General features: G+C 59.6%; 44 protein-coding genes (1 of these 44 cut by a window edge). 22 read left to right on the forward strand and 22 right to left on the reverse strand.

Translation table 11 applies throughout. The features are described 5' to 3' along the window. On the reverse strand, positions 1-1,289 hold the 5' portion of the coding sequence (locus KGB20_RS04010) for an NAD(P)/FAD-dependent oxidoreductase (protein ID WP_150812946.1). Its footprint begins 325 nt before the window's first position; only the first 1,289 of its 1,614 coding nucleotides appear in the window; its start codon is at positions 1,287-1,289; the stop codon falls past the left edge of the window. Positions 1,290-1,384: 95 nt separating this feature from the next. Continuing rightward, the gene (locus tag KGB20_RS04015) at positions 1,385-2,053 is read right to left on the reverse strand and encodes a COG3650 family protein (protein WP_102669884.1); all 669 of its coding nucleotides are present in this window, start codon (positions 2,051-2,053) and stop codon (positions 1,385-1,387) included. 172 nt (positions 2,054-2,225) lie between these two features. Here KGB20_RS04015 and KGB20_RS04020 point away from each other — a divergent pair, with 172 nt between their 5' ends. Then, positions 2,226-2,582: a hypothetical protein gene (locus KGB20_RS04020; RefSeq protein ID WP_150812947.1), complete on the forward strand. Its 357-nt coding sequence runs from the start codon at positions 2,226-2,228 to the stop codon at positions 2,580-2,582. Positions 2,583-2,594: 12 nt separating this feature from the next. Here the strand turns inward: KGB20_RS04020 and KGB20_RS04025 are convergent, their stop codons facing one another. After that, entirely contained in the window at positions 2,595-3,194 is a 600-nt protein-coding gene (locus tag KGB20_RS04025; RefSeq protein ID WP_150812948.1) for a short chain dehydrogenase, read from the reverse strand. A 106-nt stretch (positions 3,195-3,300) separates the two neighbouring features. Here KGB20_RS04025 and KGB20_RS04030 point away from each other — a divergent pair, with 106 nt between their 5' ends. After that, entirely contained in the window at positions 3,301-4,209 is a 909-nt protein-coding gene (locus KGB20_RS04030; RefSeq protein ID WP_046041267.1) for a LysR family transcriptional regulator, read from the forward strand. Positions 4,210-4,409: 200 nt separating this feature from the next. Here KGB20_RS04030 and KGB20_RS04035 read toward each other — a convergent pair whose 3' ends face one another. The 5 genes from KGB20_RS04035 to KGB20_RS04055 form a co-directional block, all read right to left on the reverse strand. Further along, positions 4,410-5,111, reverse strand: a complete 702-nt coding sequence (locus tag KGB20_RS04035) for an ABC transporter ATP-binding protein (RefSeq protein ID WP_020798122.1) — start codon at positions 5,109-5,111, stop codon at positions 4,410-4,412. Then, complete coding sequence (livG, locus tag KGB20_RS04040; protein ID WP_150812949.1) at positions 5,112-5,879, reverse strand: high-affinity branched-chain amino acid ABC transporter ATP-binding protein LivG; 768 nt, start codon at positions 5,877-5,879, stop codon at positions 5,112-5,114. It abuts the gene before it with no gap. Next, positions 5,876-7,132, reverse strand: coding sequence for a high-affinity branched-chain amino acid ABC transporter permease LivM (locus KGB20_RS04045; RefSeq protein ID WP_150727615.1), 1,257 nt, complete (start codon positions 7,130-7,132; stop codon positions 5,876-5,878). The genes livG and KGB20_RS04045 overlap by 4 nt, the downstream gene beginning before the upstream one ends. Beyond that, positions 7,129-8,052 (reverse strand): high-affinity branched-chain amino acid ABC transporter permease LivH, encoded by a 924-nt coding sequence (gene livH, locus KGB20_RS04050; protein WP_150812950.1) that lies wholly within the window; start codon positions 8,050-8,052, stop codon positions 7,129-7,131. The genes KGB20_RS04045 and livH overlap by 4 nt, the downstream gene beginning before the upstream one ends. A gap of 232 nt (positions 8,053-8,284) precedes the next feature. Further along, a complete protein-coding gene (locus KGB20_RS04055; RefSeq protein ID WP_150812951.1) occupies positions 8,285-9,412 on the reverse strand; it encodes a branched-chain amino acid ABC transporter substrate-binding protein in 1,128 nt (375 codons plus the stop codon). Positions 9,413-9,762: 350 nt separating this feature from the next. On the opposite strand from KGB20_RS04055, the gene KGB20_RS04060 reads away from it, so the two are divergent. Continuing rightward, positions 9,763-10,068: a DUF2288 domain-containing protein gene (locus tag KGB20_RS04060; protein ID WP_008052913.1), complete on the forward strand. Its 306-nt coding sequence runs from the start codon at positions 9,763-9,765 to the stop codon at positions 10,066-10,068. 284 nt (positions 10,069-10,352) lie between these two features. On the opposite strand, the gene KGB20_RS04065 is transcribed toward KGB20_RS04060, so the two are convergent. Beyond that, the gene (locus KGB20_RS04065) at positions 10,353-12,551 is read right to left on the reverse strand and encodes a hypothetical protein (RefSeq protein ID WP_154861793.1); all 2,199 of its coding nucleotides are present in this window, start codon (positions 12,549-12,551) and stop codon (positions 10,353-10,355) included. 196 nt (positions 12,552-12,747) lie between these two features. On the opposite strand from KGB20_RS04065, the gene KGB20_RS04070 reads away from it, so the two are divergent. After that, a complete protein-coding gene (locus KGB20_RS04070) occupies positions 12,748-13,644 on the forward strand; it encodes an NAD(P)-dependent oxidoreductase (protein ID WP_090453546.1) in 897 nt (298 codons plus the stop codon). Here KGB20_RS04070 and KGB20_RS04075 read toward each other — a convergent pair. Both KGB20_RS04075 and KGB20_RS04080 read right to left on the reverse strand, forming a co-directional pair. Then, a complete protein-coding gene (locus KGB20_RS04075) occupies positions 13,601-15,817 on the reverse strand; it encodes a putative bifunctional diguanylate cyclase/phosphodiesterase (protein WP_371319452.1) in 2,217 nt (738 codons plus the stop codon). The genes KGB20_RS04070 and KGB20_RS04075 overlap by 44 nt on opposite strands. Positions 15,818-15,964: 147 nt before the next feature. Further along, positions 15,965-16,330: a YkgJ family cysteine cluster protein gene (locus tag KGB20_RS04080; protein WP_046043993.1), complete on the reverse strand. Its 366-nt coding sequence runs from the start codon at positions 16,328-16,330 to the stop codon at positions 15,965-15,967. Between the two features lie 268 nt (positions 16,331-16,598). On the opposite strand from KGB20_RS04080, the gene KGB20_RS04085 reads away from it, so the two are divergent. After that, on the forward strand, positions 16,599-17,948 hold the full coding sequence (locus KGB20_RS04085) for a spinster family MFS transporter (RefSeq protein WP_057716097.1): 1,350 nt from the start codon (positions 16,599-16,601) through the stop codon (positions 17,946-17,948). Between the two features lie 170 nt (positions 17,949-18,118). On the opposite strand, the gene rapA is transcribed toward KGB20_RS04085, so the two are convergent. Then, the gene (rapA, locus tag KGB20_RS04090; RefSeq protein WP_057716096.1) at positions 18,119-20,965 is read right to left on the reverse strand and encodes an RNA polymerase-associated protein RapA; all 2,847 of its coding nucleotides are present in this window, start codon (positions 20,963-20,965) and stop codon (positions 18,119-18,121) included. Positions 20,966-21,182: 217 nt separating this feature from the next. Here rapA and KGB20_RS04095 point away from each other — a divergent pair, with 217 nt between their 5' ends. The 3 genes from KGB20_RS04095 to ccoM all read left to right on the forward strand — a co-directional run bounded on the left by KGB20_RS04095 (position 21,183) and on the right by ccoM (position 22,039). Then, positions 21,183-21,524 (forward strand): aspartate-semialdehyde dehydrogenase, encoded by a 342-nt coding sequence (locus tag KGB20_RS04095; protein ID WP_150812953.1) that lies wholly within the window; start codon positions 21,183-21,185, stop codon positions 21,522-21,524. Between the two features lie 99 nt (positions 21,525-21,623). Continuing rightward, positions 21,624-21,785 carry a hypothetical protein gene (locus tag KGB20_RS04100; RefSeq protein WP_008016476.1) on the forward strand — a complete coding sequence of 54 codons (162 nt, stop codon included), beginning with the start codon at positions 21,624-21,626 and terminating at the stop codon, positions 21,783-21,785. 143 nt (positions 21,786-21,928) lie between these two features. Next, the gene (ccoM, locus tag KGB20_RS29090) at positions 21,929-22,039 is read left to right on the forward strand and encodes a cytochrome c oxidase subunit CcoM (protein ID WP_007976669.1); all 111 of its coding nucleotides are present in this window, start codon (positions 21,929-21,931) and stop codon (positions 22,037-22,039) included. A 262-nt stretch (positions 22,040-22,301) separates the two neighbouring features. On the opposite strand, the gene KGB20_RS04105 is transcribed toward ccoM, so the two are convergent. Continuing rightward, entirely contained in the window at positions 22,302-23,777 is a 1,476-nt protein-coding gene (locus tag KGB20_RS04105) for an inorganic phosphate transporter (protein ID WP_057716094.1), read from the reverse strand. 376 nt (positions 23,778-24,153) lie between these two features. Next, on the reverse strand, positions 24,154-24,354 hold the full coding sequence (locus tag KGB20_RS04110; protein WP_007986337.1) for a hypothetical protein: 201 nt from the start codon (positions 24,352-24,354) through the stop codon (positions 24,154-24,156). Between the two features lie 690 nt (positions 24,355-25,044). Here KGB20_RS04110 and pcaR point away from each other — a divergent pair. The 11 genes from pcaR to pcaC all read left to right on the forward strand — a co-directional run bounded on the left by pcaR (position 25,045) and on the right by pcaC (position 35,893). Beyond that, the gene (pcaR, locus tag KGB20_RS04115; RefSeq protein WP_057716093.1) at positions 25,045-25,887 is read left to right on the forward strand and encodes a pca regulon transcriptional regulator PcaR; all 843 of its coding nucleotides are present in this window, start codon (positions 25,045-25,047) and stop codon (positions 25,885-25,887) included. Between the two features lie 123 nt (positions 25,888-26,010). Next, on the forward strand, positions 26,011-27,357 hold the full coding sequence (locus tag KGB20_RS04120) for an MFS transporter (RefSeq protein ID WP_057716092.1): 1,347 nt from the start codon (positions 26,011-26,013) through the stop codon (positions 27,355-27,357). 271 nt (positions 27,358-27,628) lie between these two features. After that, the gene (locus KGB20_RS04125) at positions 27,629-28,486 is read left to right on the forward strand and encodes a CoA transferase subunit A (RefSeq protein WP_008054173.1); all 858 of its coding nucleotides are present in this window, start codon (positions 27,629-27,631) and stop codon (positions 28,484-28,486) included. After that, positions 28,486-29,265: a CoA-transferase subunit beta gene (locus KGB20_RS04130; RefSeq protein ID WP_102672185.1), complete on the forward strand. Its 780-nt coding sequence runs from the start codon at positions 28,486-28,488 to the stop codon at positions 29,263-29,265. Before KGB20_RS04125 ends, KGB20_RS04130 begins: the two co-directional genes overlap by 1 nt. Continuing rightward, complete coding sequence (gene pcaF, locus KGB20_RS04135; RefSeq protein WP_191626086.1) at positions 29,262-30,467, forward strand: 3-oxoadipyl-CoA thiolase; 1,206 nt, start codon at positions 29,262-29,264, stop codon at positions 30,465-30,467. Before KGB20_RS04130 ends, pcaF begins: the two co-directional genes overlap by 4 nt. A 37-nt stretch (positions 30,468-30,504) precedes the next feature. Next, entirely contained in the window at positions 30,505-31,209 is a 705-nt protein-coding gene (gene pcaH / locus KGB20_RS04140) for a protocatechuate 3,4-dioxygenase subunit beta (protein WP_223532024.1), read from the forward strand. A 1-nt stretch (position 31,210) separates the two neighbouring features. Continuing rightward, entirely contained in the window at positions 31,211-31,777 is a 567-nt protein-coding gene (gene pcaG, locus KGB20_RS04145; RefSeq protein WP_102672182.1) for a protocatechuate 3,4-dioxygenase subunit alpha, read from the forward strand. Positions 31,778-31,973: 196 nt separating this feature from the next. Continuing rightward, positions 31,974-33,278: an MFS family transporter gene (locus KGB20_RS04150; RefSeq protein WP_090453557.1), complete on the forward strand. Its 1,305-nt coding sequence runs from the start codon at positions 31,974-31,976 to the stop codon at positions 33,276-33,278. Between the two features lie 43 nt (positions 33,279-33,321). Next, positions 33,322-34,686, forward strand: coding sequence for a 3-carboxy-cis,cis-muconate cycloisomerase (locus tag KGB20_RS04155; protein WP_150812955.1), 1,365 nt, complete (start codon positions 33,322-33,324; stop codon positions 34,684-34,686). Between the two features lie 12 nt (positions 34,687-34,698). Beyond that, entirely contained in the window at positions 34,699-35,490 is a 792-nt protein-coding gene (gene pcaD / locus KGB20_RS04160) for a 3-oxoadipate enol-lactonase (RefSeq protein WP_150812956.1), read from the forward strand. A gap of 10 nt (positions 35,491-35,500) precedes the next feature. After that, a complete protein-coding gene (gene pcaC, locus KGB20_RS04165) occupies positions 35,501-35,893 on the forward strand; it encodes a 4-carboxymuconolactone decarboxylase (protein ID WP_008016493.1) in 393 nt (130 codons plus the stop codon). A gap of 121 nt (positions 35,894-36,014) precedes the next feature. Here the strand turns inward: pcaC and KGB20_RS04170 are convergent, their stop codons facing one another. Beyond that, the gene (locus KGB20_RS04170; protein ID WP_150812957.1) at positions 36,015-37,274 is read right to left on the reverse strand and encodes an OprD family porin; all 1,260 of its coding nucleotides are present in this window, start codon (positions 37,272-37,274) and stop codon (positions 36,015-36,017) included. A 442-nt stretch (positions 37,275-37,716) separates the two neighbouring features. Between KGB20_RS04170 and KGB20_RS04175 the strand changes: the two genes are divergently transcribed. Next, positions 37,717-38,208: a hypothetical protein gene (locus KGB20_RS04175; RefSeq protein WP_150812958.1), complete on the forward strand. Its 492-nt coding sequence runs from the start codon at positions 37,717-37,719 to the stop codon at positions 38,206-38,208. 91 nt (positions 38,209-38,299) lie between these two features. On the opposite strand, the gene emhC is transcribed toward KGB20_RS04175, so the two are convergent. Genes emhC through emhA form a run of 3 tightly spaced genes read right to left on the reverse strand, consistent with a single transcriptional unit; the run spans position 38,300 to position 44,082 of the window. Beyond that, positions 38,300-39,760 (reverse strand): efflux RND transporter outer membrane subunit EmhC, encoded by a 1,461-nt coding sequence (gene emhC, locus KGB20_RS04180; RefSeq protein WP_057716083.1) that lies wholly within the window; start codon positions 39,758-39,760, stop codon positions 38,300-38,302. After that, entirely contained in the window at positions 39,760-42,921 is a 3,162-nt protein-coding gene (gene emhB / locus KGB20_RS04185) for an efflux RND transporter permease subunit EmhB (RefSeq protein ID WP_057716082.1), read from the reverse strand. The genes emhC and emhB overlap by 1 nt, the downstream gene beginning before the upstream one ends. Before the next feature lie 3 nt (positions 42,922-42,924). Continuing rightward, positions 42,925-44,082, reverse strand: coding sequence for an efflux RND transporter periplasmic adaptor subunit EmhA (gene emhA / locus KGB20_RS04190; RefSeq protein WP_057716081.1), 1,158 nt, complete (start codon positions 44,080-44,082; stop codon positions 42,925-42,927). 277 nt (positions 44,083-44,359) lie between these two features. Between emhA and emhR the strand changes: the two genes are divergently transcribed. Continuing rightward, positions 44,360-44,992, forward strand: coding sequence for an efflux system transcriptional repressor EmhR (gene emhR / locus KGB20_RS04195; RefSeq protein ID WP_057716080.1), 633 nt, complete (start codon positions 44,360-44,362; stop codon positions 44,990-44,992). Positions 44,993-45,299: 307 nt separating this feature from the next. Here the strand turns inward: emhR and KGB20_RS04200 are convergent, their stop codons facing one another. The 4 genes from KGB20_RS04200 to KGB20_RS04215 form a co-directional block, all read right to left on the reverse strand. Beyond that, entirely contained in the window at positions 45,300-45,833 is a 534-nt protein-coding gene (locus KGB20_RS04200) for a hypothetical protein (RefSeq protein WP_057716079.1), read from the reverse strand. A 261-nt stretch (positions 45,834-46,094) separates the two neighbouring features. After that, on the reverse strand, positions 46,095-47,144 hold the full coding sequence (locus KGB20_RS04205) for an alkene reductase (protein ID WP_102672173.1): 1,050 nt from the start codon (positions 47,142-47,144) through the stop codon (positions 46,095-46,097). A gap of 21 nt (positions 47,145-47,165) precedes the next feature. Continuing rightward, positions 47,166-48,335 carry an MFS transporter gene (locus KGB20_RS04210; protein ID WP_057716077.1) on the reverse strand — a complete coding sequence of 390 codons (1,170 nt, stop codon included), beginning with the start codon at positions 48,333-48,335 and terminating at the stop codon, positions 47,166-47,168. A gap of 34 nt (positions 48,336-48,369) precedes the next feature. After that, positions 48,370-48,672, reverse strand: a complete 303-nt coding sequence (locus tag KGB20_RS04215; protein WP_008019443.1) for an ArsR/SmtB family transcription factor — start codon at positions 48,670-48,672, stop codon at positions 48,370-48,372. A gap of 170 nt (positions 48,673-48,842) precedes the next feature. Between KGB20_RS04215 and KGB20_RS04220 the strand changes: the two genes are divergently transcribed. Next, positions 48,843-49,421 (forward strand): ACP phosphodiesterase, encoded by a 579-nt coding sequence (locus KGB20_RS04220; protein WP_090453573.1) that lies wholly within the window; start codon positions 48,843-48,845, stop codon positions 49,419-49,421. Positions 49,422-49,492: the final 71 nt, after the last annotated feature.

A 49,492-nucleotide genomic window follows, 5' to 3' on the forward strand; every position in this document is an offset into this window, starting at 1 on the left:
GGCTCGACGCTGCCCAGTTCGGTAGACGGTTTGCCCGCGATAAAATCGCCGACCAGTTGCGCCGGGGCTTCGTAGTTGCTGCCGCCCAGCACGAATGCGTGGGACTCCAGGCGTTCCTGCAGCTCGATACCGGCCAGCGGGCCGCCCGGATAATCGACTTCCGGCGTGATGCCGACGACGATGCCGGAGTTGGCATTGCGTTCGTTACGCGAGTACTGGCTCATGCCATTGGTGACCACGCGGTTTGGCTCGGAAGTCGCCGCCACCACGGTGCCGCCCGGGCACATGCAGAAGCTGTAGACCGAACGGCCGTTCTTGGCGTGGTGCACCAGCTTGTAGTCGGCGGCGCCCAGTTTCGGGTGGCCAGCGTATTTGCCCAGCCGCGCACGGTCGATCAGCGACTGCGGGTGCTCGATGCGGAAACCCACCGAGAACGGCTTGGCTTCCATGAACACGCCACGGCCGTGAAGCATGCGGAAGGTGTCGCGGGCGCTGTGGCCGAGGGCCAGGATCACGTGTTTGGAGTGGATCTGTTCGCCGCCATTGAGTTCGACGCCGACCAGTTGGTCGCCTTCGATCAACACGTCGGTGACGCGCTGCTGGAAGCGCACTTCACCGCCCAGGGCGCGAATCTGCTCACGCATGTTTTCCACCACGCCGGTCAGACGGAACGTACCGATGTGCGGTTTGCTGACGTAGAGGATTTCTTCCGGAGCACCGGCCTTGACGAATTCGTGCAGGACTTTACGGCCGAGGAATTTCGGGTCCTTGATCTGGCTGTAGAGCTTGCCATCGGAGAACGTCCCCGCGCCGCCTTCACCGAACTGCACGTTGGATTCCGGGTTGAGCACGCTTTTGCGCCACAGGCCCCAGGTGTCCTTGGTGCGCTGGCGTACTTCGGTGCCGCGCTCGAGGATGATCGGCTTGAAGCCCATTTGCGCCAGCAGCAGCCCGGCGAAAATCCCGCACGGGCCGAAGCCGACGACGATCGGCCGCACGCTCAGATCGGCTGGCGCCTGGCCGACTTCTTTGTAGCTGACATCCGGTGCCACGTTGACGTTACGGTCATCGGCAAACTTGTGCAGTACCGCCGCCTCATCGCGAACTTCAAGGTCGATGGTGTAGATGAAGCACAGTTCGGAGGACTTTTTGCGCGCATCGTAGCTGCGCTTGAACAAGGTGAAATCGAGCAGGTCATCGCTGGCAAGCCCTAAGCGCTGCACGATGGCAGGGCGCAGGTCTTCTTCGGGATGGTCGATCGGCAACTTGAGTTCGGTGATTCGTAACATGGCGGGATCCGGTTCGCGGGGCGCACAACTGCGCCAGGGCGTTTGAAACCCGCGATTATAAGCCTCAAAGGCGCAGGCCCGTGAGGCTTAAACGATCAGTCGTCGCGCGATCCGCCGAAATACCCGCAGCCGCGCTGTACCTGACCGTCGATGCGCAGCTCGGCACTCATGTGCTGGATGCTGCCGGTGCTGCTGTCGACGCAACGTTGCGGTGCAACCCACAGTTCGATGTGCTGGTTGTTGGCTTCGGTGCTGAGGTTGAAACGGCCATCGCCCAATTGCTCCTCGACGTAAGGCACGGCCAACGGCGGCTGGCCGGCCCGGTCGAGGACCATGCCTTTGCCGCTGACTTTCACGCTCCACTCCGGGGTGTGGCCGGCGGCGCGCAGGATCAGCAGCTTGAAATTCGGATCGTCGCACGCGGTGCCCGAGCGCTCGACGCGGTACAACTGCTCCAGATCGAGCTGGCCGTCACCACCGCTGCCGGCCACAACCCGCCCGCGCACGTCGGCAAACAGCTTGCCCTGCTTGTCCGCCAGGTTTGCGGCCTGCTGCAGGACGCTGGTACCGCCCGTGTCGTTGACCACGTAGCGGTTTGTCTGGTTGCACGGCTGGAACAGCAGTTTGCCGTCCGCCGCGGTCAACTGGCCTTGCATGCGTGTCTGGCCGACATGGGAGGCGTTCTGCCGCTCACCCTCGAACAACTGGCAAGCGGCGAACAGCGGAAGCAGGGCAACGAGGACTAAGGAACGGGCAACACGCATCTTGGGGTCTCCTGACAGGTGCCGCCACGTTACTCAGGCTGACCGTTCATCACAAGGCTGGAGTTGGTCACTGGCAAAGTAGAGGGTGATTTGCGGCAACATCCTGTGAATTATTCCGATGCCGAGTGTCACGATGCCGAAGGTAAGCTGCCGCGTTTTCGCAGGGGCGGATATGAAGAACGCAATGGGCTGGAAGATCTGGATGTTTTCAATTGTGATGACGGGGGCCACGGGCAGTCAGGCTGCCGAGATCAGTTTGTCTTCGGCAATCGACTTCACCCGAATGGAGTTGCTATTGAAGGACAACGACAGACTTCATTCGGTGTTTGAAATGAATGTCACGCTCAGTCCTGAAGCAACTGAGCGTATGCAGCGCATTACACGCGAGTCAATAGGCCAGAAATTGACGCTATCGATCAATGGTTGGAAGGTTTCTACGGCGACAGTGCAATCGGTCTTGGGCTCGCAGTTCAGGGTGTCCATCCCGAAAGCCATCGCCAAAGACCTCTTGCCCACGTTGGTTGATTGAGCTTGAGCCGGTTCAGCCTACGTGAAAGATCTGACCCGTTTGCAGGCCTTCCACACTCTTGGCGTAGGCCAAGGCCACATCCGCCGCAGGAACCGGCTTGAAACCACGGAAGTACGGCGCGTATTTGCCCATGGCTTCGACCAGGACATTCGGGCTGATCGAGTTCACCCGCAGGCCGCGCGGTAGCTCAATGGCGGCAGCGCGGACAAAGCTGTCCAGTGCACCGTTGACCAGCGCCGCCGAGGCGCCACTGCGAATCGGGTCGTGGCTGAGCACGCCGGTGGTGAAGGTGAACGAAGCGCCGTCATTGGCGAAGTCGCGGCCGATCAGCAGCAAATTGACCTGGCCCATGAGCTTGTCTTTCAGGCCCAGGGCAAAGCTCTCTTCGGTCATTTCGTTGAGCGGTGCGAAGGTCACGTTACCGGCCGCGCACACCAGTGCATCGAATTTGCCGGTCTGCTCGAACAGCTTGCGAATCGAGGTGCTGTCACTGATGTCCACCTGAAAGTCGCCGCTGGTGCGACCGATGCGGATGATTTCGTGGCGTTGCGACAGTTCCTTGTCGACTGCCGAACCGATGGTGCCGCCTGCGCCGATCAAAAGAATTTTCATGGGGGCTGATCCTCGTATGGGTTGAACGAGGTTTCAGTTTAGGGTGGTTTTTTCTCCGGATAAGCGCACTAATAGGCAACCTTTGGTTTTCAAATGGAAACAATCCATGAGCGAGATGGATGACCTGGCGGCGTTCGCGGTGTTGATCGAGGCGGGGAGTTTTACCCTGGCGGCGCAGCAGCTCGGTTGCAGCAAAGGCCAGCTGTCCAAGCGCATCAGCCAGCTGGAAGCGCAGTTTTCCGTGGTGTTGTTGCAACGTACCACCCGCCGCTTGAGCCTGACCGCCGCCGGTGCTGCGTTGTTGCCCCAGGCCCAGGCGCTGGTAGTGCAAGTCGAGCGGGCCCGCCAGGCCCTGGCGCGCCTGAAGGACGACATGGCCGGCCCGGTGCGGATGACGGTGCCGGTGTCGCTGGGGGAAACCTTCTTCGATGGCCTGTTGCTGGAGTTCTCGGCCAAGTATCCCCAGGTGCAGATCGAGCTGGAGCTCAACAACAGCTACCGCGAACTGTCTCGAGACGGCTTCGATCTGGCGATTCGTTCCGACGTTGCCATTGACCAGCGACTGGTGGCGCGTCCACTGCTGGCGTGGCAAGAGCTGACCTGTGCCAGCCCGGCTTATCTGGAGCAATACGGTGAACCGCAAACCCCCCAGGCGCTGGCCGAGCATCGCTGCCTGCTCAACAGCCATTACAGCGGCCGCGAAGAATGGCTGTATCACCAGCAACACGAGTTGTTGCGGGTGCGGGTGTCGGGGCCGTTCGCCAGCAACCACTACAACCTGTTGAAGAAAGCCGCACTGGTCGGCGCCGGTATTGCGCGCCTGCCATCCTACTGTTTGCCAACAGAGCTGGCGGACGGGCGCTTGCGATGGCTGCTGCGCGATTATCAGACCCGCAGCATGCCGATGTACCTGGTGCATCCATATCAGGGCGGTTTGCCCAAGCGCACGCAGGTACTGGCGGATTATTTGATCGGGTGGTTCAAGCGCAGTGGGGAGGTGCTGGATCGGTTGTAAGTCTTCACACGCATGTCCTGTAGGAGCGAGCCTGCTCGCGATGGACGTTAACGATGACGAGGGCTGTCTGAATGAACGCGGCGCCCTCCAGTTCTTCGCGAGCAAGCTCGCTCCTACAGAAGAGGGTTTGCGTAGTCAGGGAGGTTGGCAGACATAAAAAAACGGCCCGCAAAGGCCGTTTTTTTGTTTACCGCTAAGGCTTAGCCGCCCAAGTACGCATCACGCACTTTCGGGTCGGTCAGCAGCGCTTCACCGGTGCCTGTCATCACCACCCGGCCGTTCTCCAGAACGTAGGCTCGGTCAGCGATCTTCAGCGCCTGGTTGGCGTTCTGCTCGACCAGGAACACTGTCACACCGTCCTTGCGCAGCTGTTCGATGATGTCGAAGATCTGCTGGATGATGATCGGTGCCAGGCCCAGCGATGGCTCGTCGAGCAGCAACAGCTTGGGCTTGCTCATCAGCGCACGGCCGATGGCGAGCATTTGCTGTTCGCCGCCGGACATGGTGCCGCCGCGCTGGCTGAAGCGTTCTTTCAGGCGTGGGAAAAGTCCGAGAACCTTGTCCATCTGTTCCTGATAGTCGCCCTTGGCGGTGAAGAAGCCACCCATGGAGAGGTTTTCTTCCACGGTCAGGCGGGAAAACACCCGACGACCTTCCGGCACCACGGCGATGCTCTTGCGCATGATCTGCGAGGAGTCCTGGCCGACCAGTTCCTCACCCATGTAGCGGATGCTGCCGCTGTGGGCGCGCGGCGAACCGCAAAGCGTCATCAGCAGTGTTGACTTGCCGGCACCGTTGGCACCGATCAGGGTCACGATCTCGCCCTGGCGGACTTCGACGTTGACGCTGTGCAGGGCCTGGATCTTGCCGTAGAAGGTGGAAACGTTTTCGAACTGCAGCATTTACGCTTCCCCCAGGTAGGCTTTGATCACTTCAGGATTGTCGCGGATCTGTTCCGGAGTGCCGTTGGCCAGGGGGGTGCCCTGGTTGATCACGACGATATGGTCGGAAATGCTCATGACCAGTTTCATGTCGTGTTCGATCAGCAGCACGGTGACGTTGTGCTCTTCACGCAGCATGCTGATCAGCGCCTTGAGGTCCTCGGTTTCCTTCGGGTTCAGGCCGGCGGCCGGTTCGTCGAGCATGAGGATCCGCGGACGGGTCATCATGCAGCGGGCGATTTCCAGGCGGCGTTGCTGACCATAGGCCAGGGTGCCGGCCGGGCGGTTGGCGAACTCCTTGAGGTGAACCTTTTCCAGCCAGTACTCGGCGAATTCCATGGCCTCGCGTTCGCTTTTGCGGAACGCCGGGGTCTTGAACAGGCCGGCCAGGAAGTTGGTGTTCAGGTGACGGTGCTGAGCGATCAAAAGGTTCTCGACCGCCGTCATGTCCTTGAACAACCGCACGTTCTGGAAGGTACGCACCACGCCCTTGAGGGCGATCTTGTGGCCGGGCAGGCCCTCGATCGATTCGCCATCGAGCAGGATGCTGCCGCCGCTCGGCTTGTAGAAGCCGGTCAGGCAGTTGAACACGGTGGTCTTGCCGGCGCCGTTGGGGCCGATCAGTGCCACGACCTGTTTTTCCTTCACGCTCAAGGCCACGCCGTTGACCGCCAGCAAGCCGCCGAAGCGCATGCTCAAATTTTCTACTTTCAGGATCTCGCGGCTCATTTGCGCAGCTCCATGTGAGGGCGTTGCATGGGCAGCAGACCTTGAGGACGCCAGATCATCATCAGCACCATCAAGGCGCCGAACATCAACATGCGGTACTCACTGAACTCACGCATCATTTCCGGCAACAGGATCATCACCGTGGCTGCGAGCACCACGCCCAATTGCGAGCCCATGCCGCCCAACACGACGATGGCGAGAATGGTCGCCGACTCGATGAAGGTGAAGGACTCCGGTGTCACCAGACCCTGACGCGCGGCGAAGAAACTGCCGGCGAAACCGGCGAAGCAGGCGCCCAGGGTGAAGGCTGAAAGCTTGATGATCGTCGGGTTCAGACCCAACGCACGGCAGGCGATTTCATCTTCACGTAGCGCTTCCCAGGCACGACCCAGGGGCATGCGCAGCAAGCGATTGATGACGAACAGTGCGAACAGCGCCAGGAACAATGCGACCAGGTAAAGGAAAATCACCTTGTTGATCGAGTTGTATTCCAGACCGAAGTACTCGTGGAACGTCTGCAGGCCTTCAGCGGCTTTACGTTCGAAGGTCAGGCCGAAGAACGTCGGCTTCTCGATGTTGCTGATGCCGTTCGGGCCGCCGGTGATGTCGGTCAGGTTACGCAGGAACAGACGGATGATTTCGCCGAAGCCCAGGGTCACGATCGCCAGGTAGTCACCGCGCAGGCGCAGTACCGGGAAACCGAGCAGGAAGCCGAAAGTGGCCGCCATCATCCCGGCGATCGGCAGGCAGATCCAGAAGCTCAGGCCGTAGTAATGCGACAGCAGGGCATAACTGTAGGCGCCGACGGCATAGAAGCCGACGTAACCGAGGTCGAGCAGACCGGCCAGGCCGACCACGATGTTCAGGCCGAGGCCGAGCATCACGTAGATCAGCACCAGCGTGGCGATGTCCACCGCACCGCGAGAGCCGAAGAACGGCCAGACCAGGGCACCGGCGATCAGCGCGATGATGATCCAGCGCTGAGTGGTCGGCAGGGTCAGGAAGTTGCTGGCCTTGGCCGGGATCAGCGGCATGCTCGGCGAAGAACGCCAGGCCGAGCTGATCTGCTGGTCGAACAGCACACGCAGGAACATCAGCACCGAGCACACCGCGATGGTGATCAGGGTGGCGTCGCTGGTGCCATGAACTTCGAGGTTGATGCCGACGATGGTCAGCTTCAGACCGAGTACCGGGTAGGCCACGGCCCACACCAGCAAAGCGCTGAACAGCGCCTGTTTAAGATTCCTAGTCATACTTTCTCAACCTCCGGACGGCCCAGCAGGCCGGTTGGCCGGAACAACAGCACCAGAACCAGCAGACCGAACGCCACGACGTCCTTGTACTGGTCGCCGAAGATATCGGCACCAAAGGCTTCCGCCACACCCAGTACCAGCCCGCCGAGCATGGCGCCCGGAATACTGCCGATACCGCCCAGTACCGCGGCGGTGAAGGCCTTGAGGCCGACGAGGAAACCGGCGTTCGGGTTGATCACGCCGTACTGCATACTCAGCAGGACGGCGGCAATCGCTGCCAGCGCCGCACCGATGACGAAGGTCAGGGCGATGATGTTGTTGGTGTTGATACCCAGCAGGTTGGCCATCTTGATGTCTTCGGCACAGGCGCGGCAGGCGCGACCCAGGCGAGAACGGGAGATGAACAGCGTCAGGCCGAGCATGGCGACAAAGGTCACCACGAACACCACGATTTGCATGTAGGAAATCAGCACTTCATGTGCGCCACCTGGCCCAAAGGCAAAGTTGCCCGGAATCAGGTTGGAGATGGATTTGTCCTTGGAGTCTTGCGCCAGCAGAACGGTGTTCTGCAGGAAGATCGACATGCCGATGGCGGAAATCAGCGGGATCAGACGGTTGCTGCCGCGCAGGGGGCGGTAGGCGATCCGTTCGATGCTGTAGCCGTAGGCACTGGTTACAACGATGGTTGCGAGAAAAGCGGCGGTCATCAACAGCGGCACGCTGTCGAGTCCCAGCATGGCCAGCCCGGCGATGGCGATGAACGCCACGTAGGAGCCAATCATGTACACCTCGCCGTGGGCGAAGTTGATCATTCCAATGATGCCGTAGACCATCGTATAGCCGATGGCGATCAGGGCATACGTGCTGCCAATGGTCAGGCCATTAACCAGCTGTTGGAAGAAGTGATAGATGTCAGGCATTACAGCGCTCCTAAAAACCTGATACGCATTTCACTGGTGGAGTCATTTTCCCGCCCGAGCCCCGTGGATCTGCATCCACTTCGAATTCGGGGTTTGCCAGCGAACCGCTGATGACGGTTTTGAGATTTTCAGGTGGGGAGACTGGCGGATCACGCCAGCGCGGCCCAATACGTTCGTAAAACAAAGCCCACGGCACGCCGTGGGCTTTATTGGCAGTCAGTCTGGCAACGCCTTACTGAGGCTTGGCTTCAGTTTTAGGTTTGCCGAAGTGCCACTCGTAAACCACGAATTTGAAGTCTTTCAGGTCGCCTTTTTCGTCGAAGCTCAGGTCGCCGGTAGGCGTCTTGAAGGTGCCCGCGTGGATGGCTTCAGCCACTTTGGCGGAGTCTTCGGACTTGGCAGCCTTGATACCTTCGGCGATCACGGTCACAGCCGAGTAGGCCGGGAACACGAACGGACCGCTTGGATCTTCTTTCTTGGCTTTGAACGCATCAGCCAGGGCAACGTTGGCCGGATCCTGGTCGAAGGATTTCGGCAGGGTCACCAGCAGGCCTTCGGAAGCGTCCTTGGCGATCTGCGAAATGGAGTCGTTACCCACGCCTTCCGGACCCATGAACTTGGCTTTCAGACCTTTTTCCGCAGACTGACGCAGGATCAGGCCCAGCTCCGGGTGGTAGCCGCCGTAGTAGACGAAGTCGACGTTGGCTTGCTTGAGCTTGGCGATCATCGACGAGAAGTCTTTGTCGCCGGCGTTGATGCCTTCGAACACGGCAACTTTGACGCCTTTGCCTTCCAGGGTTTTCTTCACGGCAGAGGCGATGCCTTCACCGTATTGCTGTTTGTCGTGCAGAACAGCAACGATCTTCGGTTTTACGAAGTCGGCAATGTAGTTACCGGCGGCAGGGCCCTGGGCGCTGTCCAGACCGATGGTGCGGAACACCATTTTGTAACCACGGGCGGTGATGTCCGGGCTGGTGGCAGCCGGGGTGATCATAATCACGCCTTCGTCTTCGTAGATGTCCGAAGCCGGTTGAGTGGAGCTGGAGCACAGGTGACCGACTACGAACTTGACGCCGTCGTTGACGACCTTGTTCGCGACTGCCACAGCTTGTTTCGGATCACAGGCGTCATCGTATTCAACGGCTTCGAGTTTCTTGCCGTCCACGCCGCCCTTGGCGTTGATTTGCTCGATGGCCATTTTGGCGCCACTGAACTGCATGTCGCCGTATTGGGCTACAGGGCCGGTCTTAGGGCCGGCGATGCCGATCTTGATGGTGTCAGCTGCGAACGAATGGCTGGCAACCCCGGCCAGAACCATAGCGGCAAACAGTTTGGAAATCTGCTTAGTAGCCTTAGTCATAGTGCTCCACTCTTACTGTTGTAGTTTTTATAGTCCTGGCGCCGAAAGCAGCAGAACCGGGTCGGATATCTGCGACATTCCCCGGAAAAGTCCCTCGGCAACTGTACCGGTACAGTGTAGAGCGCCGATTGTCAGCCTGGGAAGGCAGCGCCGGGGGACAAAACCTGCAAGTGTCGCTTTATTGAAAGTAAAAGACAGAATTGCGGCGGGGTGTTGAGGGGCTTATAGCCGTATTCAGTGCATTCCCTGGCTTTCCTGCGCTTTTCATTTCGGTCACTCAATTGCATCCGGGTTTTTCTGCCCGTCCACCGACGTTATCATTCGCGTCGATTTCTTTTCCGGACAGTCCCATGAATCAAGAACCTAGCACCCTCTATGCCAAGCTGCTTGGTGAAACCGCATCTATTACCTGGAAAGAGCTGGAGCCGTTCTTCGCCAAGGGTGCCCTATTGTGGGTCGATCCTGGCCTGGATCTGATCGCCGCCGCCGAGGCCGTTGCCCAGGATGAAGGGGAGAAAGTGGCTGCCTGGCTGGCCGCCGACAAGCTCGGCAAGCTGTCTGAAACGCGGGCGCTGGATCTTTTTGAACGTGATCCACAGCTGTGGGCCGTGGTTGTTTCACCGTGGATTCTGATCCAGGAAAGGGCGCAGGCTTAAAAGGTCGCACCTTATTGGTGCGTTCATTTCTGAGGGAAAAGTGTGTAGCCGAGTAGCGTGATGGCATGTTGCCGTAGAGAAAGGCCACAGCCTCACGGTGACGTAAACGTAACGGGAACAGTTGGAAGGACAACTGAACGTCTGCTCAATTGTTTCTGGATGTTGATTTGCGTTGATTGTGGGGCCGCCTTCGCGAGCAAGCCCGCTCCCACATTTAACCGTGTTCTTCCAGAAGGAATGCAGTCGAATGTGGGAGCGGGCTTGCTCGCGAATGGGGACGACGCTTAGTGAGCGGTCTTACCCGTATGGTTATTCAACGAAATAACCTTGGTCTTGCCGATGCGGTGACGGTAGATCTCGCGCAGGTACTTGATCGATTTCTTCACGCAATCCCGGGACAGGCGGATGTCGTTGATCGAGACGAACTTGTCCTTGTCGTTGATCAGTTCACGGTACTTCTTCTCGTACATCGGCTTGATCGCGTACCAGTTGGTATCGAGGATCTTCGCCGGGTTCTCGAATTCGTTGAGTAGTTCGTCAATCCGGTCTTCATCGAACTGTTCGTTGATGATGAAGTCCAGGATCGAGTTGTCCAGGGTCTCGTCGAAGCGGTACGGGTTTTTCGCGAAGCAGCGCTTGATGAAGGCCACGATCAGCGTCAGGAAATCGTCCGACAGGCACGGGCTCTTGGCGATCAGGGTGGTCAGCGACAGGTTGGCCGAAGCACCGATCACCAGCGCGTAGCGCTTGAGCGTGGTGTTGGGAAACAGGCTGTTGAGATGAGTCTTCAACCGGTTCAAATCCATGTAGGACAGCTTGTAGTCCTTCGGCAACGAAACGATCGACACCACCGACGAGCAATTCTTGAAGAAGTGCAGGTCATGCAGGGCCGCCGCGTCGTAACCCGAGTTCTTGTACTGCTCCAGCGACGCGCGATAGCGCTTGGACTCGATCGGCAACAGGCTGATGCCCTCGATGGCCTGGGTGACCTTGTTGAAGTGCGGCAGGTCGATCGAGCGGAAGAACAGGTCGTCGATGTTCAGGCGTTGCGGCTCTTTCTCGAACACCTTGAATTTGTCGCTGCTCGGCGCCGGGGTTTCCGGCACAACGGACTCGGCGTAGGCAATCGCCACCGGACCGGCCAGGCTCATGAACAGGTCGTTGGCGTCCAGGCGAATGGTTTCGCCGATGTCGATGCCGGCGCGACGGAAATAGTTCTGGTCGTAGTCGGTGGTCACCGCCTGGGCCGTCAGAATGTTGAAGATCTGCTGCGAGATGTATTGGTTGGCATGCTTTTCCATGGCATTGACATCAATGTTCTGGATATTGCCGTCATCGTTCTCTTCGGCGTAACGCATGATGTCGTTGGAGATCAGCATCATCGCGTTCCATGGGCGGATGCGGCCCATGACGCTGGCTTCGCTGCTGTCTTCGTTGGCGAAGTTGTAGGAGAAGTCCCACTCTTCCGACAGGTATTTGCACAACAGGCGACCGGCGTTGATGTGCAGCGCCTCGGACATTTCACTGCGGTGATCTGAAATGTTCGGCAGTACACAGATGCCACTGGTGAAGATCGGTTCGAAGACGAAGGAGTGGCCGCTCTTGCTGTCGTGCTCGTCCATCGGCTTGGTGTCGAACGTCTTGTTCATGTACGAGTGCTGCTGGGCCAGGCCGAACTCCGAGGCCATGCCCGAGCCGGTACCGCCGCCGGCACTGAAGATCGAGAAATACAGGCGCGACTGGTTGGCCTTGATGCCGCAGCTGTCGATCAGGTACGAGTGAATCATTTTCCAGTCGGGGCTGGAGAAGCGCTGGGTGTCCTTGTTCAGGATGATCTTGGCCAGGTACTGGCCGAGGATCGGCGCGTTACCGGCGCCACCGGCGTGGACTTCCGACAGGTCCATGATCTTCATCTTGCTGTAGTCGCGCAGAAAGCCGCTTTTTTCGCCCTTGCGCGAGAAACGGATGCGCCCGGCGATGTCCTTGTCCAGGTCGCCGAGCATCACCAGCGGCTCGACCAGAAACACCGGCTTGGTGTTTTTGTTCTGGCCCAGGCGCAGGTTGTTGCGGATCCACTGGGCCGGGCTGTAACCCTTTTCGGCAAAGCGCTTGTCCGGCGACAGGCGATCTTCGTTATTGAATTCATTGAGGTAGAACTTGCGGGCGTTGTACACCAGTTCCGCCACGTCCAGCGCAATGTTCGAGCCACAGCGGCCCAGGCCGATCAGGCACACCGACGGGAATTCCTGATCGCTGTGCTGTTCGCTGTCGCCCTCCAGGTGCGGTGCGCGCGGGAACACCATGTCGCGCAGGCCGTCGAGGTTGTCGAGGATGCGGTCGGTGTTGGTTTCGGTGAAGTACAGGTATTGCTGGGTCGCCAACGGGCGCGATTGAATCAATGGCTTAGGTGATGACGGGCTGTTGGCCGCGGGGCTCAACGTCAGATCGGTTACCGCAGTGGCCGGGTTGTTTTTAGAAGTCATAGTTCGCCATCTACCTGGGCTGATTGGTTGGCCGACTCACTGTCGTCGAACCGTCACGGAATACAATCGCGTCTTTTTTCAGCGCGTACTTGGACCATGCCTTGGTCTTTAGCCTGAGCATTGCTCGGAGTGAATCCTTTCCTGAGTCATGATGAATCGGCCAATATTCGGTGATCTTTAATCAAGAAGAGGCAAAATGATGTCAACGCTACCTTCGCTAGGGTTTGCCGGGATCGGCCTGATGGGGCTGCCGATGTGCCGGCGCCTGCTGGCCGCGGGTTATCCGCTGGCGGTATGGAATCGCAATCCGGACAAGTGCAAGCCGCTGGTGGAGGCCGGCGCGCGCCAGGTCGCCAGCCCGGCCGAACTGTGCCAGCACGCTGACGTGGTGATGCTGTGCCTGGCCGATACCTCGGTCGTACGCGAGGTGGTGTTTGGTCCGGCAGGTGTTGTGGAGGGCGCAAAAAAAGGCCAGCTGCTGGTGGATTTCTCCAGCCTGGAGCCCAACGCTACGCGGGAAATGGCCGCAGAACTTGCCGCTAAAACCGGCATGGGCTGGCTCGATACGCCGGTGTCCGGTGGCGTGGTCGGTGCCGAGGCTGGAAGCCTGGCGATCATGGTCGGCGGTGAGCTACAGGATCTGGAGCGGGTCCGGCCTGTCCTGTTGAGCCTGGGGCAACGTGTGACGCATATGGGCGGCGTCGGGGCCGGGCAGGTGACCAAGGCGTGCAATCAGATGATCGTCGCCTGCAATGCATTGGTGATTGCCGAAGTGGTCGCGTTGGCGGAGCGTTCCGGGGTTGATGCCAGTCTGATCGCCGAAGCGCTGGCCGGCGGCTTTGCCGATTCGAAACCCTTGCAGATCCTGGCCCCACAGATGGCGCAAAACCGTTTCGAGCCGGTCAAATGGCACGTACGGACGTTACTCAAGGATCTGGATACAGCAGTGAAGTTTTCCCGTGAACAAGGCTCGGCGACACCGATCAGCGGTCTGGCCGCGCAGTTGATGCGCCTGCATGGGAGTCAGGGGTTTCTTGAAAAGGACCCGTCTACATTAGTACAGATGTACCGTGAACCAGGCTCAGCGTCGTGACGGTGTAGGCGTGCTTGCGCTGGTTGATTTCGTTCAGCACCGGATGCAGTTCGGCCAGCGGCACCGGCCGACTCAGCAGATAGCCCTGAACGAAGTCACAGCCATGGTCTTCCAGGAACTGGTACTGCTCGAAGGTTTCGACCCCTTCGGTGACCACTTGCAGGTGCAGGGTATGGGCCATGACGATAATCGCCTGGACGATTTCCATATCCTGGGTCGCCTTGGGAATGTCCTGGATGAACGAGCGGTCGATTTTCAGCGTGTTGAGCGGCAAGCGCTTGAGGTAGGCCAGGGATGAATAGCCGGTGCCGAAGTCATCGATCGACAGCGAAACGCCGAGGGCGCGTATCTGGCGCAGCAGCACCAGGGTGTCGGCGATATTGCCCATCAAGGCGTTTTCGGTGACCTCCAGTTCCAGACGGTGGGGCTCCACACCGGAGGCCCGCAATGCGTACTCGATTTCATCGGCCAGTTCTTCGCGCGCCAGGTTCAGGGGCGAGCAGTTCACGGCGATCTTCAGGTCATCACAGCCTTGGCGCGACAACTCGCCCAGATCCTCGCAGGCCTTGCGCAGCACCCAGTTGTCCAGCTCGGCGATCAGGCCATTGGCTTCGGCGATGGCGATAAAACGATCCGGTACGAGGAAACCGTGGACCGGGTGTTGCCAGCGGATCAAGGCTTCGAGCTTGCTCACCTGACCGGTCTTGAGGTCATAGATGGGCTGGTAATAGAGCATCAGGCCGGTGTCTTCACGCAGGGCGTGGCGCAACTCTTCTTCCAGTTGCAGCTCGAGTGTGGCGCGGGTTTTCAGGTCTGCACTGAAAAAACTCAGCCCGTTCCGGCCGCCACCCTTGGACTGATACAGCGCCAGATCGGCGTTTTTCAACAGTTCCTCGCAGGTCTTGCCGTCTTCCGGAAACAGGCTGATGCCGATGCTGGTGGTCATGACCATGCGCCTGCCGGCCAACTCGATGGGCTCCTTCATTTTCAGCATGATGCGTTGGGCCATCTGCCGCGCTTCGTCACGATCACGCAGGTCGATGAGCAGGCAGAACTCGTCGCCGCCGAAGCGAGCGACCACATCCTCATGACTGCGAACAGAGCTCTTGATGTGCCCGGCAAGCACTTTGAGCAGTTCGTCACCGGCATCGTGGCCAAGGCTGTCGTTGATCCGCTTGAAATGGTCGATGTCCAGGAACATGACCGCCAGCATCCCGCCTTTGTTGGTTTTCTCGATGAGTTTTTCAGCGAAGACCTGGTTGAACCCGCGGCGGTTGATCAGGTTGGTCAGCGCATCGTAGTTAGCCAGCTGTTGCAGCGACATGCGCGCCTGGTCAAGTTGGCTTAGCAGGGAGTTGACCCGTTGCAGGTCGTGGTCCTTGTGTTGCAGCTTCTTGTCCGCCAGTGCCGCGCTGATGCTGCTGCCGATGATCAGCAGGGTGATGACCGTCACGGTCAGCGCCAGTTGCAGATGGCGATGTTCGCCGGTTTGCGCTGGCAGGCTGTCGCTGGGCATCACCATGTTGAAGGCGGCCATGGCAGTGAGGTGCATACCGAGGATGCCCGCCCCGAGCACCAGGCTGGCGCCGAATTTGAAAAGCTGATGCAGCATGCCTGCACCGTCGCGCAGATACCATGCCAGCAACAAGGCGGCCAGCGCGGCACCGATCGCGATCGCGATGGAAAGGGCGAACAGGCCCGGATGGTAATAGACCGAGGCATTGGAGTGCATGGCCGTCATGCCCACGTAATGCATGGTCGCGATACCCAGGCCGATCCCGACCGATGACGTGAGGCACTGTCGAAAACTCAGCTCAGGAAGGCTGAGGGTACGCATCGCCAGCCATGCGGCGAACAGCGCGATGGTTAGCGAGAACACCGTGACAGGCAGTTGGTAGTGAAGATCGATAGGCGCCTGGAATGCCAGCATCCCGACGAAATGCATGGCCCAGATGCCGCCGGCCAAGCATCCGCTGCCCACCCAGCGCCAGAGCGTTTGGGACGCGGATTTTTCAGCGTGAGCAACCCGTTCGGCCATGTCCAGTGTCGCGAAACCGCCGACACAGGCGACCAGATAAGCCAGCAGCACCAGAAACGGGTCATGTGTGCAATTAAGTATGACCTGCCCAGTCTCTGGTAGCTCGGTAATGAAATGCAAACCAAGCCACTCCATAGCATGCCCCATCGTTAAGCTTCAGGTCGGCGCAAGGAGCGTCGGCGAATGTCGTGGAGTATAGAGGGCGTGGGTGGAGCGCAAGCGGTAGTGGCACATTGATGCCAATTTTTTTGATATTAGCCTAATAGCGATTAGTGCTATGACTCAGGCTATTTGCTTCTGAGGCGTCTCGAACGCGGGTTGCAGGGCCGGCAAGCCGAAAGCGGCACGGGCCGCGTCGCAATCGGGATTTGCCAGGCCATCGACCCACGAAGCGTCGAACTCCCGACAGGTGCTGGAGCGTTTTTCGTAAATGGAGCACTGCACCGTACTGCCCACGTCTCCGACCAGGCTGGTGCAGCGCACGGGTTTGCAGCCGGTTCCGAGCATCGCGACCCGACTGGGGCTGATCTGCTCGACAAGCTCATCGGGTACCGTCCCCCCGGACGAGGCGCATTCACCCCAGAAAAATGACACGCGAAAATGAGAACAGCAGGCACCGCAATTCAGACACGGACTGGCTTCGGACATGGGCGATTATCTAAGGAGGAGTGGAGACACAGGGGGGGAAACAAGGCCGCTATTCTAGGCTTCGCCAACGGCTTGGGAAGGGGGGCTGAAAGGTATTTTTCATCGGTCGGACGGACTGCGAAATACCCGTCCCGCGAAAGCTCCTACAGATTGCGTCCCATGGGTTGGTATCAGCCTGGCGAATAATGAAAGACAGGCGCGGCCGGCCTGTCTAGATTGCAAAGTCCGGGGGCAGTGACGCCCCAAAAACAATAAAAGAGACGGACCCATGCAGAACTCGACCCAAGCGGCCAATGCCTGGCGCATTCTGTTCCTGTTGTTCCTGGCCAATCTGTTCAATTTTTTCGACCGCACCATCCCGGCCATCATCATCGAGCCCATTCGCATGGAATGGCACCTCAGTGATTTCCAGTTGGGGATCATCGGGACGGCATTCACCATCGTCTACGCCATTGCCGGCTTGCCGCTGGGGCGCATGGCCGATACCGGCTCGCGCAGCAAGCTGATGGGCTGGGGGCTGGCGGTATGGAGCGGTTTGACAGCCGTCAACGGCATGGTGGGCAGTTTCTGGAGCTTCCTGATCGTGCGCATGGGCATCGGCATCGGCGAGGCCAGTTACGCGCCAGCCGCCAACTCGCTGATCGGCGACTTGTTTCCGGCGCACCGTCGGGCGCGGGCCATGGGGATCTTCATGCTGGGGCTGCCCTTGGGGCTGTTGCTGGCGTTCTTCACCATTGGCGCGATGGTCAAGGCCTTCGATAGCTGGCGCGCACCGTTCTTTATCGCGGCGGTGCCCGGGCTGATCCTGGCGATCTTCATGTTTTTCATCAAGGAACCGAAGCGCGGCGCTGCCGAGAGCGTTCAGGTTTCGCAGGAAAAAATCGATCGGCCGATCCGTCGGGTATTGGCAGTGCCAACCTTCCTGTGGCTGGTGATGGCCGGCCTGTGTTTCAACTTCGCCACCTATGCTTGTAACTCGTTTCTGGTGCCGATGCTGCAACGCTACTTCCTCATGCCGTTGCAGGATGCCGCAGTGGCGACCGGAGTTATTGTCGGTGTGACCGGGCTGGTCGGCCTGACCCTCGGTGGCTGGATCGCGGACAAGATTCACCAGCGCATCGCCAACGGACGGCTTTTGTTTGCCGCCTTCAGCCTGGTGATTTCGACGGTCTGCACCGCGTGGGCGCTGCATTCCGGGCGAATCGAGATCGGTGTGTTTGTCGCGGTATTCAGTATGGGCTGGCTGTTCGCCTACAACTTTTATACCTGCGTGTACACGGCGATTCAGGATGTGGTCGAGCCGCGGTTGCGGGCAACGGCGATGGCGCTGTTCTTTGCCGGGCTGTACCTGTTGGGCGGTGGCCTGGGGCCGGTGGTGGTCGGGGCCTTGTCGGATCACTTCGCCCACACGGCGATGCTTGCGGCGGGCGCGGAGCAAATGACTGAGGCGTTTAAAGCGGTCGGCCTGCATGACGCGATGTACCTGATACCGGTGGCGTTGTTGCTCACCGTGGTGTTTCTGTTCCTGGCTTCGCGGTGTTTTGTGAGGGACGCCAAGCGGATGAAGGACGGGTTGGTGGCGGTGGTTGAGCCTGACAGTTCTGCGGTGACTGCTTAACCGCTATCGCGAGCAAGCTCGCTCCCACAGGAATCTCATAGGCACTGAAGATCCAATGTGGGAGCGAGCTTGCTCGCGATGAGGTCATCAGCAGCACTACTGAATTTGAAGTAAACAAAAAAGGCCCGCATCGCTGCGGGCCTTCTTTTCATAGCGGTGGAGGAGGGTTGTTAACCCGCCACCAGCACCCGAATCGCTTCCAGTCGCAGCGCAGCCTTGTCGAGCATGGCCAAGCCTTGCTCGCGTTGTTTGCGCAGGGCCACCAGTTCGCTGTCGCGCACGGTCGGGTTGACCGCTTGCAGGGCGGTCAGGCGCGCCAGTTCTTCGTCGGTATCGGCGGCCAGGCGACGCTGCGCCTCGGCGACACGTTCAGTGTGGCGCGGCAGGATCTTCGCTTCACCGGCGTTGATCCGTGGCGTCAGTTGGTCACGCTGGGCCTGGATGAACTTGTTGGCGCTGGCACGCGGCACGCTTTCGAGCTGATCGTTCAAGGTTTCGAACGATACGCGGGCCGACAGGTCGTTGCCGTTGGTATCGAGCAGGCAACGCAGGGCGGCCGGTGGCAGGTAACGGCCCAGTTGCAGCGAGCGCGGGGCAACCACTTCGCTGACATAGAGCAGTTCCAGCAACACGGTGCCAGGTTTCAGCGCCTTGTTTTTGATCAGCGCCACGGCGGTGTTGCCCATGGAGCCGGACAGCACCAGGTCCATGCCGCCCTGAACCATCGGGTGCTCCCAGGTGATGAACTGCATGTCTTCGCGAGACAGCGCCTGGTTACGGTCGTAGGTAATGGTCACGCCTTCGTCGTCGCCCAGCGGGAAGCTGGCGTCGAGCATTTTTTCGCTCGGCTTGAGGATCAGCGCGTTTTCCGAATGGTCTTCGCTGTCGATGCCGAAGGCGTCGAACAGGGTTTCCATGTAGATCGGCAGGGCGAACTGATCGTCCTGTTCGAGGATGTCTTCAACCAGCGCATCACCTTCGCCAGCGCCACCGGAGTTGAGCTCCAGCAAACGGTCGCGGCCGGTGTGCAGCTCGGCTTCCAGACGTTCACGCTCGGTACGGGCTTCGTCGATCAGCGCTTGCCACTCACCGTCATCGGCTTCTTCGAGCAGCGGCAGCAGGCGCGGGCCGAACTGGTGCTGCAAGGCGTTGCCGGTCGGGCAGGTGTTGAGGAACGCATTCAGCGCTTCGTGGTACCACTGGAACAGGCGCTCTTGCGGGCTGGTTTCCAGATACGGCACGTGCAGTTCGATGATGTGCTTCTGGCCGATCCGGTCCAGTCGACCGATACGTTGTTCCAGCAGGTCCGGGTGGGACGGCAGATCGAACAGCACCAGGTGATGGGAGAACTGGAAGTTGCGACCTTCACTGCCGATTTCCGAGCAGATCAGCACCTGCGCGCCGAATTCTTCGTCGGCGAAATAGGCGGCGGCGCGGTCACGCTCGAGGATGTTCATGCCCTCGTGGAACACCGTAGCCGGGATGCCGGAACGCACGCGCAGGGCGTCTTCCAGGTCCATGGCGGTTTCGGCGTGGGCGCAGATCACCAGCACTTTGGTGCGCTTGAGCATCTTCAGTTGATCGATCAGCCATTCGACGCGCGGGTCGAATTTCCACCAGCGTTCTTCTTCGCTGGCGTCCGGTTGGGCCTGGAAGCTGACTTCCGGGTACAGCTCGGCGTGATCGCCCAATGGCAGTTCGAGGTATTCGTCCGGGCACGGCAGCGGGTACGGGTGCAGCTTGCGCTCCGGGAAACCCTGCACGGCAGCGCGGGTGTTGCGGAACAGCACGCGGCCGGTGCCGTGGCGGTCGAGCAATTCACGCACCAGACGCGCGCTGGCTTCGGTGTCGCCATCGTTGACGGCGGCCAGCAGGGCTTCGCCTTCGTTGCCGAGGAAGCCGTGGATGGTCTTGTGGGCTTGCGGCGACAGGCGTCCCTTGTCCAGCAACTCCTGAACGGCTTCAGCCACCGGGCGATAGTTTTCGCTCTCGGCGCGGAAGGCTTGCAGGTCGTGGAAACGGTTCGGGTCGAGCAGGCGCAGACGAGCGAAGTGGCTGTCCTGGCCCAGTTGTTCCGGGGTGGCAGTCAACAGCAGCACGCCAGGAATGGTCTCGGCGAGTTGCTCGACCAGGGAATACTCAGGGCTGACCTGATCTTCGTGCCACACCAGGTGGTGAGCCTCGTCGACCACCAGCAAGTCCCAGCCCGCCGCGAACAGCGCGTCCTGGGCTTTCTCGTCGTCCACCAACCACTCAAGCGCGACCAGTGCGAGCTGGGTGTCTTCGAAGGGGTTGCTGGCATCGCTTTCGATGAAACGTTCTTCGTCGAACAGCGCGACCTGCAGGTTAAAGCGGCGGCGCATCTCGACCAGCCACTGGTGCTGCAGGTTTTCCGGAACCAGGATCAACACGCGGTTGGCGCGGCCCGAGAGCAATTGGCGATGGATCACCAGGCCGGCTTCGATGGTTTTGCCCAGGCCCACTTCGTCGGCCAGCAGAACCCGTGGCGCGATACGGTCGGCGACTTCGCGGGCAATGTGCAACTGGTGCGCGATCGGTTGCGCACGCACGCCGCCCAGACCCCAAAGGGAGGACTGCAACTGGCGACTGGTGTGTTCCAGTGTGTGGTAACGCAGGGAGAACCAGGCCAGCGGGTCGATCTGGCCGGCGAACAGACGGTCGCTGGCCAGGCGGAACTGGATGAAGTTCGACAGTTGGGTTTCCGGCAGGGTGACCACTTCGTTCTGCCCGTTGAGGCCGTGGTAAACCAGCAGGCCATCGACGTCGTCGACTTCGCGAACGGTCAGCTTCCAGCCTTCGAAGTGAGTGATGGAGTCACCGGGCGAAAACCGCACACGGGTGAGGGGCGCATTCCTTAGCGCGTACTGGCGAGTGTCGCCAGTGGCCGGATAGAGCACGGTCAACAAGCGGCCGTCCTGTGCCAGAACGGTGCCTAAACCCAGCTCGGCTTCGCTGTCACTGATCCAGCGTTGCCCCGGTTGATACTGCTGCGCCATGCTGCCTGACTCCCACCTGAAAAAGCGGGCTATCTTAACGGAATGAGGGCTTCAGGGCCAAAGGACTCTCAGAAAAACTCACAGTCATACGTTAGCCCACCTGTGCATGACGCGCCGCCCGGTGCACTAATGAGTGCCAAATGAGTCACAGTTTGCGACCGATGGCTCAAGTCGCCATCCCCGCAGCCGACAGCCTGCTGACAGGAGACTGAAAACCATGCTGCCACCGATGCTCCCCTTGAGTGCCGTGCCGATCACTTCACAGTCCGACCCGATCCGTCAGCGTCCGGATATTCCTCCGGTGGTGCCGGTGCAGGAAAGCTCCAGTGAAAGCACGATCGACCTGCAAAAGCGCAACCCTGAGGAGGATGGACTGGTGCTGCGCGAGGAACAGCGCCGCAGGCAGGAGCAGGAACGACGTCGCCACGAAGCTGATAATGACCCGCAGGCTCACCTGGCAATTCCCGGTGATGAACTCAATGCCGACAACACCGTGCCGGTGGTGCCGCTGATGGAAGATCAGCCGCGGCAAGGGTTGTGGGTCGATATCGAGATTTGAGCGCAGGCTGGTCAGCACGGCCGTCAGGCCGCATTATTGGCGCAGGGTAGCCGAACGCTACGGCGGCTTAAACTCATTTCAAGCGATGCACTGACTGCCATGAGCCAAGACGACAAACTGATTGACCTCAATGCCGAGCGCGCCAAGCGTGTTCATGACCTCAATGACAAGCGGCTCAATGAAGTTCGCCAGGCGTTCGAGCAGGCCATGCCATTGGGCAAGGCCAAAAAAAAGCCGAAAAACAAACCGAAAAAGCGCTGAAATCCCCCGCATTCATTGATGCGGGTCAAACTTCTCCCTTCCTCTTGCCCAGTCTCGGGCGACATTGATCCCGGTCAATATTCTCTCCTGCCCGTTTGGTTAACTTAGCCCTATCGCAACAGGGCAGGTACAGGAGACGCGTCATGTTTTTCGACAACGTGGTGATCGCCGGAGTGCTGACTGTCAGCCTCATGTTTGTATTTTTTGCAGGGTTCGGACTTTTTATCTGGAAGGATTCGCACAAGCGGAAATAACCGTAGTTCTTTCTGGATGTAATGAGCACGCAAGGCATTTTGGGCAACTTCGGTTGCCCTTTTTTTTGCCTGCGATTTCTGGACGGTGTACACAAAACCAGTGTGGGAGCGGGCTTGCTCGCGAATGCTGACTGACATTCAACATCAATGTTGACTGACACACCGCTTTCGCGAGCAAGCCCGCAGTTGATTTGTGGTGTTTGGAAGAGGCAATAAAAAAGGCGCGGTCCTTGCGGAGCGCGCCTTTTTCGATGCAGCTGTATCAGCTACCCAGCGCCTTCGACGCCAGCCAGAACAACCCGGCCGACAGGGCCACGGTGGCTGGCAGGGTCAATACCCAGGCCAGCAGGATGGTTCTGACGGTGCCGCCTTGCAGGCCGCTCTTGTTGGCGACCATGGTGCCCGCCACGCCGGAGGACAGCACGTGGGTGGTGGAAACCGGCAGGCTGAAGATGTTCGCCATGCCGATCAGGCTAGCGGTGGTGATCTGCGCCGACATGCCTTGGGAGTAAGTCATGCCTTGCTTGCCGATCTTCTCGCCAATGGTCAGTACCACGCGTTTCCAACCGACCATGGTGCCCAGGCCCAGGGCCAGTGCTACCGCCAGAATCACCCAGAACGGGGCGTATTCAGTGGTGGTGGTCAGGTCTTTGCGCAACTTGTCCAGGTCAGCCTTTTCACGCGCCCCGAGCGTTGGCAATTTGCTTACTTTCTTCGCGGTGTCATCCAGGCAGAGCAGGTAACGACGTACTTCGATGCGGCTTTCCGCCGACAGCGAATGGTAGTCGGCTACACCCTTGAGGGTGCCAAGCAGGGCGGTGATGGTCGGTTCGGTCTGTTGCGGGTTGCAACGGAATTTCTCCGGCAAGTCGCCGTTCAAGCTCTTGCCCAAGGCCAGGAACTCGCCCAGGGTTTCGGAATTGCGCTGGTAGAACTGGCTCAGGTGCAACGTAGCGTCGCGAGTCCGTTCGATCTGGTAGGTCGTGCTGTTCAGGTCGAGGACGAACTGGGCCGGCACGATACCGATCAGGACCAGCATGATCAGGCCGATACCTTTCTGGCCATCGTTGGAACCGTGAACGAAACTCACGGCCATGGCCGAGATCACAAGTACCAGGCGATTCCAGAACGGCGGGTGTTTCTTGTCGTCGATCTTGCGGCGCTGTTCCGGCGTCTTGTGCATCTTCGACAGCGGACGCCACCATTTAAGACCGATCAGGATCAGCGCGGCGATCAGGAAGCCTGCCATAGGCGAGAACACCAGCGACATGCCGATATCGATCGCCTTTTGCCAGTTCACCCCGTCGGCCAACGGAATTTCGTTGATCAGGGCGTTGGCCAGGCCCACGCCGAGGATCGAACCGATCAGCGTGTGGGAGCTGGAGGCGGGGATACCGAAGTACCAGGTGCCCAGGTTCCAGGTGATGGCTGCGGCGAGCAACGAGAACACCATGGCCAATCCGTGACCGGTGTTCACATTGATCAGCAGTTCTACCGGCAGCAGGTGGACGATGGCATACGCCACGCCGACCCCGCCCAGCAGCACGCCGAGGAAGTTGAACACACCGGAGAAGAACACCGCCAGGTGAGGCGGCATGGCTTTGGTGTAGATAACGGTCGCCACCGCGTTAGCGGTGTCATGAAAGCCGTTGATGAACTCGAAGGCGAGGACAAAGGCCAGGGCGAGCAAGAGGCTCACAAGCACCCAAGCATCCAGTCCGCTGAATAAATCGATCATGAAGGTTTTCTGACCCGGTCATAAGGGGGCGCGATTATGCCAGAAAAGACTGCTAATCAATGCACTAGCTGCTCATCGGTAACATTCTTCAACGATTTTTTTTGCCGCAGGACCTGAAAACCCACGGTTTTGCTGTGTTTTTTAAGTCATTGATTTTATTGAAAAAATAGACTGTCACAAAACCTTCGCGGCCCGGCAGGAGGGGCTTGAACGGTTGTGAGAAAAATCTGAGAAATAGGTCAGATACCGGAAATCTGCCTGATTCGACGACGGTGATGGCCGCTGCCCGCTCGTAGCGGGCGCGAAAGGCAACATCAATACATCCCGCTTTTAACGGGTGCAGAGGCAGGCCCTTGTAAGGATCAGGCCGAAGCGGTCACGGCTCTTCGGCTTTGAGTTCCTTTTCCATTTTCTGAAGTTCTTGCTGGAAAACCTGATCCTGAACGGTGGCGCGTTTACGCCAGGGTTTGCGTTCCGGTTCGGGTTGAGCGGCGTAAGTGGTGACTTCTCCGCCGTAAACTTCCTTGTAACGTTGTTCCTGGCGCTCTAGTTCCGCGCGCAGTTCGTCTTTCGTCACAGTGCTACCTGATTGAGTTGGGATAAATTCTGGTGAAAACGCGCTGCATCAAATCGTTTGATCACGTTCGTCGAGTGGGCAATGCCCGTCAAGGCATCGTTTTTGGCAACAACGTGATCAATACTTCCATGTCACAGGCGGCCACGACACCAGAGATAAATAGCTGACGTAGCTTCAGTTTCCTGTTTCGGCAAGCGCGATGGCAAGGCTGTGCAGTGCGGATCTGGCGCTTGCAACGGGCAACGGCGATGGAACATCGCCTGGCCGGGCAGCGGGTTCGGCAAGTAAAAAACCGAAGCGCTACTGAATTGTATTATAGCGGCCGATTTGAAGAACACTATCTCCAAAGAGTTAAAAGTGAATCTTGGTGTGTGACCGTTTTGTTGCTCGAAACTTTGCGATTAACTAGAACGTCGACGGATACCGCATTGCTGCGATGCCTTTCTGACGCCATTAAATCAGGCAAGTTACGGTAATTGGATTGCCCCATTAAGTCCTGTGTCGAGTCGGCGTAAACATGGGGGCGCAAGTCAGCGAAAACCGGACATCAGCGCATGGGGGTTGATCTACACAACGGATTGCGATTATCGGTCGAGCGTTCGATAATCGCACGGAGTTGGCGGGCCGGGCTTGAGCGCCAGGCTCACCCTTTGTAATAGTCGCTGATCCGAATGGGTAAAAGGACCTTGTATGAACGATCAAATGCGCAATTCCTTCGCTTCAGTGGCTCCTCCCATCGTTGCCTCACCTGCCAAACGGATCCAGGCACTGACCGGCGACCCGGATTTCATGACGTCCCTGGCCCGCGGCCTGGCCGTGGTGCAAGCGTTCCAGGAGCGCAAACGGCACCTGACCATCGCCCAGATCAGCCACCGCACGGAAATTCCCCGCGCCGCCGTGCGTCGTTGCCTGCACACCCTGATCAAGCTCGGCTACGCCACCACCGACGGCCGCACCTATTCGCTGCTGCCCAAAGTGCTGACCCTCGGCCATGCCTATGTGTCATCTACGCCGCTGGCGGTTTCCGCCCAGCCTTACCTGGACCGCATGAGCGAGCAACTGCACGAGGCCTGCAACATGGCCACGCTGGAGGGCGATGACATTCTGTACATCGCGCGCTCCGCGACCACCCAGCGGCTGATTTCGGTGGACCTGTCGGTGGGCGGGCGCTTGCCGGCCTATTGCACCTCGATGGGGCGGATCCTGCTGGCCGCGCTGGATGACACCTCGCTGGGCGAATACCTCGACCACGCCGAATTGCAAGCCAAGACCAGCCGCACGATCCACACCCCCGAGGCGTTGCTCGAATGCCTGCAAGAGGTGCGACAGCAAGGCTGGTGCATCGTCGACCAGGAACTCGAGCAAGGGCTGCGTTCGATTGCCGTCCCGGTGTACGACGCTTCCGGGCAGGTGGTCGCGGCCCTCAATGTCAGCACTCACGCCGGGCGAGTCAGCCGCAATGAACTGGAACAGCGTTTCCTGCCCGGTTTGTTGAGCGCCAGCCGCGACCTCAGCGCCCAGTTGTTTGCCTAAGCCGTTCGATAAACGCACAGAGTCGCGTTTATCGAATTGACGCTGTTTCCTCCGGATCATTACTGTCGCGGCTTCGTCGGCATCTGCTGACATCGTTCGACCGCGATCCGTGGGATAAAAATAATGAACCAGCCTCAGTCTGCTGTAGGTAACTGCCTCGACGTGCAGTCCTTCATCAATGCCCAACCCATTTCGCGCTACCAGTGGCGCGTGGTGATCCTGTGTTTCCTGATTGTCTTCCTCGATGGCCTCGACACCGCGGCCATGGGCTTCATCGCCCCGGCCCTGTCCCAGGACTGGGGTATCGACCGCGCCAGTCTCGGCCCGGTGATGAGTGCGGCGTTGATCGGCATGGTCTTCGGCGCACTGGGCTCCGGCCCTCTGGCTGACCGCTTCGGGCGAAAAGTCGTACTGGTCGGCGCGGTGCTGTTGTTCGGTGCCTTCAGCCTGGCCTCGGCCTACAGCACCAATGTCGATCAGCTGTTGGTGTTGCGCTTCCTGACCGGCCTGGGTCTAGGCGCCGGCATGCCGAACGCCACGACCCTGCTGTCGGAATACACCCCTGAGCGCAAAAAGTCCCTGCTGGTGACTAGCATGTTCTGCGGCTTCAACCTCGGCATGGCTGGCGGCGGATTTATCTCGGCCAAGCTCATTCCGGCCTTTGGCTGGCACAGCCTGCTGCTGATCGGTGGAGTGCTGCCGCTGATTCTCGCCGTCGTTTTGCTGTTCTGGCTGCCTGAGTCGGCGCGTTACCTGGTGGTGCGCAACCGCGGTACGGACAAAGTGCGCAAGGCACTGGCGCCGATTGACCCGACGGTGGTGGCCCAGGCGTCCAGTTTCAGTGTGCCGGAACAGAAAACCGTGAAGGCGCGCAATGTGTTCGCGGTGATCTTCTCCGGCACCTACAGCACCGGCACCTTGCTCTTGTGGCTGACCTACTTCATGGGCCTGGTGATCGTTTACCTGCTGACCAGTTGGCTGCCGACGCTGATGCGTGACAGTGGCGCGAGCATGGAGCAGGCCGCTTTCATCGGCGCGCTGTTCCAGTTCGGTGGCGTGCTGAGTGCGGTGGGCGTGGGCTGGGCAATGGACCGGTTCAATCCGCACAAGGTCATCGGCACTTTCTACCTGCTGGCCGGGGTGTTTGCCTACGCGGTAGGGCAGAGCCTGGGCAACATCGCGCTGTTGGCGACGCTGGTGCTGGTGGCCGGGATGTGTGTCAACGGTGCGCAATCGGCAATGCCGTCACTGGCTGCGCGGTTTTATCCGACTCAGGGGCGGGCCACCGGCGTGTCGTGGATGCTCGGGATCGGCCGCTTCGGCGCCATCCTCGGGGCGTGGATGGGCGCGACGTTGCTGGGCCTTGGCTGGAACTTCGAGCAAGTACTGACGGCGCTGGTAATTCCAGCGGCGCTGGCGACGACGGCTGTGGTGATCAAGGGCATGGTCAGTCATGCGGATGCGACCTGAGGCCATCACTCGGGTTCTTTATTGCTGTTGCGGGCCTCTTCGCGAGCAAGCCCGCTCCCACAAGGATCACACCTATCCCTGTGGGAGCGGGCTTGCTCGCGAAGCTTTTGATCTGGATTGTTAGCCGAGCAACAATGTGTTCGATAATCGAACGCTCAGTCGATTATCGGATTGTTTGGCCTTTTTCAGAAGCTTAACCTTCAGTCATTCCGGCGCTGCGCATCGGCGCCTTCTTCCACTGTCGGTTAACAATAAACGGGAGCCTGCCCCAATGGCTGAAATCCTTTCGCTGCACGACGCGGTGAAGCAATTCGTAAACGACGGCGATACGGTCGCGCTCGAAGGCTTTACTCACCTGATCCCGACGGCCGCCGGTCACGAAATCATTCGCCAGGGCAAGAAAGACCTGACCCTGGTGCGGATGACCCCTGACTTGATCTACGACCAGTTGATCGGTGCCGGTTGTGCCCGCAAACTGATTTTCTCCTGGGGCGGCAACCCGGGTGTCGGCTCACTGCATCGCCTGCGTGACGCTGTGGAGAAACAGTGGCCCCACGCGCTGGAAATCGAAGAACACAGCCACGCCGACCTGGCCAACGCCTACGTCGCCGGGGCATCCGGCCTGCCGTTCGCGGTGCTGCGTGCCTACGCCGGTTCCGATTTGCCGAAGGTTAACCCGCTGATCAAATCCGTGACCTGCCCGTTCACCGGCGAAGTGTTGGCAGCAGTGCCTTCGGTGCGTCCGGATATCACGGTGATTCACGCGCAGAAAGCCGACCGCAAGGGCAACGTGCTGCTGTGGGGCATCCTCGGCGTGCAGAAAGAAGCTGCGCTGGCGGCCAAGCGCTGCATCGTCACCGTTGAGGAAATCGTCGACGACCTCAATGCACCGATGAACTCCTGTGTATTGCCAACCTGGGCCTTGAGCGCGGTTTGCCACGTACCTGGCGGCGCGCATCCGTCCTATGCCCACGGCTACAACGAACGCGACAACCGCTTCTACCAGGCCTGGGACCCGATTGCCCGCGACCGTGAAACCTTCACCGCGTGGATCAACGAATACATCCACGGCAGCGCTGACTTCAGCGAGTTCCAGGCCAAACTGGCCGCCGCTTCGGAGGCGAAGTAATGACTTACACCACCAATGAAATGATGACCGTTGCCGCTGCCCGTCGCCTGAAGAACGGCTCGGTGTGCTTCGTCGGCATCGGCCTGCCGTCGAAAGCGGCCAACCTCGCGCGCCTGACTTCCTCGCCTGATGTGGTGCTGATCTACGAATCGGGCCCGATCGGTGCCAAGCCAAGTGTATTGCCACTGTCGATTGGCGACGGTGAGCTGGCGGAAACCGCCGACACCGTGGTGCCGACCGGCGAGATTTTCCGTTACTGGCTGCAGGGCGGGCGCATTGACGTCGGTTTCCTCGGCGCGGCGCAGGTCGACCGTTTCGGCAACATCAACACCACCGTCGTGGGTGATTACCACGCGCCGAAAGTCCGTCTGCCGGGTGCAGGTGGCGCGCCGGAGATTGCCGGTTCCGCCAAGAGCGTGTTGATCATCCTCAAGCAGTCGTCGCGCTCCTTTGTCGACAAACTCGATTTCATTACCTCGGTCGGCCACGGCGAGGGCGGCGATTCGCGCAAGCGTCTCGGTCTGCCAGGCGCCGGACCGGTGGGGATCATCACCGATCTGTGCATCATGGAGCCGGAAGCCGGTACCCATGAGTTCGTGGTCACTGCACTGCATCCGGGTGTGACCCGCGAGCAAGTGGTTGCTGCCACCGGTTGGGCGATTCGCTTTGCCGACCAGGTTGAGCAAACCGCCGAGCCGACTGAAGTCGAACTGACCGCGCTGCGCGACCTCGAAGCCCGTACCGCTGCCGCACACGGCCAAGCCCCCGGAGAAGCGTGATGCGTGACGTTTATATCTGCGACGCGATTCGTACCCCTATCGGCCGTTTCGGTGGTGGCCTGTCGACGGTGCGTGCCGACGACCTGGCTGCCGTGCCAATCAAGGCCTTGATGGAGCGCAACCCGTCGGTGGACTGGAACGCGGTGGACGAGGTGTTCCTCGGCTGCGCCAACCAGGCCGGTGAAGACAACCGCAACGTGGCGCGCATGGCGCTGCTGCTGGCTGGCCTGCCGGAAACCATTCCCGGCGTGACCCTCAACCGCCTCTGCGCTTCGGGCATGGATGCCATCGGCACCGCGTTCCGCGCCATCGCCAGCGGCGAGATGGAGCTGGCGATTGCCGGCGGTGTCGAGTCGATGTCCCGTGCGCCGTTCGTGATGGGCAAGGCCGATGCCGCTTTTTCGCGCAACATGAAGCTCGAAGACACCACCATCGGCTGGCGCTTCATCAACCCGTTGATGAAGGCCCAGTACGGCGTGGATGCGATGCCGCAGACCGCTGACAACGTGGCCGACGATTACAAGGTGTCCCGCGCCGATCAGGACGCGTTCGCCCTGCGCAGTCAACAACGCACGGCCGCCGCACAAGCCGCCGGGTTCTTCGCCGAAGAAATCGTTGAAGTGCGCATAGCCCACAAGAAGGGTGAAACCGTGGTCAGCCAGGACGAGCATCCTCGCGCCGACACCACCCTGGAAGTTCTGACCAAACTCAAACCGGTCAACGGCCCCGACAAGACCGTCACCGCCGGCAATGCCTCGGGTGTAAACGACGGCGCCGCCGCGTTGATCCTGGCTTCGGCCGAAGCGGTGAAGAAACATGGCCTGACTGCCCGTGCCAAAGTGCTGGGCATGGCCAGCGCCGGTGTTGCCCCGCGGGTAATGGGCATTGGCCCGGTGCCGGCGGTGCGTAAACTGATCGAGCGCCTCGGTGTAGCGGTCAGCGATTTCGACGTGATCGAGCTCAACGAAGCCTTCGCCAGCCAAGGCCTGGCGGTGCTGCGTGAACTGGGGATCGCGGACGACGCGGCCCAGGTCAACCCGAACGGTGGCGCGATTGCCTTGGGTCACCCGTTGGGCATGAGCGGCGCGCGGCTGGTGTTGACCGCATTGCATCAGCTGGAAAAAACCGGTGGCAAGAAAGGTCTGGCGACCATGTGCGTCGGTGTCGGTCAGGGTCTGGCCCTGGCGATCGAGCGCGTCTGACGCGCTCTGAAGACTTTTAAGAACTGAGGAATGTTTCATGACTGACAAGCCTGGTTACCGTCGCCCGCAGGAAGGCACCCAGCCGGAGTACCTGCACCCGACCTATCAATCCACCAACCTGCGCTCGCCGTCCAAGCCGTTGGTGTTCCTGCCGCATTCGCTGTCGGAAATCACCGGTCCTACCGTCGGCGCCGAGCGCATCAACGAGAAGGATAACGACCTGACCGTCCAGCACGAGGGGCAGCCTCAGGGTGAGCGCATCATCATCCACGGCCGTGTGCTGGATGAAAACGGTCTGCCGGTGCCGGGGATTCTGGTGGAGATCTGGCAGGCCAACGCCGCCGGTCGCTACGCCCATGCCCGCGACCTGCACGACGCACCGCTGGACCCGAACTTCACCGGCACCGGCCGCACCGTGACCGACGCCGATGGCTGGTACCAGTTCCAGACCATCAAGCCCGGCGCCTATCCATGGGGTAACCACCACAACGCCTGGCGCCCGGCGCACATCCATTTCTCGCTGTTCGGGCCGAGCATCCTGACGCGCCTGGTGACGCAGATGTATTTCCCGGGCGACCCGCTGCTGGCGTACGACCCGATCTACAACTGCGTACCCGATACCAGCGCCAAAGAGCGCTTGATCGCGACGTTCGATCTGGAAAAAACCATCCCTTCCTATGCCCTCGGTTATCGCTGGGACATCGTTTTGCGCGGCCGCGACGCCACGCCGATGGAGAAATAAGATGACGCTGACTGCGACCACGTCCCACACCGTCGGGCCGTACTACCACATCGGCCTGACCTGGCTGAACCGCGAAAACCTGACCGTCGAACAAACCCTGGGCGAGCGCGTGGCGATCACCGGGCAAGTGGTCGACGGCAATGGCGACATCGTCAACGACGCGATGCTGGAAGTCTGGCAGGCCAACGCCGCCGGCAAGTATGACCACCCGGAAGACGACCAGGACAAACCCCTGGACCCGAACTTCGAAGGCTTTGGCCGGGTGCCGGTGGATGCCGAAGGACGCTTTCGCTTTACCACCATCAAGCCCGGTACGGTCGAGGGCCTCAAAGGCACGACCCAGGCACCGCACCTTGTCGTTCTGGTGTTTGCCCGTGGTTTGGTGAAGCACCTGCTGACGCGGATCTACTTTGAAGGCGAGGCGGCCAACGTCAACGATCCGTTGCTGGAGTGCGTGCCGGCCGAGCGCCGCAGCACCTTGCTGGCCAAGAAGGATGCGTCGGGTGTTTATCAGTGGAATGTGATTCTGCAGGGTACCGATGCCGAGACGGTGTTCTTCGACTATTAAGTGAACACTGCAAAAAAACTGGGGGAGCGAGCTTGCTCGCGAAAGCGGTGTATCAGACAACATTGATATCGACTGATACGACGCCTTCGCGAGCAAGCCCGCTCCCACAGGGATGTGTGTTCGCTGAAACATCTGCGGAACGGGAGTGTTGCAAAGTGTGTCTAGACTCTCACTGTCCCCATTGAGTGAAAAAACAATGACAACACCCACAGCGCCTATAGCTCTTTATACGGGCGAAGAACGCAGCAAGCGGATCTTCGCCATTGTCGGTGCCTCGTCCGGCAACCTGGTTGAATGGTTCGACTTCTACGTCTACGCCTTCTGTGCGATCTATTTCGCACCGGCCTTTTTCCCGTCCGATAACCCCACCGTGCAGCTGGTCAATACCGCTGGCGTGTTCGCCGCCGGGTTCCTGATGCGGCCGATTGGTGGCTGGATTTTCGGGCGCTTGGCGGACAAGCACGGGCGCAAGAATTCGATGTTGATCTCGATTCTGATGATGTGCTTCGGCTCGCTGCTTATCGCCTGCCTGCCGACCTACAGCAGCATCGGGGTCTGGGCGCCGATCCTGTTGCTGTTCGCCCGTTTGCTGCAAGGCTTGTCGGTGGGCGGTGAGTACGGCACTACCGCAACCTACATGAGTGAAGTGGCGCTCAAGGGCCAGCGCGGTTTCTTCGCCTCGTTCCAGTACGTGACCCTGATTGGCGGCCAATTGCTCGCGGTGTCGCTGGTGGTGGTCCTGCAGCAGTTCCTCACCGAAGATGACCTGCGTGCCTACGGCTGGCGGATACCCTTCGTAGTGGGTGCCATGGCGGCGCTGGTTTCGCTGTATCTGCGTCGTTCGCTCAAAGAAACCACCAGCAAGGCAATGCGCGAAAACAAGGACGCCGGCAGCATCAGCGCCCTGTTTCGCGACCATAAAACCGCATTCATCACCGTACTGGGTTACACCGCCGGTGGTTCGCTGATCTTCTACACCTTCACCACGTACATGCAGAAGTACCTGGTGAACACCGCCGGCATGCCGGCCAAGACCGCCAGCTACATCATGACCGGCGCGCTGTTCCTCTATATGTGCATGCAGCCGATTTTCGGCATGCTCGCCGACAAGATCGGCCGGCGTAACTCGATGCTCTGGTTCGGCGCCCTCGGCACGCTGTGCACCGTGCCGATCCTGTTGAGCCTGAAAAGCGTGACAAGTCCATTTCTGGCCTTCGTGTTGATTACCCTGGCGCTGGCGATCGTCAGTTTCTACACCTCCATCAGTGGCCTGGTGAAAGCCGAGATGTTCCCGCCCGAGGTGCGTGCATTGGGTGTCGGCCTGGCGTATGCGGTGGCGAATGCGATTTTCGGTGGTTCGGCGGAGTATGTGGCCTTGAGCCTCAAGGCCGTGGGCATGGAAAACTCCTTCTACTGGTACGTGACGGTGATGATGGCGATAGCGTTCCTGTTCAGCCTGCGTCTGCCGAAACAGGCGAAGTATCTGCATCACGACCTTTGATCTTCACGCGCGGACCGCAGGCCCGCGCCTCCAGGAATTGTTTATGAACCAGCGACCGGGCAATCAATTGTTCGATGCCTATTTCACGGCCCGCGATATGCGTGAGGTGTTCTGCGATCAGGGTCGGGTCCAGGCCATGCTCGATTTCGAAGCGGCATTGGCCCGGGCCGAAGCACGGGTCGGGATGATTCCGTCGAATGCTGTCGCGCCGATTGAAGCAGCTTGTCGCGCCGGGCTTTATGACTTTGCGACGTTGGGCGAGGCCATTGCCACGGCGGGTAACTCGGCGATTCCATTGGTCAAGGCGCTGGGCAAGCAGATCGCGGCCACCGATGCCGAAGCCGAGCGCTATGTGCATCTGGGCGCGACCAGCCAGGACGTGATGGACAGCGGCCTGGTGCTGCAACTGCGCCGGGCGCTGGAACTGATCGAGAGCGACCTGGCACAACTGGGGCAGACACTCGCGTCCCAGGCCCAGCGCTACGCGACCACGCCATTGGCCGGACGCACCTGGCTGCAGCATGCGACACCGGTCACCCTCGGCATGAAGGTCGCCGGCTGGCTGGGGGCGGTGACCCGCAGTCGCCAACGCTTGGCCGAACTCAAGCCGCGTCTGCTGGTGCTGCAATTCGGCGGTGCGTCCGGAACCCTTGCGGCCCTTGGCGAACAGGCCATGCCGATTGCCCAAGCGCTGGCCGAAGAACTGCAACTGACCTTGCCCGATCAGCCGTGGCACACCCAGCGCGATCGCGTGGTGGAGTTCGGCGCTGCGCTCGGCCTGATCGCCGGCAGTCTCGGCAAACTCGGGCGTGATATCAGCCTGTTGATGCAAACCGAGGCCGCCGAAGTGTTCGAGCCTTCGGCGCCGGGCAAGGGCGGTTCCTCGACCATGCCGCACAAACGCAATCCGGTGGGCGCGGCGGTGTTGATCGGCGCGGCGACTCGCGTACCCGGTTTGCTTTCGACGCTGTTCAGCGCCATGCCCCAGGAGCACGAGCGCAGCCTCGGTCTGTGGCATGCCGAGTGGGAAACCCTGCCGGAAATCTGCTGCCTGGTGTCGGGCAGCCTGCATCAAGCATTGTTGATCGTCCAAGGGCTGGAAGTGGATGCCGAGCGCATGGCGCGCAATCTCGATTTGACCCAGGGCCTGGTGCTCGCCGAAGCGGTGAGCATCGTCCTCGCGCAGCGGGTTGGGCGCGATACCGCGCATCATCTGTTGGAGCAATGCTGCAAACGCGCCGTGGCCGAACAACGTCACCTGCGTGCGGTCCTCGGCGACGAACCACAAGTGACCGCCGAACTGTCGGCGGCTGAGCTCGATCATCTGCTGGACCCTGCCCATTACCTCGGCCAGGCCAAAACCTGGGTCGAGAGGGCGGTGGCTGAACATTCTGCATTGACTGCCTGAAGGAGACTTGCTGTGGCTTTTGTACAACTCGCCGAGGGCGAACTGCATTACCAACTCGATGGACCGGTCGATGCGCCGGTGCTGGTGCTGTCCAACTCCCTGGGCACGGACCTGCACATGTGGGATGCGCAAATCCCGGCATTCTCCGAGCATTTTCGCGTGCTGCGTTTCGACACCCGCGGCCATGGCCAGTCATTGGTGACACCGGGGCCTTACAGCATCGAGCAACTGGGCCGCGACGTGCTCGCATTGCTGGATGCCTTGCACATCGAACGCGCGCATTTCTGCGGATTGTCCATGGGCGGGTTGATTGGCCAGTGGCTGGGGATCAACGCCGGCGATCGACTGAACAAGCTGATCGTGTGCAACACCGCAGCGAAAATCGGCGATCCGTCGGTGTGGAACCCGCGTATCGAAACGGTGCTGCGCGATGGTCAGGCGGCCATGGTTGCCCTGCGCGATGCGTCGATTGCCCGCTGGTTCACCCCGGATTTCTCCGAAGCCAACCCGGCGGCGGCCAAGCAGATTACCGACATGCTGGCGGCGACTTCGCCAGAAGGTTACGCAGCCAATTGCGCAGCTGTGCGCGATGCCGATTTCCGCGATCAGTTGTCCTCGATCAAGGCGCCGCTGCTGGTGATCGCCGGCACTGAGGATGCGGTCACGCCGCCGTCGGGTGGGCACTTCATTCAGGAGCATGTGCCGGGCGCCGAGTACGCCGAGTTCTACGCTGCGCACTTGTCCAATGTGCAGGCTGGCGCTGATTTCAGCGAATGTGTTCTGGCCTTTCTGAAGGCTCGTTGAGGGATATTCCGTGGACGAGAAACAACGTTACGACGAAGGCATGAAAGTCCGTCGCGCGGTACTGGGCGATGCTCACGTCGACCGCAGCCTGACCACCCTGACCGAGTTCAACTCGGAGTTCCAGGAAATGATCACCCGCCACGCCTGGGGCGACATCTGGACTCGCGAGGGTCTGCCACGCCATACCCGCAGCCTGATCACCATCGCCATGCTGATCGGCATGAACCGCGAGGGCGAACTCAAACTGCACCTGCGCGCCGCCGCCAACAATGGCGTGAGCCGTGGCGAGATCAAGGAAGTGATCATGCAGAGCGCGATCTATTGCGGGATTCCGGCAGCCAATGCGACGTTCCACTTGGCCGAGTCGGTGTGGGATGAGTTGGGGGTTGAATCGCGGGAGTAAGCGGTAACGGTGAACAACCTGTGGGAGCGAGCTTGCTCGCGATAGCGTCGGCACATTCACTATTGATGTCGCCTGATACACCGCCATCGCGAGCAAGCTCGCTCCCACATTTGTTTTGTGTTTACAACAGGCTGATCGGGTAGCTGATGATCAGGCGGTTCTCATCGAACTCGTTGTTGCTGTAGTCGCGGCGCATGGTCGAGTTGCGCCATTTCAGGTTCAAGTCCTTTAGCGCGCCGCTCTGCACGGTATAGCCCAGTTCGCTTTCACGTCCCCATTCCTTGCCGTCGGTGATGGTGCCGGTGTGCACATTGTCACCGCTGATGTAGCGGTTCATCAGGGTCAGGCCCGGAACGCCCAGGGCGGCGAAGTTGTAGTCGTGGCGTACTTGCCAGGATTTCTCCTGGGCATTGTCGTAACTGGAGTTGTAGCTGTCGTTGGCCAAGGTACCGCCGCTGGTGCCGTTGACCCGCATCCAGGCGTTGTCGCCGGTGAGTTTTTGCAGGCCGACGTAGAAGGTGTTGCCGCCGTATTTGGCCGAAAACAAGCCGTACATTGTTTTGTTGTCCAGCTCGCCAGCACGGGCGCTGCCGTCATCCTTGCCGTAGAAGAAACCCAGGTTGGCGCCCAGGGTCCAGTCACCCAATGGCTGGCTGTGGGTCAGGTTGATGAACTGCTGGCTGTAGATGTCCTTGAGTTCGGCGTTCCACAGGCCGATCTGGGTGCGCTTTTCGTTGAACAGGTATTCGCCGCCCTGAAAGTTGAAACGGTCCGAGGTGAACGCCGCTTTGCCGGTCATCGACATGTCGTCCATGCTGCTGTCATCGCGGGGGCTGTTCTGCCGGAACTGGCCGCCGTAGAGCGTCAGGCCATTGATCTCCTTCGACGTGATCTGGCCGCCCCGGAAGGTTTGCGGCAACGAACGACCGTCGTCCGAACGCAGGATTGGCAACACCGGCATCCACTCGCCGACTTTCACTTCGGTCTGCGACAGCTTGGCCTTGAACGCGACATTGGTGCGCCCGAAGTTATCCGCCGGGCGACCGTCGTGATCCAGCGGCAGCAGTTGCGTACCGCCTGTGCCTTTACCGCCGTCGAGCTTCACCGAATACAGACCGAGCACATCCATGCCGAACCCGATGGTGCCCTGGGTGAAGCCGGACTTGGCGTCGAGGATGAAACTCTGCGTCCATTCTTCAGCCTTGCCTTGGGCCTTGGTCGGGTTGGTGAAGTTGCGATTTATGTAGAAGTTGCGCAGGTTCAGGTTGACCTTGGCCCCTTCGACAAAACCCGACTCTTCGGCGTGGGCGGGCAGGGCGGCACCGGCCAGGGCGGCGGCGATCAGGCCGGGAACGAGGTACTGCGCGGTGGAAGGCGTCATGGGTTCGGGTCTCTCTAATTCTTGGGGATGAAACGGGGGGGGCCGCAATCGGGGGGATTGCAGACGAGTCATTGAGTTGTCTGGAAAAAAGAACGTGATCAGCCGGACGGTGCAGGGCGCGCAGACATGGTGTCGAACCTGATGTTATTGGTCTTGTGGAGCGGATGGTGCGGGGAATGTACTAGATGGTTCAATTGCTGGCGGCGGGTTTTGGGCGATTATCGAACATAAAATTTTGTAGCGTTTCATGGATGGCGAAGTGTACGGAGATTTATAAAAACACGATGTGCTTTAAGTTTTATTTAACTCTTTAAATTGCATGTGTGCGGGCGGGGTGTCAACCTGTTAAATCTGACAGTTGTTTTGGAAGATGTTGAGGTCTAGCATTTTTTTTTGGTTGTCTTTTGAAATGTGATCTTAATACGTCGGTTAGGAGATTGTCATGAGCGAAATAATGATTAATTCTGCGGAAGATTGGAACGACGAACAGGTGAAAGAACATCCTGTCCGTGGAAGAATAAATCTGACTCTTCGGGTTGACCCACCTGACAGTGATTCGGGAGTCGAGATCCAGTTAAGGAAATTGTTTTTTGTCTGGAAACAGTCTGCGCCCCATTTTGCACTGTTTGCCAAAGGAGAGGATGAACACGCTGGAACGGAGCTGTATCTTTCGGGCTATGGATTGGAGGCTGGCAAGACGTACGTTATTTCGGATGATCTTAAGGATGTGAGTGCACGGTTTGAAAGAGAGGGAACAACGAGCTACCCCCGGACTCCAGCTGAAGGAACACTTACTATCAGATCCATTGATTCTGAATCAATTGAAGGTTATTTCCGATTTGTTTTTAATAATACTGGCAAGGAGGATAAGCGGAAGATTGATGTTTATGGTACTAGTTTTACGATCGGGTATTCGGATGTGAAAGTTAGTTGAGTTTATTTCGATGATTGGCGAGTGGAAGGTGTTTTAAGTAACGCATCATGAAGTATCGAGCTTCATGGTGCGTCACTGTTTTACTAAGCGATCAGAAATACTTCATCTTCGGCGCTTCTTCTTTCAACGGCTCGTTCTTCGCCGTCTGTTCGTTCCAGCCACCACCCAGGGCCTTGTACAGGTTGACCTGGCTGACCAGCTGCGCCAGTCGGTCGGTGATCAGCACCTGCTGCGCACTGAACAGCTGACGCTGGGCATCGAGGAAGGTCAGGTTGCTGTCGACACCGATGCGGTAACGACGCTCGGCCAGGCGGTAGTAGTCCTGGTTGGCACTGACGAAATCTTTCTGTGCCTGCAACTGCTGGACGTAGGTCTGGCGGGCAGCCAGGCCGTCGGCGACTTCCTGGAAGGCCGTTTGAATGGACTTCTCGTAGTTCGCCACGCCGATGTCTTTCTGGATTTTCGAGTAATCCAGGCTGGCGCTCAGGGCGCCGGCGTTGAAGATCGGCAGGTTGATCTGCGGTTGGAACAACCAGGTGCCCGAACCACCCTTGAACAGACCGGACAGGTCCGGGCTCAGGGTGCCGGCATTGGCCGTGAGGCTGATGCTCGGGAAGAACGCAGCCCGCGCCGCGCCGATGTTGGCATTGGCGGCCTTCAGGTTGTACTCGGCCTGAAGGATGTCCGGACGACGATGCAGCAGGTCCGACGGCAGGCCGGGTGGAACGTCGCTCAGCAGGTCGTCGTCAAGTGGTTTGGCCGCTTGCAGGTTGGCCGGGACACCGGTGCCGAGCAGCAGCACCAGGCTGTTCTCGTCCTGGGCGACCTGACGGGTGTACTTGGCCAGTTGCGCACGGGCGTTTTCCACCGAGGTGCGCGACTGTGCCAGGTCCAGGGCCGAGGCGACGCCGACTTCGTTGCTGCGGGCGGTGAGCTTGTAGCTCTCCTCGAAGGCGGCGAGGGTGTCCTGGGTCAGCTTGTACAGTTCCTTGTCGGCCTGCCAGGTCAGGTAGGCATTGGCCACGCTGGCCACCAGGCTGATCTGCGTGCTGCGGCGGCCCTCTTCAGTGGCGAAGTACTTCTGCAACGCTTCTTCGTTCAGGCTGCGAACCCGACCGAACAGATCGAGTTCATAGGCGCTGACGCCAACAGTTGCCGAGTAGGAACTGCTGATGCCGGCTTCGCCGGTCTGGGAAGCATCAGCCGGAAGCCGCTGACGGCTGCCGCTGCCATTGGCCGAGACGGCCGGGAACAGATCGGCACGGGAGATGCGGTATTGAGCCGCGAACGCGTCGATGTTCAGGGCCGCGACACGCAGGTCACGGTTGTTTTCCAGAGCAACCTGGATCAGCTGTTGCAGCGCCGGGTCATGGAAAAACTGCTTCCAGCCCTGCTCGGCAGCCGCTTGCGCCGGTGCCTGGGCCGGCGAGTACGCCGGGCCCTGCGGGTACTGGCCCGCCACCGGCGCTTCGGGCTGCTGATAGTCAGGTATCAGCGAGCAGCCACCGAGCACGAAGGCGGCGACTGCCAGGGAGAGTAGCGACTTGCTCATTAGCCAGCCTCTTTAGAAGTTTCAATAGCGTCATCCTGGTCGGCGATTTTGCGCTGGCCAATGGACGACACGGTGACGAAGAACAGCGGGACCCAGAAGATCGCCAGCACAGTGGCCGTGATCATACCGCCGATTACGCCGGTACCGATTGCATGCTGGCTACCGGAGCCCGCACCGGTGGATATCGCCAGTGGTACCACACCGAGGACGAAGGCGAGCGAGGTCATGATGATCGGTCGCAGACGCATGCGGCAGGCTTCGATCGCTGCATCGCGCAGGCTACGCCCTTGTTCGTGCAATTCCTTTGCAAATTCGACAATCAGAATGGCGTTTTTCGCCGCCAGACCGATAGTCGTCAACAAACCTACCTGGAAGTACACGTCGTTGGACAAACCACGCAGGCTGGTGGCCATCAGCGCACCGATGATCCCCAGCGGTACAACCAACATCACCGCGATCGGAATCGACCAGCTTTCATACAACGCCGCCAGACACAGGAACACCATCAGCAGCGACAGGGCGTACAGCGCTGGTGCTTGCGAACCGGACAGACGCTCTTCGTACGACAGGCCGGTCCAGGAAATACCGACACCCGCCGGCAGTTTCTTGGCAATGGCCTCGACTTCGAGCATGGCTTCACCGGTGGAATAGCCTGGCGCCGGGGCACCGAGGATTTCCATCGCTTCCACGCCGTTGTAACGGGCCAGTTTCGGCGAACCGTAAATCCACTCGCCCTTGGCGAACGCCGAGAACGGAACCATGTTGCCGGTACTGTTGCGCACGTACCACTTCTGCAGGTCTTCAGGGCCCATTCGAGCGCCTGGCTGGCCTTGCACGTACACCTTCTTCACCCGGCCACGGTCGATGAAGTCGTTGACGTAGCTACTGCCCAGGGCAATCGACAGGGTGTTGTTGATGTCGGCGATGGTAATGCCCAGGGCACTGGCCTTCTCGTCATCGATTTCCAGCTGGTATTGCGGTTCGTCGTTCAGGCCGTTCGGACGCACCTGAGACAGGATCTTGCTTTGTGCGGCCATGCCGAGGAACTGGTTGCGCGCTTCCATCAGTTTTTCGTGGCCGATACCGGCACGGTCCTGCAGGAACACGTCGAAACCGGTGGCGTTACCCAGTTCCAGTACCGCCGGTGGCGCGAAGGCGAACACCATGGCATCGCGGAAGGTGAAGAAGTGCTGTTGGGCACGGGCCGCCACCTTGAACACATTGTTGTCGGCGTTACGTTCGTCCCACGGTCTGAGCATGATGAACGCCATACCCGAACTCTGGCCACGGCCGGCGAAGTTGAAGCCGGTCACGGTAAACACCGAGTTCACCGCATCGCCTTCGCCGCCATCCTTGCCAGGTCGCAGCAGGAATTCACGCATTTCGTCCACGACCACCTGGGTGCGCTGGGACGTCGAACCGGCCGGGGTCTGCACCTGGGCGAACAGTACACCCTGGTCTTCTTCCGGCAGGAACGCCGTTGGAATGCGGGTGAACAGCCAGATCATGCCAACCACGATCAGCAGGTACGCCAGCAGATACGGGATCTTGCGCTGCAGGATATTGCCGACACCGCGCTCGTAGCTGCGAACGCCACGGTCGAAATTGCGGTTGAACCAGCCAAAGAAACCACGCTTGGGTACGCCGTGCTCGCCTTTGGGAATCGGCTTGAGCATGGTGGCGCAAAGCGCCGGGGTGAAGATCAGCGCGACCAGTACCGACAGGGCCATGGCCGAGACGATGGTGATCGAGAACTGCTTGTAGATCACACCGGTGGAACCGCTGAAGAACGCCATCGGCAGCAGAACCGCCGACAACACCAGGGCGATACCGACCAGTGCACCCTGGATCTGGCCCATGGACTTCTTGGTGGCTTCCTTGGGTGACAGACCTTCTTCGCTCATCACCCGTTCGACGTTTTCCACCACGACGATGGCGTCGTCCACCAGCAAGCCGATGGCCAGCACCATGCCGAACATGGTCAGGGTGTTGATGCTGAAACCGGCGGCCGCGAGGATGCCGAATGTACCGAGCAATACCACCGGCACGGTCATCGTGGTGATGATGGTGGCGCGGAAGTTCTGCAGGAACAGGAACATCACCAGGAACACCAGGGCGACCGCTTCGACCAGGGTGTGAACCACGCCCTTGATCGATTCGGTTACGACCGGAGTGGTGTCATACGGAAACACCACTTCCATCCCTTGCGGGAAGAACGGCTTGAGGCTGTCGATGGTCGCGCGCAGGGCCTTGGCGGTATCGAGCGCGTTGGCACCGGTGGCCAGTTTCACCGCCAGGCCGGAAGCCGGGGCACCGTTGAACTGGGCGTTGATGCTGTAGTTCTCACCCCCCAGGCCGACTTCGGCAACATCCCTCAAGCGAACCTGGGAACCGTCCTTGTTGACCTTGAGCAGGATCTTTTCGAACTCTTCCGCGGTCTGCAGGCGGGTCTTGCCGATGATGGTCGCGTTCAACTGGGTGCCGGGCAGGGCAGGCAGGCCGCCGAGCTGGCCGGACGACACCTGGACGTTTTGCGCGGCGATAGCGGTCTTGACGTCGATCGGGGTCAGGTTGAAGTTGTTCAACTTGGCCGGGTCGAGCCAGATTCGCATGGCGTACTGGGAACCGAACACCTGGAAGTCGCCGACACCGGCGGTCCGCGAGATCGGGTCCTGCATGTTCGACACGATGTAGTTGGACAGGTCGTCCTTGGTCATGCTGCCGTCACGCGACACCACGCCGATCACCAACAGGAAGTTCTTCACCGCCTTGGTGACGCGGATACCTTGCTGTTGCACTTCTTGCGGCAACAGCGGGGTGGCCAGGTTCAGCTTGTTCTGGACCTGGACCTGCGCGGTGTCGGAGTTGGTGCCTTGCTCGAAGGTCGCGGTAATGGTCATGGTGCCGTCGGAGTTACTTTCCGACGAGACATAACGCAGGTTGTCGATACCGTTGAGCTGTTGCTCGATCACCTGAACCACGGTGTCCTGAACCGTTTGTGCCGAAGCACCCGGGTAGGCCACGGAGATGGCGATCGCTGGAGGCGCAATGCTCGGGTACTGGTTGATTGGCAGTCTGAGGATCGATAGTGCCCCGACCAGCATGATCACCAGGGCAATTACCCAGGCGAAAATCGGACGGTCGATAAAAAATTTCGACATGGTTTACTCCCCTTTGCCGCCAGAGGCTTTATCAGCTACCTGGGCGGGGGCCGGGTTCTTTACGGCTACGTTGGTCGCTTCACTGGCCTTGACTTCGATGCCAGGTTTGACGAATTGCAGACCTTCGGTGATCAGGCGATCGCCGGCCTTCAGGCCGTCTTCGATCAGCCATTGGTTACCGACGGTGCGGTTGGCCTTGAGTTGACGCAGTTCGACCTTGTTGTCCGGGCCGACAACCAGTGCGGTCGGCGTACCTTTGAGGTCGCGGGTCACGCCTTGCTGCGGGGCCAGGATCGCCGCGCTGTTCACACCGGCCAGCAACTTGGCGTGCACGAACATGCCAGGCAGAAGGGTGTGGTCAGGGTTCGGGAAAATGGCGCGCAGGGTGACGGAACCGGTGGTCTGGTCAACCGAGATTTCGGAGAACTCCAGCTTGCCGTCCAGCTTGTAGTCGCTGCCGTCTTCGAGGGTCAGCTTGACCGAAGCCGTGTTGTCGCCGGCTTTCTGCAGGCGACCGCTTTCCAGCTCACGGCGCAGTTGCAGCAGCTCGACCGAGGACTGCGTCACGTCGACGTAGATCGGGTCGATTTGCTGGATCACCGCCATCGCATCGGCCTGGGCATTGCTCACCAGCGCGCCTTCGGTCACCGAGGAGCGGCCGATGCGGCCGGTCAGCGGGGCATAGACCTTGGTGTAGCGCACGTTGATCTGCGCGGTTTGCAGCGCGGCTTCCGATTGCAGGCGGTTGGCCACGGCGGTGTCGTATTCCTGACGGCTTACGGCTTGTTCGTTGACCAGTTGCTGGTAGCGGTCGGAAATCGACTTGGTCGAGCGCAGGTTGGCTTCAGCGCTTTTCAGCGTCGCTTCATAGACCGACGGATCGATCTGGTACAGCTGCTGGCCGGCCTTGACGTCACTGCCTTCCTTGAACAGGCGCTTGAGAATGATGCCGTTGACCTGTGGGCGGACTTCGGCAATGCGGAACGCACTGGTACGGCCGGGCAGATCGGATGTCAGGGTGAAAGCTTGAGGTTGCAGAGTCACGACGCCGACCTGAGGCGGTGGGGCGGCCGGTGCTGCCTCTTCCTTTTTGCATCCGCTGAGCAGCGATGCCAGGGCGACGGCGGCGACCAGAGCGGTAACAGCTGGCTTGAATTGCATGAAAATCCTCGGGTCAGGCACGCAAGGTGCGCACTAGAAAGGTGGAAGGTTGAAAAATGTTTGCCGAGTGGATAAGTAGCTTGCTAAGGAATATACTTACGTACATGGCTGTTTGTAAATACCCAGGCTGCGTATCAACGCCGTTACACAAGCCGCTACACAAGCCGTTGAAAGGTTGGAATTGTAGGCCGGGGACGAATCCCCGGAACGTTCGCCCCACTTTTATTCAGCTGATGTTCAGGCATCGCTGAAGCACCCTGATTGAGGTTGTACTGCCATGGTCCGTCGTACCAAAGAGGAAGCTCAGGAAACCCGCGCGCAAATTCTCGTGGCGGCCGAAAAGGCCTTTTTCGAGCGAGGCGTGGCACGCACGACCCTGGCGGACATCGCGACCCTGGCCGGCGTCACTCGAGGGGCCATCTACTGGCATTTCAGCAACAAGGCGGATCTGGTGCAGGCCATGCTCGACACTCTGCATGAGCCGCTGGAAGAAATGGCCAAGGCCAGCGAAAGCGAAGACGAACTCGATCCTCTGGGCTGCATGCGAAAGTTGCTGATTCATTTGTTTCATCAAATTGCGCTGGACCCGAAAACCCGACGCATCAATGAGATTCTTTTTCATAAGTGCGAATTCACCGATGAAATGTGCGACCTGCGCCAACAACGGGTGTCAGCCAGCCTCGAATGCAATGTGCGGATCGGTCTGGCCCTGAGTAATGCAGTGAATCGCGGTCAGTTGCCGGAAAACCTCGACACGGCCCGCGCCGCGATCAGCTTGCATGCTTATATTGATGGCATCCTGTACCAGTGGCTGCTGGCCCCCGACAGCTTTGAATTGCACGCCGAAGCCGAGCGTTGGGTCGATACCGGGCTGGATCTGTTGCGCTTTAGCCCCAGCCTGTGCAAATGAAACAAAATGATAAATTGGCTCCCTGCAAGTCAACCGTTGAAGTCACCGAGGATCATTTTACTTCGCGTGCCTTTTTTGCAATGGGGGCTTTTATATACGGACGTGTGCCAGGTTGACAGCTACCAGGCTACATAATTTGTAGGAATTTTGTGTCGAGCTTGCATGGGGAGTGAACCTCGTGCGGATTCCACTACTGCTAAAAAGAACCCCGGATTTGCGAGCCGGGGCCTGGAATGTGGCGAAGAAAATGCATCAGCAAGCTGATTTGATACGTTTTTTCACCGGCGTCTTTTCTATCTGATCAGTATCAACCGACTATCAAGTCGACGCTAAAACTGAAGGGCGCCTCTTTATTCTTTTTCGTGATGTCGGCAGTGACCTTATATGAGCTGTTGCTGTTGCCGGATCGCGTTATTGTTTTTGACCAATTTGGTTTCAGGTTCGGATGCAGGACGCCGAAAACCACTGAAACTGTCAGCTGAATAGCTAGCGTGAATATTAATCCATCTTCGGTAATGTACGAGAACTGTTGCAGGATCGGGGCGAACTTTCTTTTGTTGTAATACATTCCATTACTTGAGAAGTCCCGAAGGTAAGGAAGATCGAGGGTTTGCTCATCGTTCGCTTCGATTTCGAAAGCTGATAGCGAGGTTCCGGTCAAATCCCAGCCTGCTTTCAAGAGCCGGATCGGGCCATCGGTGTTGTTGGAAATGTTAATGGTCATTATGGTGTATTGATTGGGGAATTTACTGGCTGAAGCAGAAAAAATGCTGGAATCATCAGGTTCATATTCTGTGCGTGCAATGATGCGAGGCACGTTTATCGGGCCATTGTTGTTCATGCTGTTAATCCTTTAAAGTTATTGAGAGGCTTTCCGTGGCGCTCGGAATGTTGTAGCGAAGCGTTGTGAAGTATTAGATTGTTCTGTTGGGTTTGTCTGGGGTTTAATTGTAATTTTGTATTGAGGTACGTGCAGGTGTGATGCAAATTTAGATGGCAGGTAAGTTGTCAGAGATTTAAGTATGACAAGCGGGTTTTGGCTTGTTTAAAGCAAAAAAAACCCGACGTCCAAAACGCCGGGCTATTCGAGTTTTTCGCAGGCCTACAAGGTTGGATAGTCGATGTAACCGACAGGCCCCTTGGCGTAGAACAGTTCCGGACGCGCTTCGTTCAACGGCGCGTCAGCCTGCAAGCGTGCCGGCAGGTCAGGGTTGGCAATGAAAGGTACACCGAAGGCGACTGCATCGGCCTGGCCACTGGCGAGTAACGCGTTGGCGCTGTCCTTGGTGAAACGCTCGTTGGCAATGTAGGGGCCGCCGAAGGCTTCCTTGAGCTGCGGGCCGAGGCTGTCGGCACCTTCTTTCTCCCGCGAGCAGATGAAGGCAATGCCACGCTTGCCCAGTTCGCGAGCGACATAGGTGAACGTTTCAGCGAGGTTGTCGTCGCCCATGTCATGCAGGTCGGCGCGTGGCGACAGGTGCACCCCCACGCGGCCGGCGCCCCAGGTTTCGATGGCGGCGTCTGTCACTTCCAGCAGCAGACGGGCACGGTTTTCCAGGGAGCCGCCGTAGTTATCGGTCCGCTGGTTGGTGCTGCTTTGCAGGAACTGGTCGAGCAGGTAACCGTTGGCGGCATGGATTTCCACACCGTCGAAGCCGGCGGCCTTGGCGTTCTCGGCACCGACGCGGTAAGCGTCGACGATGTCGGCGATTTCAGCGGTTTCCAGGGCGCGCGGTACAGGGAAGTCGGCCAGCGGACGAACCAGGCTGACGTGGCCCTTGGGCTGGATGGCACTCGGAGCGACCGGGGCTTCATCGTTCAGGTACAAACCGTGGGAAATGCGACCCACATGCCACAGTTGCAGGAAGATTTTGCCGCCCGCGCCATGGATAGCCTTGGTCACGTTGGACCAGCCACGCACTTGATCGTTGGACCAGATGCCCGGGGTGTCCGGGTAGCCGACGCCCATTGGGGTCACCGAAGTGGCCTCGCTGAGGATCAGGCCGGCGGTGGCACGTTGCACGTAGTACTCGGCCATCAGCGCATTGGGCACGCGGCCTTCGTCGGCGCGGCAGCGGGTCAGTGGCGCCATGATGATGCGGTTGGCCAACTCGAGGTCGCCCAGTTTGATCGGATCGAAAATAGTCGTCATTTAGTGGCTCTCTTTTGGAGATCAGTTAGAAGTAGCTGGGGCCAGGTCGGGATTGCCGCCCTGACGGAAAGTAATCAGGGTCACCAGCAGGGCGAGTACCGCCAGTGCGGCTGCCGCGAGCGGCACGCTGGTCAGGCCGAAGCCGTGGGCAATCACGCTGCCGCCGACCCAGGCACCCAGAGCGTTGCCGATGTTGAAAGCGCCGATGTTCAGGGTCGACACCAGGTTCGGTGCGGCCTTGCCGAAGGTCACCACGTTCACTTGCAGCGCCGGTACGGCGGCGAAGCACGCGGTGGCCCAGAGGAACAGGGTGATTTCGGTAGGGATCAGCGCGACGCTGGTCCAGGTCAGCACGGTGGACACCACGGCCATGGTGACGAACACACCGATCAGCGTCGCGGCCATGCCTTTGTCGGCCAGCTTGCCGCCGATGATGTTGCCGACCGTCAGACCCAGACCGATGAGCATCAGGGTCCAGGTCACGCCACGGGGCGAAACGCCGGTGACTTCGCCGAGCAGCGGGGCGACGTAGGTGAACAGGGTGAACACCGAGGCGGCGAACAGCGCGGTCATGCTCAGGGACAGCCAGATGCCGCCGCCCTTGAGTGCGGCCAATTCGGCGCGCATGTCGAGTTTCTCTTCATCACGCTTGGCCGGCAGGAAGCGGATCAAGCCGATCAGCGCGATCACACCGATCACGGTCACGGCCCAGAAGGTCGAACGCCAGCCGGCTTCCTGACCGAGTGCGGTGCCCAGCGGTACGCCGAGGACGTTGGCCAGGGTCAGGCCGGTGAACATCAGGGCCACGGCCGAAGCGCGTTTGTTCGCAGGCACCAGGCCGGCGGCTACCACTGAACCGATACCGAAGAAGGCGCCATGGCAGAGGGCGGTGACCACACGGGCGAACATCAGCACGTTGTAGTCGCCGGCCACTGCGCAAAGCAGGTTGCCGACAATGAAGATGCCCATCAACGCCACCAGGGCTGCCTTGCGCGGCAGTCTGGCGGTGGCCAGCGCCATGAACGGCGCGCCGATGGCCACGCCCAGGGCGTAACCGGTCACCAGCCAGCCGGCACCGGGAATCGACACACCGAGGTCCGCCGCCACGTTGGGCAGCAGGCCCATGATGACGAACTCGGTGGTGCCGATGGCGAAGGCGCTCAAGGCCAGGATGAGTAGCGAGAGGGGCATGTTTAATTCCTTGTCGGCCGACTGACGTTAAGGGTCAGAGCTCTTTACTGAAGGTTTTGAGGAATTCCTGGATGGTTTCCTCGTTGCGTTTGAAAAAATGCCACTGGCCGACTTTGCGGCTGCTGATCAGGCCGGCGCGTTGCAGGGTCGCCAGGTGTGCGGACACCGTGGACTGCGACAGGCCGCAACGTTGATCGATCTGCCCGGCACAAACGCCGTGCTCGTTACTGTGGGACTGGTCGGGAAATTCGACGGTCGGGTCCTTGAGCCAGTGCAGGATGTCTCGCCGTACTGGGTGTGCCAGGGCTTTTATTATTTCGTCGAGATTGATGGTCATGATGTGGGCTCGTGATTTTTAAAACGCTATATCGCGATGAGGCGAACTTTAAATCGGTATTTCGCGATATACAAATATGATTTGGCTCTGACCAACTCACATTTCGGTATATCGAGTTATAACGATATGTTGAGTGTAACAAGGCAAGGGGGCAGTGCTAAGCTGCGCCCATGAACTATCTCGCACATCTTCACCTCGGTGGCCAGCGTCCCGGCCAATTGCTCGGCAGTCTGTATGGCGATTTCGTCAAGGGACGCCTGCAAGGGCAGTTCGCTCCGGACATCGAGGGGGCTATCCAGTTGCACCGCAGCATCGACGTGTTCACCGACCGCCATCCGCTGGTGGACGTCGCGTTGTCGCGTTTCTCCCTGACCCGTCGTCGCTACGCGGGTATCGTGCTCGATGTGTTTTTCGACCATTGCCTGGCCCGGGACTGGACGCTGTATGCCGACCGGCCCCTGGCGTTGTTCACTTCGGACGTTTACCGGGTGCTGTCCAGCGAACGGCAATTGCCGGAGCGGCTGGCGAGGATTGCGCCGCACATGGTGGCCAATGACTGGCTGGGTTCGTATCAGGAATTCGAAGTGCTGGAGCAGGTGTTGCGCGGGATCTCGCGACGCCTGACCCGGCCGGAAGAACTGGCGGCGGCGATGCAGGAATTGCGGCGGTTGTATGAACCGTTGAGCGAGGACTTCAGGTTGTTCTATCCGCAGCTTCAGGATTTTGCCCGGAACTATCCAACACCATAAAACCCCTGTGGGAGCGGGCTTGCTCGCGAAGGCGGTGTATCAGCTGACATCTGAGCTGAATGACATTCCGC

It is taken from the genome of Pseudomonas sp. BF-R-30, from assembly GCF_019956175.1.
Taxonomy (GTDB): domain Bacteria; phylum Pseudomonadota; class Gammaproteobacteria; order Pseudomonadales; family Pseudomonadaceae; genus Aquipseudomonas; species Aquipseudomonas jessenii.

Coding starts and splice junctions, on each gene's coding strand:
- KGB20_RS04015 (WP_102669884.1), bottom strand. CDS start 2,053: ATGCGTGTTGCCCGTTCCTTAGTCCTCGTTGCCCTGCTTCCGCTGTTC.
- KGB20_RS04020 (WP_150812947.1), top strand. CDS start 2,226: ATGAAGAACGCAATGGGCTGGAAGATCTGGATGTTTTCAATTGTGATG.
- KGB20_RS04025 (WP_150812948.1), bottom strand. CDS start 3,194: ATGAAAATTCTTTTGATCGGCGCAGGCGGCACCATCGGTTCGGCAGTC.
- KGB20_RS04030 (WP_046041267.1), top strand. CDS start 3,301: ATGAGCGAGATGGATGACCTGGCGGCGTTCGCGGTGTTGATCGAGGCG.
- KGB20_RS04035 (WP_020798122.1), bottom strand. CDS start 5,111: ATGCTGCAGTTCGAAAACGTTTCCACCTTCTACGGCAAGATCCAGGCC.
- livG (WP_150812949.1), bottom strand. CDS start 5,879: ATGAGCCGCGAGATCCTGAAAGTAGAAAATTTGAGCATGCGCTTCGGC.
- KGB20_RS04045 (WP_150727615.1), bottom strand. CDS start 7,132: ATGACTAGGAATCTTAAACAGGCGCTGTTCAGCGCTTTGCTGGTGTGG.
- livH (WP_150812950.1), bottom strand. CDS start 8,052: ATGCCTGACATCTATCACTTCTTCCAACAGCTGGTTAATGGCCTGACC.
- KGB20_RS04055 (WP_150812951.1), bottom strand. CDS start 9,412: ATGACTAAGGCTACTAAGCAGATTTCCAAACTGTTTGCCGCTATGGTT.
- KGB20_RS04060 (WP_008052913.1), top strand. CDS start 9,763: ATGAATCAAGAACCTAGCACCCTCTATGCCAAGCTGCTTGGTGAAACC.
- KGB20_RS04065 (WP_154861793.1), bottom strand. CDS start 12,551: ATGACTTCTAAAAACAACCCGGCCACTGCGGTAACCGATCTGACGTTG.
- KGB20_RS04070 (WP_090453546.1), top strand. CDS start 12,748: ATGATGTCAACGCTACCTTCGCTAGGGTTTGCCGGGATCGGCCTGATG.
- KGB20_RS04075 (WP_371319452.1), bottom strand. CDS start 15,817: ATGGAGTGGCTTGGTTTGCATTTCATTACCGAGCTACCAGAGACTGGG.
- KGB20_RS04080 (WP_046043993.1), bottom strand. CDS start 16,330: ATGTCCGAAGCCAGTCCGTGTCTGAATTGCGGTGCCTGCTGTTCTCAT.
- KGB20_RS04085 (WP_057716097.1), top strand. CDS start 16,599: ATGCAGAACTCGACCCAAGCGGCCAATGCCTGGCGCATTCTGTTCCTG.
- rapA (WP_057716096.1), bottom strand. CDS start 20,965: ATGGCGCAGCAGTATCAACCGGGGCAACGCTGGATCAGTGACAGCGAA.
- KGB20_RS04095 (WP_150812953.1), top strand. CDS start 21,183: ATGCTGCCACCGATGCTCCCCTTGAGTGCCGTGCCGATCACTTCACAG.
- KGB20_RS04100 (WP_008016476.1), top strand. CDS start 21,624: ATGAGCCAAGACGACAAACTGATTGACCTCAATGCCGAGCGCGCCAAG.
- ccoM (WP_007976669.1), top strand. CDS start 21,929: ATGTTTTTCGACAACGTGGTGATCGCCGGAGTGCTGACTGTCAGCCTC.
- KGB20_RS04105 (WP_057716094.1), bottom strand. CDS start 23,777: ATGATCGATTTATTCAGCGGACTGGATGCTTGGGTGCTTGTGAGCCTC.
- pcaR (WP_057716093.1), top strand. CDS start 25,045: ATGAACGATCAAATGCGCAATTCCTTCGCTTCAGTGGCTCCTCCCATC.
- KGB20_RS04120 (WP_057716092.1), top strand. CDS start 26,011: ATGAACCAGCCTCAGTCTGCTGTAGGTAACTGCCTCGACGTGCAGTCC.
- KGB20_RS04125 (WP_008054173.1), top strand. CDS start 27,629: ATGGCTGAAATCCTTTCGCTGCACGACGCGGTGAAGCAATTCGTAAAC.
- KGB20_RS04130 (WP_102672185.1), top strand. CDS start 28,486: ATGACTTACACCACCAATGAAATGATGACCGTTGCCGCTGCCCGTCGC.
- pcaH (WP_223532024.1), top strand. CDS start 30,505: ATGACTGACAAGCCTGGTTACCGTCGCCCGCAGGAAGGCACCCAGCCG.
- pcaG (WP_102672182.1), top strand. CDS start 31,211: ATGACGCTGACTGCGACCACGTCCCACACCGTCGGGCCGTACTACCAC.
- KGB20_RS04150 (WP_090453557.1), top strand. CDS start 31,974: ATGACAACACCCACAGCGCCTATAGCTCTTTATACGGGCGAAGAACGC.
- KGB20_RS04155 (WP_150812955.1), top strand. CDS start 33,322: ATGAACCAGCGACCGGGCAATCAATTGTTCGATGCCTATTTCACGGCC.
- KGB20_RS04170 (WP_150812957.1), bottom strand. CDS start 37,274: ATGACGCCTTCCACCGCGCAGTACCTCGTTCCCGGCCTGATCGCCGCC.
- KGB20_RS04175 (WP_150812958.1), top strand. CDS start 37,717: ATGAGCGAAATAATGATTAATTCTGCGGAAGATTGGAACGACGAACAG.
- emhC (WP_057716083.1), bottom strand. CDS start 39,760: ATGAGCAAGTCGCTACTCTCCCTGGCAGTCGCCGCCTTCGTGCTCGGT.
- emhB (WP_057716082.1), bottom strand. CDS start 42,921: ATGTCGAAATTTTTTATCGACCGTCCGATTTTCGCCTGGGTAATTGCC.
- emhA (WP_057716081.1), bottom strand. CDS start 44,082: ATGCAATTCAAGCCAGCTGTTACCGCTCTGGTCGCCGCCGTCGCCCTG.
- emhR (WP_057716080.1), top strand. CDS start 44,360: ATGGTCCGTCGTACCAAAGAGGAAGCTCAGGAAACCCGCGCGCAAATT.
- KGB20_RS04200 (WP_057716079.1), bottom strand. CDS start 45,833: ATGAACAACAATGGCCCGATAAACGTGCCTCGCATCATTGCACGCACA.
- KGB20_RS04205 (WP_102672173.1), bottom strand. CDS start 47,144: ATGACGACTATTTTCGATCCGATCAAACTGGGCGACCTCGAGTTGGCC.
- KGB20_RS04210 (WP_057716077.1), bottom strand. CDS start 48,335: ATGCCCCTCTCGCTACTCATCCTGGCCTTGAGCGCCTTCGCCATCGGC.
- KGB20_RS04215 (WP_008019443.1), bottom strand. CDS start 48,672: ATGACCATCAATCTCGACGAAATAATAAAAGCCCTGGCACACCCAGTA.
- KGB20_RS04220 (WP_090453573.1), top strand. CDS start 48,843: ATGAACTATCTCGCACATCTTCACCTCGGTGGCCAGCGTCCCGGCCAA.